The sequence below is a fragment of the Deinococcus aquatilis DSM 23025 genome, assembly GCF_000378445.1.
GTDB classification, from domain to species: domain Bacteria; phylum Deinococcota; class Deinococci; order Deinococcales; family Deinococcaceae; genus Deinococcus; species Deinococcus aquatilis.
This window is the reverse complement of the sequence record NZ_KB899719.1, coordinates 1-57,671: the sequence shown is the minus strand read 5'-3', so window position 1 is coordinate 57,671 and position 57,671 is coordinate 1. Positions and strand designations below refer to the sequence as shown.

Below are 57,671 nucleotides of genomic sequence, written 5' to 3'. Positions count from 1 at the left end.
GCGGCCCCATCAGCGGCGCGGCCATGAATCCCGCCCGTTCGTTCGGCCCTGCACTGGTGTCGGGCGACTGGGCCAACCACTGGATCTACTGGCTGGCCCCCATCATCGGCGCGGCGCTGGGCGCTTTTATTGCCGAATACACCGAAGGCCTGCGCCCCAAAACCGTCCCCCCTCTGAAAAACTGAGAAACACCGACACCAGAAGAGGCGGCCCTGATAAGCATGGGCCGCCTCTTTTCTCTGGTTGACCTTGAAGTTATGGTTTCTGAGCCACAGAGCGCGGGGTTTTGACTCAGAGTTCGCAGCTTATCGCGGGGATCTGTCAGCCCGGATCAGCGCCGTCCACCGCCGAACATGCCGATCAGGTCGTCCAGTCCGCTGCCGTTGCCGTCACGGTCAAGGACCTTGTTGAGGGTTCCGAACAGGTCGCCGCCCGGTGCCTGTTGGGTCTGTCCCTGCTGCCCGCTGCCCAACACGCTGCCCAGCATTCCGCCGAGGCCGCCCATGTTGTCCTGCTGCGGCTGTGTCTGTTGATATTGGGGCTGCTGCTGCCCGCCGCCCAACAATCCACCGAGCAGGCCACCCAGGCCGCCTGCACCGCCTCCCAACATGCCGCCCAAGATGCTGCCGATGTCGCCTCCACCTTGCGTCTGGCCGCCGCCCTGCCGCTGACGGCTCAGGTAGGCCATCACCAGAGGAGCTAGCATAGACAGCACTTTCATAGCCATCTGAGGATCGATCCCCGCCCGCTGACCGACGGCATTGGCGGCGGCCTGCTGCTGCCCGCCGAACACATGCCTCAGAATCTTCTGGCCGTCCTGGGTATTGGGAACCTGACCCTGTCCGAAGGCATCCAGAGCGCTGCCATCGTGTCTGTCCAGTGCCCCGGTCAGGGCGTCCAGACCGCCAGGTTGCGTTGCGTTGCGGGTCATAGCGCCCAGCAGCAGCGGTACAGCAGCTTCCATCGCCGCACTGGTCTGATTGGCGTTGGTGCCCAATTGGTTGCCTACGGTCTGCTGTGCCTGTCCCATTCCGCCCAGCATGTTAAAAATGTCCATCATGGTGTGATCCTCCGTGGGCGCAGTGGCCCTGATTGGGGTGAAGTCATTGGGGCGAAGTGTGAAAAAACCGTCAAGACTTGGTGCTGACTGACAGATTACGCTTCATACCTCTCGCCTGACACCACTGAAGAGGCGGCAGACGTTCAGGAAAAGCTGAGCTTTGTGGGGGTCGGCAAATGCACCTGAGTCTTTTGCGGCGAGCAGATAGAGTGAACGTGTGAGCGCCGTTCAAAAGCCCCAGCCATCCAGTGAGGCCGTACACCGCAACCAACGGCACATCTTGCTGGTACTGGGAATCAGTGCCCTCGTTTGGTTTGCCGAGAACGCTCTGTTTCCGCTAGAGCACTTCTGGCCCCAACAGGTACTGGTGACGCTGGCGACCCTGGGTGCGGCATTGAGCTTTGTCTACAGTTGGAAAGGTCTGGGCTGGCACGGGTTGTTCTGGCTGATCACGGCGTGGCTCCTCCAGCTCATTGCCAAGGCTTTTGCGCCGCTGACGTTCAGTGATCTCACCAGAACGCTCGTCTATCTCGCTGTTTTACTGGCCACCATCGGCTTCTGGTGCTTCATTGTCTGGATGTGGCACAGGCAGAAGCGGGCAACATCATGACGCGGCCCCTCTCCCCCACCTATTTTCAGCGCGATCCGGTGCAGATTGCGCGTCAGGTTCTGGGCGGAACACTGGTGCGCGTACTGCCGGGGGGCGAACGCCTGACCGGGCGTGTGGTAGAGGTCGAAGCCTACGATTGCCCCCGCGATCCCGCCTGTACTGCGGGCAGATTTCACGCCGCCCGCAGCGCAGAAATGGCGATTGCAGCAGGCAAATGGCTGTTCTGGACGGCACATGGCCACCCATTGCTTCAGGTGGCCTGCCGGGAGGAGGGCGTATCGGCCAGCGTGCTGATCCGGGCCATCGAACCGCAGGAAGGCATCGGCCAGATGCTGACGCACCGCCCGGTCACACGGGAACGCGACCTGACCAATGGCCCCGCCAAGCTGGTCTATGCGCTGGGGCTGAATCCGGCGCAAATAACGGGAACGTGGGTCAACAGTCCGGGGCTGCATCTGTGCCTGCCTGCCCAATCCGTGCCCGATGAAGAGGTAGAAACCACCGCCCGCGTGGGCATTCGCGAAGGCCGCAACCTGCCCTGGCGCTTCCTGCTGCGCGGCAACGCCTGGGTGTCGCCCGCCGTGCCGAGTATGGAATTGGTGGCAGGAGCAGAGGACTAGAGAACAACAAACCCAGAGCCAAAGCCGTGCATCCACCTCTGCACTCTCTCCGAGCCTTAGACTTCTTTCCCATGCCCGACCACCCCAGCGCCCTGACTCCGGCCCACTTGCGGGCTTTGGCCCTGCGTACCCTGAGGCCAAAGCCATCCATTCAGGCCGCACTGGACAGCATGAAATTCGTGCAGGCCGACCCGATCCGGGTTCCGGCGCGTGCCCAGGACCTGACCCTGATGGCGCGGGTGGCAGGATACCGGGCAGGCGATCTGGAACAGCAATATGCCGTGCTGGACGCAGAGGAGGACATGTTGCCCAATTACGGGTTCGTGCCCCGGCAGGTGCAGGCGTGGCTGCATCCGCGTGAGGTGGCCCCCACCCGCATCGAGCGCGAACATCCGGCCCTGCTGGACAGCGTGCGGGCGCTGCTGGGGGAGCGGGGCGAACTGCATCCCAAGGAGGCGACGGCGGCGCTGGGTGTGGGCCGGGTGCAGAACGCCTGGGGCGGGCAATCCAGCGGCACCACACGGGCGCTGGACGCCCTGCATTACCGGGGAGAGGCGCGGGTGGTGCGGCGGGCTTCAGGAGTGCGCGTGTACGGCCCCGCGCCGCATCTGGCCGCCTTCCGCGCCGAACCCTTGCCCGAGGCCCAGCGCGTGCGCGAAGTCGTTGATCTGCTGGCAAACCTGTATGGCCCGCTGCCCGAGGCCAGTCTGGGGCATCTGGTCAGCCTCAGCGGGTTTGGGCTGCCGCACCTGAAAACCTCGCTGCGGGCGGCCTTCAAGCGTGCCGTCAAGGAAGACCTTACGGGCGCGAAGGTAGATGGCGTGCGCTATGTCTGGCCCGCCGATTGGGAGATAGACGACGTGTCCAGACCTTCGGAGCTGCGGATCGTGGGGCCGTTCGATCCGCTGGTGTGGGACCGCCGCCGCCTGGAGCATCTGCACGGCTGGGCCTACCGTCTGGAGGCCTACACACCGCCTGCCAAGCGCCAGTTCGGGTATTACGCGCTGCCAGTCTTCTGGGCCGAACGCGCCGTGGGCTGGGCCAATCTGCGGGTAGAGGGCGGCCAACTTCGCTCCGAGATCACCTGGCTGCCGGGGATACGGGAAACGGCGGCACTCCGCAGAGGGCTGGAAGCAGAACTGACGCGGTACCGGGCATTTCTGGGCCTGGACAACACATAGGAGATATACACTGACGGTCATGTCAGGAGCCGCCAAACCTCAATCTCGTGGGCAAGCCATCGCTGAAGTTCTGGTTCGCGGCAGTCTGTACGGCGCGGGGGCAACGGCGCTGGGCGCAGGCGGGGGCTATCTGCGTGGGCATGGGCTGGCCGGGGTGCTGGACGGGCTGAACTGGGCGGGCTTTGCGCTGTGGATGTTGGCCGGTCTGATCACCTACGGGTCTATGGGCACCTCGGGGGCAGAGATGGAGGCCCGGAGCCGCCTGGGAGAAGCCACCAGAACCGATGGGCTTCCCTTCACACCGATATTGATGGCGCTGGTGGCTGGCAGCCTGTGCTTCGTGGTGGCGTGGCTGCTGCGAAATCTGGCCTGATCGGGATACGGCCTCTGAATAAAATTGACCCCAGAATTCGTGCTGCGCTCAGGGTCAGGGATTCAGAACACTGGGTTGGTTCCGGTGAATTCAGTCGGGCCAGTTGACCCACGCCTCGGCGGCCCGCTCCAGCGCCTCGCCCACGCCGCTTTCCCGGTGTGTGGTGCGGGCCGCCTGCCGCGCCGTAGACAGCAGATTCAGGGCCAATCCAGCCCGTTCCTCCTGAGCAAATCGCCAGGGCGAGAGCGTCAGGCCATGCCGGGCAAGTTCGGCTAGATACGTGTCCCGCAGGCCGGGGCCAAGGCGCAGGCGTTCGGCGGCATTCAGGCGCAGGGCCAGCAGATGCGCGAAATCCACCCCCAGCGGCGCGGCCTGCGTCTGGCCGTAATCGATCAGAATGGGCGGCCCGCCTCCTTCCGGCCACAGCACCTGTCCGGCATGAATGTCGCCGTGCGCGAGGGTGACGCCGGATGTGGCGGCCAGCAGCTCCGGCAACTGGCGGGCAGCGTCCTGTACGGCCAGGCCAGCAAACCGCGCGATCTCGCCCGCCTGCCGAACCGCCCGCGCCGGGTTCCAGATCCATTCCGGTTGGGCGGTGGACGCAGTCAATTCGGGCCGATTCCACCAGAAAGCGTGGTGCAGCGCCAACAACCGCACGATGTCCAGCAGCGCCGTTTCCCGCGCCTCGTCGCTGTCCAAAGCTCCCCAGCCCAGCGTCGTCTCGGTCAGGTCGGCGGTCAGCAGGTGGGCGCGGTGGCTGGCCGCATCCTGAGCCGCGTGAAGCAGCGGCGCGTGTGGCACGGGCGACAGCGGCGCAAGGTCACGCAGGTAGGCGATCTCGCGGGCCATGCGGCGGTAGGGGCGCGGATGCTGGGCGGCGGCGGGCAGATATTTGAGGAACAGCGGGCCATGCGCCGAGGCGTAGCGGGCAAATCCGGCTCCCTCGCCCGTCCATGCTTCCTGGCAGCTCAGCACACCAGGAAAAGCGGCCCGCACGCCAGGGGGCAGGCGCGAAGAAACGGCGGGAGCGTCCAGGTCGGCAGACCCCCGCCAACGGTTGAGCAGATGAAGCAAGCCCCGGTGAAGCAAGCTCAGGCGATCAGTGAGAACAGGCCCACCACGCCGCCCAGGGCCACCACTCCAGCCAGCACCACGCCCAGGCAGCCGAACATCCCGCGCCGCCGCCCCCGGTGTCGGGCGTGCCCCCTGTGGCCGTAGCCCATATGACGCCCGCTGGAATGGCTGTGCCCACCCAGCAGACCTCCGCGCCGACCACTGCTGCGACTGAACGAAAACGACCCGGCAGAAAATCCACTCATACAACGGGTTACGGGGAACCTGCGCGAAGGGTTCCCGGTCTCGACCCCGTTCGGGGCCGCTGCATACACACCGCACTCATGACACTCAGGGGCGTATGATAGTCCGAAGATGAGCGAGCGAAAGTATTTTGGAACCGATGGCGTGCGTGCTGTGGCGGGCGAATTTCCGTTGACAGCCGCCTGGGTGATGGCGCTGGGAGCCGCCGCAGGAGAGGTGCTGCAACGGGCATCGGACGGTAAGGCCAGTGTGGTCATCGGCAAGGACACGCGCCAGAGCGGGGATATGTTGGAAGCGGCACTTGCGGCAGGGCTGACCAGCCGGGGCGTCACGGTCGTGCATGTGGGGGTGCTGCCCACGCCGGGCGTTAGCTACCTCACGCGCTACCTCAAGGCCGATGCAGGTGTGGTCATCAGCGCTTCTCACAACCCCTACGAAGACAACGGCATCAAGTTTTTCGGGCGTGACGGCCAGAAGCTCAGCGATACCACTGAACTGGAAATCGAGGCGGCTATCGATGATGTGGCGTCGTTTGCACCCGTGACAGGCGTCGCGCTGGGCAGCGTGACCAACTACACGGAAGCCGAGCGCCTGTATGTCAACTACCTGAAGTCTCACGCGCCCGACCTGACCGGGCTGCGGGTGGCGATGGACTGCGCCAACGGAGCGGCCTTCCGGGTTGGCCCGAAGGTGTTTCAGGCTGCTGGGGCCGACGTATTTGCCGTGTACACCACGCCGGATGGCCGCAATATCAACCGCGAGTGCGGCAGCACCCACATGGCCCACCTGCAACAGATCGTGCGCGGGGGCAACTACGATCTGGGCGTGGCCTTCGACGGTGACGCCGACCGCGCCCTCCTGATCGATTCGCGGGGCAACGTGGTTCACGGCGATCATATGCTGCTGCTGAACGCCCGCGCACGCGGTGAAAAGGCCGTGGTCGCCACGATCATGACCAACATGGCGCTGGAAGTGAAACTGGGAGAAGCGGGCATTCCGCTGGAGCGTACCGCCGTCGGTGACCGTTATGTCCACGAGCGGCTGCACGGGCAGCACCTGACCCTGGGCGGCGAACAGAGCGGGCATGTGCTGTTTCTGGATGTCTCGCCCACCGGGGACGGCGTGCTGACCGCCCTGCTGACCCTGGCGAGTATGCGGAAGCTGAACACCACGCTTGACGCCCTGCACGACGAATTGGTGATGTTCCCGCAAACGCTGGTCAACGTGCGCGTCAAAGACAAGAAGGCGCTGGCCTCCGATGCCCACGTGTTGGCCGCCGTCGCTGTGGCCGAAACCCGCCTGAACGGACGTGGCCGCGTGAACCTGCGTCCCAGCGGAACCGAAAACCTGATCCGCGTGATGGTGGAAGGCCCCGATGAAACCGAGATTCATGAGGTCGCGCGAATCTTGGCGGCAGTGGTGGAAGAGCGGGGCAGTGTAGGGGCATGAGTCTGAAGAGTTAAAACAGGAGTGTGGAACGTGGATCGTGGAGAAAGCCAAATTACGATCCACGTTCTACGTTCTGCCTCAATATCGTCTTTCAAGACAACCAGTACGGGAAGGGGGCAACCCTTCTTTTTGCTTTTCCCACTCAGCACTAACCACTGTCCACTCACGGTTTCCCCTATGAGAGAATGCCCCCATGACCACCCCCACCGACGCCGCCCCGAACGGAGGGCAGGCCAATCCGAATACTTTGGTGCTGATTGATGGGCACGCACTGGCGTTCCGCTCCTATTTTGCCGTGCCGCCCCTCAGCAACAGCCGGGGGGAATCCACCAACGCCATCGTGGGATTCCTGAAAATGACGCTACGGCTGGCGCGGCAATCAGGCAATCAGGTCATCGTGGTGTTCGATCCGCCGGTCAAGACCTTCCGCCATGAGCAGTTCGAGGGGTACAAGTCGGGCCGCGCCGCCATGCCCACCGACCTGCCGGGGCAGATCAACCGGATTCGCGCCATCGTGGACGCCATCGGCTTTCCCCGCCTGGAGGAACCCGGCTACGAGGCCGACGACGTGATCGCCTCTATTACGCGCATGGCCGAGGGCCGGGGCTTTCAGGTTCGCATCGTGACGAGTGACCGCGACGCCTATCAACTGCTGGACGACCATGTGCGCGTGATCAGCAACGACTTTTCGCTGATCGGGCCTGCCGAGGTGCTGGAGAAATACGGCGTGACGGTGCGGCAGTGGGTGGATTACCGCGCCCTGACCGGGGACGCCAGCGACAATATTCCCGGCGCGAAGGGCATCGGGCCAAAAACGGCCTCCAAGCTGTTGCAGGAATACGGAACGCTGGAAGCGGTCATGGCCGCCGCCAAAGCGGGCACGCTGGAACCCAAGGGCACGCGTGAAAAGCTGGTGGCCTCTGAGGAGAATGTGGCCTTCAGCCATCAACTGTCCTGCATGGTCACGGATCTGCCACTGAACGTGGAACTGGGCGTGGGTCGACTTCCCGGCGATCCGGTCGAGCTGGAAGTCCTGCTGGACGAACTGGAACTGCATACCCTCAAGCGCGACATCGCGGCCATGATCGGCAGCACGGGCGGGAAGGGGGCCGAACCCTTCGCGGCCAGATCCGCGCCTGCCCAAGCGCCGCAGCCGGACACCGCCAGCTTTGAAGCCCCGGCACTGGCCGAATGGAAAACTCCTGCCCAGAACGTGACCTGGGGCTACGTGCTTTCGCGGGAAGACGACCTGACCGCCGAACTGACGGGGGCCGCCACCTTTGATGGCAAGGTGGCGCGGGTGGCCCCCCTGATCGAGCCTGTGCGCGAAGCCCCCAACGCCGCGCCCGCACCTGGCGGCCTGTTCGACGACGCCGAAGCTGCCGCGCCCCTGACCAAGACCCAGCAAAAAGCCGCGGATAAAGCGGTGCGCGACGCCGAAAAAGCCGCGCAAAAGCTGGCGCTTCAGTTTCCGGCCACCGTCAGCGAGGCCGAGTTTATTGGACAGCGCACTGTGACGGCAGCCGGAGCCAAGGCACTGGCCGCACATCTGAACGTGCGCGGGCTGCGGGTGGAACCGGGGGCCGACCCGCTGCTGATGGCCTACCTGCTCGACCCCGCCAATACCGCCATGCCCGCCGTGAGCCAGCGGTATCTGGGCACGCTCTGGCCCGCCGAAGCTGCTGGCCGCGCCGCCATCACGCACCGACTGCTGGAGGTACTGCCGCCGCAACTGGACGCACCCCGCCGCAAGCTGTACGACGAAATGGAAGTGCCGCTGGCCGCCGTGCTGACCCGGATGGAGGTGCGCGGCGTGCGGCTCGATGGTGCCTATATTCGCGGATTGGCCGACGCCACTTCTGCCAAAATCGCTCGGCTGGAAGGCGAGATTCATACCCATGCGGGCCGGGTCTTCCCTATCCGCAGTCGGGATCAACTCGAAGCCGTGCTGTACGACGAACTGGGCCTCGCCAGCGGCAAGAAAACCAAGCTGACGGGCAAGCGCACCACGGCCATCAGTGCGCTGGAACCCCTGCGCAACGAGCATCCCATCATTCCGGCGCTGCTGGAATACCGCGAACTGGAAAAACTGCGCGGCACCTACCTGGAACCGCTCCCCAACCTGGTCAATCCGCGCACGGGCCGCCTGCACACCACCTTTGCCCAGACTGCCGTGGCAACGGGCCGCCTGAGCAGCCTGAATCCCAATCTGCAAAACATTCCCATCCGGTCTGAAACGGGGCGTGAGATCCGCAAGGGCTTTATTGCCGACGAGGGCTTTTGCCTGATCAGCGCCGATTATTCGCAGATCGAACTGCGGCTGCTGGCCCATATTTCGGGCGACAAGCTGATGCAACAGGCCTTTCTGGAAGGTGCAGACATTCACCGCCGCACCGCCGCGCAGGTGCTGGGGCTGGAAGAAAGCACCATCACGGCCAACCAGCGCCGCGCCGCCAAAACCGTGAACTTTGGCGTGCTGTACGGCATGAGCGCCCACCGCCTCTCGAACGATCTGGGCATTCCCTACGCCGAAGCTGCCGGATTTATCGACACCTATTTCAGCACCTATCCGGGCATTCGTCAGTACATCGACACCACGCTTGCCGAGGGCCGCGAGAAGGGCTATGTGGAGACGCTGTATGGCCGCCGCCGCTACGTGCCCGAACTGAACGCGAGCAACCGCACCCTGCGCGAAGCCGGGGAACGGCTGGCCTACAACATGCCGATTCAGGGGACCGCCGCCGACATCATCAAGGTGGCGATGGTGCAGCTTGACGGGCAACTGGAAGCGCTGGGCGCACGCCTGCTGCTGCAGGTCCACGACGAACTCCTGATCGAAACGCCCGAGGACCGTGCCGACGAGGTGGCCGCCCTCACCAAACGCGTGATGGAGGGAGCCGCGCAACTCAGCGTGCCGCTGGCCGTAGAAGTGGGCGTGGGGCCGAACTGGTACGACACGAAGTAGGGGCAGCCTGCACTGAACCTTTACACCCTCTTCAGAAGGGGGGCAGTCCTACCGTCTCTGTGCTGGCGATGCAGTCTGCTGCACCCATGACTCAGTCTCTTGCCTCTATCCTCGCGCTGCTGACGGGCGGCGCAGACAGGATCGACACCCAGACCGCCGTGCCACAACTGTTGGCGGCACAGTCTGCCCTGAACGCCGAGGAACCCGCCCCAGCCAAGTTGCTGGCCGCACAACTGGGCAAAGTAGCCGAACTCCTGCAAGGAGGAATGCTGACCGAAGTGGGTGCGTCTTTGCCGCCCATTGCTGCGCAGGTGGAGCAGTACGCCCACAGCTTGCCCGAAGAAGAGCGCCCGCCGCTGATGGCTGTGGCCGAGAAACTTCATCAGGCCGATGGGGGCGTGGACGCCTAAGTCGGGAGTCAAAAGAGTTGTCTGTTACGACCACAGAGCATGAACGTTGGAGCACCAACCACACCGGAGCAGTTGCGAGAAGCTGGGGCAATCCCCGGCTTTTCGTCTGCCCCGACTTTTTGTCAGGCCCAGACGGTAGCCTGAACCATGACCCTTCCTTCTTCGCGCGTGACCACCATCTTCTGGGACATCGGCGGTGTACTGCTGACCAACGGCTGGGACAGAGAGCAGCGGGCAGGCGTGGTGGCCCGGTTTGGTCTGGACGCCACCGAATTTGCCGAGCGGCACAAACTGGCCGTACCCGAACTCGAACTGGGGCGTATGGATCTGAGCGCGTATCTGGCTCAGACAGTGTTCACCACGCCCCGCGATTTCTCTCAGGACGCGTTCTGCGAGGCCATGCACCAACAGAGCCAGCCGCACCCGGCAACCCTGGCTCTGGCACGCGATCTGGCGGGCCGCTACCGCCAATATGCCCTGAACAACGAGGGCCGCGACCTGAACGCCTACCGGATCGCCACCTACGAGCTGGACACCTTTCTGCTGGGCTTTTTTACCTCCTGCTATCTGGGCATGATGAAACCCAGTCCCGCCATCTACCGCACCGCACTTGACCTGGCAGGGGTGCGGCCAGAGCAGGCCGTGATGATCGACGACCGCGCCCAGAATGCAGAGGCAGCCCGCTCGGTCGGCATGCATGCCGTGCAGTACGAGAATCCTGATCAGTTGCAGGCAGCGTTGGCGGCGCTCGGCGTGCGGTAAACCCGTTCTGGAGCTGAGAGCATCGGTCAACAGTGCTGTTTATTTTTGACCGAACAGAGTGAATTGTGGGAGCGTTGGGGAGAATGGAAGCGTCAGAAAAGAGATCTCTGACGCTTCCATTCGGACAAATGCCCTAATGCTCAGACCTTGACGAACTCCTGCACGCCCATCACAAACATCACTGCGCCCCCCACAGGCACTTCGACCGGATCGCTGACCAGCCCCTCATTCTGTTCGCCCATCGGCACGCCGGGAGTCACCAGGCGGGTACGGGCGCGGCAGGTCTGCTGCACATGCCGCTTCAGATCGGCCAATCGCTCATCGGTCACGCCGATCATGAGGGTCGTATTGCCTTCGCGCAAAAAGCCGCCGGTACTGGCGAGTTTCGTTACTTCAAAAGCGTTCTCGGACAGCACCCGAACGAGCGCAGAGGCATCTGCATCTTGAATAACAGCCAGCACGAGCTTCATGAGCCGCAGGATAGCAGAGAGGCGGTAAGGGCGGCGTCAGGGGAGGTGGAATAGAGGCACAGAACGGGGCAAGAGGTCCAAGGGTCAAGAAAAGATGAGAGGCTCCAGCTCTGGCCCCATTCCTGAATGACCTGAAGATTGCCCTTCTACGGCCCTAGACGCCCGTCGCCACAATCGCTCCCAGCAGCGCGATCGGCGCAGTTTCCGCCCGCAGAATCCGGGGGCCAAGCGTCACAGCGACGGCCCCGCGCTCCTGCAACTGCGCCACTTCGGCATCGGAAAACCCACCTTCTGGGCCGGTCAGCACCGTGATAGGCGCGTTCCAATTCAGGTGATCGGTGATGAGGGCACGGCTGCCGGGATGGGCCAGGAACAGCGTCCCCGACCAACTCAGATCAGCGATAGAAATCGGCTCCAGCAGTTCTGGGGTCACGGCACGGCGAGATTGTTTGCTGGCTTCTTCGGCCACACGGCGCAGGCGCAGCAGCTTTTGCGTGCCGATTTCGCGGACGTCGGCATGGCGGGTCAGCAGGAGTTGAATTCGGGCCACACCCAGTTCAGTGGCCGCACGGGTCACATCGCTGAGCTTGTCGCCTTTGAGAAGCGCGATAGCCAGCGTCACGGGCTGCGGCGTTTCGGCGGTGGCCTGTACTCCTGCGCCCAGAGCCAGCACCGCGCCCAGCTCGCTGAGTTCGGTCAGGGTGGCTTCAGCCTCCTGCCCCTGCCCATCAAAAACGCGCAATACCGCACCCGGACCAAGACGCAAAACCTGCAAATGCCGCGCCTCACGCAGACCAAGCTCAATGGTGGGCGTGAGGGCATCGACCTTGATCCGCACGCTCATCCGGCAGCGGGGGCGCGGGCCGTGACCAGCACCCATTCGCCGTCTTCGCGCACCTGCACGCCCTCAAAGCCTTCCCGCTCCAACGCCTCGCGCACCAGGGGCAGCTTGCCGGTCAGGATTCCGGTCAGGATCAGCGGCCCGCCTGCCCGCAGGTGCGCGGCGTATTCTCCGGCCAGAAGGTCATGCAGTTCGGCATAGAGGTTGGCGACCAGCACATCGAACGGCTCATCTGGGCTGTTGCCATCCTGCCAGGCAGAATCGTCCAGCCCCAGCGAACCTTCTTCGAAGCGGCTGCGTCCTGCGGGCACACTGTTAATTTCGGCATTTTCGCGGGCAATCGGAATGGTGATGGGATCGATGTCCACGCCCAACGCATGTTCTGCGCCCAGCAACGCGGCAGCGATAGCGAGTACGCCGCTGCCTGTACCCACGTCCAGCACCCGCATTCCCGACAATTCCAGCCCAGAGAGGGCTTCCACGGCCATACGCGTGGTGGCGTGGTGGCCCGTGCCAAAGGCCATGCCAGGTTCGATGATCAGAGGCAACTGTCCGGCCTCCACTTCATGCGTCAGCCACGGCGGCACGATGGTCAGGCGGCCCGCCTTCACTGGGCGCAGGGTACGGCGAAATTCGGCCTGCCAGTCCTGCTCGGCTTCCTCCTGCCACTCACCATCGGCAATATCGGGATGCATCTCGGCTGGGGCATCGAAATAGGCCCGAATCAGCCCGGCACGTTCTTCCAGGCCAGTGGCTCCTGCCTCCCACAGCAGGTCAAGGTGAGCTTCGCGGGTTTCAAAGGTTCCGGGCAGGTGGTACACCAACATAAGCCAGAGTGTAGCGGCTGGCCTGTGCCCTGGGCCTGTGCCGCCCTTTTCCTGGCAATCGGCTGCACCTGTTGGCTGCACCTGTCACTCCTGAGCGGTCACATATAACCAACAATTGGTTTATATGTGCATGGTTTTTGAGCAGATGCCCAGAATGCCCCGTCGTAAAACTAAAACCCGCTGACCTTTTAAGGGAAGAGGCGCTGATCTGTATGACCCAGACCAGGAGAGGCCATGTCTAACAGCATTGTTTGCCATATATTTTGATGTCAAGTTGCTTAACACTCCATGTCGACCAACACAAGACCCCCAGGGGGCAATCTCCTTAACCCTTTTGATATTGAGAGTTTGGCCTTACACTCAGTGAGACTGCTGAACACCTGGGGTCTCAGGGTGGAAGTGATCTTTTGGGGGGCTGTTTGAACGAGAGCCGCAATACATTGCATGCGCCAGGCGGAACATCTGTCGTTGTGGCAACTGCTGGCAGCGCTCAGCACAATCAAACCCGTCCAAACTTGCAGGCCGCACCCGGAGAGGCCCGACTCTGCCTCCATGCTGATGGACACCTGTCTGTGGAATCGGCGGCCCCAGGCCTGTTGCGTGCGGCGCTGGCCTGGCTGCCCTGTATCCGCGAACGACACCTGACGGTGGCCCGTCTGACCGGCCATGTCCGGCTTTCGGGCGAGGCTCCGGCAGGGGTGAGGTGGCCGGGTCAGCACCGCCGCACGGCCACTGCCGATCTGTGTTTCAGCCAGCCAGTTCTGGGAGAGTCGGTCGAATCTGGGCCAGGGATCACCGAGGCTTCAGGGCGTCACGATCCCGTCCAGACTGGCAACCAGTCCGTGTCTCTGGTGCTGCGCTGGCCCTCTACCCGCACTCCGCAACAGTCTGAACATCCGCCTGAAGTTTCGGTGTCTTCTGCCGTGGCCGTTCCTGCTCCCATGCTCGGTTGGCTGACCCTGCCCCTGCCCGGTGCGCTGGCCGCAGTGGCGGCCTACTGGGAGGCGCAGGGTTACGCCGCGCAGATTTACCTCAGCGACGGAGTCAGGCTGCACACGGCACAGAACGTAGCTGACAGAACTCCACCAGGCCTGTCCAGAATTCGCCGCCACGCCGAGCTGATCTACGCCCCCAACGGCACTCCAGTAGGGGCGCTGCTGCTGAGAAAAATTCTTACTACTGCAACAGAGGCACCTGACTCACCGGAAGAGCGCCAGGCAGCCCTACAGATACTGACGCTCCTGGCTGCGCAGACCCGCGCTCAATGCCGGGCGGAACGGCGAGAACGGGCCGCGCACCTCGGCAGTGTCCTCAGCCGCGATCTGTTGGCTCTGGCCACCCACGACGCCACCCCCGACGCCCCGCTGCATTCGGCCATGCGCCTGGTGGGAGCCAGAGGGGCGGCGCTGATTGCGGTGCAGCGCCCGGAACCGGCTGCGGTGCCCCACCCGTCCCAGGCTATTGAGGCGTTTTGCCCGGTGCAGTTGGGCAACGTCAGTCAGGCCAAGCTGGACCGTCTGCTGCGAAGTTCGCTGGTGCAGCGGTTGGCGGCTGGTCACGATCCCACACCGTTCGTGCTGACCTTCGGACGCTGGGCAGCGCGGCAGCTCACCCTGGTCGTCCCGCTCCGGGCGGCGGGGCCTCTGGTCGGCGCGTGGGTCTTCCAGTGTCCCTACTGGCCCGCCCACCCCAACACAGACGCGTGGGCGACCCTGTTGGAGGCGGCGCAGCATCCCGCACACCTGCAGAGTCTGTTGGGCGGCCTGCCCGATTCCGGGTCAGATGGACATCTGACGGCCCTGAGTCTGCTGAGAAGCCTCGGCGAAACCGATATTCCGTATACGCTGGCCGAACGCGGGCTGACCCACCTCACGGGCCGCACGGGAGCGCAGTCGGGTACCTACCTGACGGTACAGACCACGCGCAGCACGGAAGGCGGCGCGGCAGACCTGACCTCGATCGTGCAGGTGGGCCAGGAGCAGCTGACCGTCCCCCAGAGCATGCTGCGGAGCGTTGCCAGCGGCGGCGAACAACTGCTGCTGAGCGCCCCACATCCCATGTTGCCGATGCCCCTCACCAGCGCCCTGCTGACGCCTATCCAGTCTTCAGGGCGCACCACAGGCGTTCTGGCACTGCTGGATACACGGGAAGGGGCCACCCCAGCACCTGAAACGCCCGGTCTGTTGGCCCTGCTTGCACAGCGGGTGGGCAGCGCCGCTGAACGGTATGTGGCCCTGCGTACCCTGGCGCACACCCGCGAACAGGCCTTCCGGGTGCTGGGCAAGGTACTGGAATACCGCAGCTACGAAACCAAAGGCCATACCGACCGCGTGACCGAACTGGCCCTCAAGCTGGGCCTGCATCTGGATCTGGATTTCAGCCAACTGACCCATCTGCGCTGGGGTGCCTACCTGCACGACCTCGGCAAGATTGCCATTCCAGATGCCGTGCTGCTCAAAACCGGCCCCCTGACGGCGCGTGAACGCGAACTGATGCACCAGCACGTGACCATCGGCGAACTGATGTTGAGAGAACAGGAATTCGTGCCGCCGGAGGTACTGAGCGTGGTACGCCACCACCACGAACGCTGGGACGGACGCGGCTACCCCGACGGTCTGGCACGACACGAAATCCCTATGCTGGCGAGGCTGTTTGCAGTGGTAGACGTCTACGACGCCCTGACCAGCGAGCGCCCCTACAAAAAATCGTGGACACAGAACGACGCCCTGTTCGAGATGCGCCGCATGGCAGGCACGCACCTGGATCCTGACATTCTGGAGCAGTTTGAAGGCTTGCTCCGGGGCGCAGAAGAAGCCAGCGCCCGTGCAGGTTTAGCGGAAACAAGCCTGTAAGTACAGCGTTCTGTCGGCGGGAAGAAGTCAAGTATGGGAATTTGTAGAAGTCTGTAACAACACAGGTTCCATATTTCCGTTTCACGACAGATTGGGAGTGGTCGAGCGCTCTGGCTCTGGCCCGGTCAACATGCCGCTCAGAGTGTCTGCGCCCCAGCTCTGTATCAACAGATGACCCGCATTGCTCGGCCCTGTTCCGCGGTTGCCCGGAGACTGGAGATCGCAGAGGCTGGATATTTCAGGGGCTGAATATTTCAGGGGCTGGATATTGTGGCTGGCACGATTTTCTCGCTCAAATTTCTTGCCCGGCACCGACCATCTGTCAGCCGTTGCCATCAGTGCCAGAGCGTTCCCACCACTCCACGCGGTTGCTGTGGGCTGCACAGGCCCGCCCCTTTCTGTTCAGGGCGTCCGTATACTGCGCCCCATGAAGCTTGCCATCGTCGGCGTCGGCAAACTCGGCCTCGCCCTGTTAGAAGGTGTGACTGCCCAGCGCGTCATAGACCCATCCGATATTGGCCTCCTGGACGTCAATACGGCCCGCATACAAGACATCGCCTCGCGCACCGGCGCACGCATCATCAAGCGGGCTGACCTGGCCCAGGCCGGGCGCGTGCTGGTCAGCCTGCAACCCCGCGTCTTCCCGGAAGTGACCGAATGGCTGGCCCAGGAGAACACCGGCTACATCAGCACGATGGCGGGCGTCAGTACGGCAACGCTGGTCCGGCGACTGGGCACCAAACGGGTCGTGCGCGTGATGCCTAATCTGGCCGCCACCATTGGCCGCAGCCAGACCGCCATCACGGGGCCGCGTGAAGCCCAAGATGCTGGGGACCTGGCGTTTGCCATGACTCTCTTCGGCGCAGTGGGCGACGTGTACGACCTGCCCGAACACCTCTTCAACGCCTTTACGGGCATGAGCGCCAGCGGCCCCGCCTACGCCGCTGTGGTGGCCGAAGCCCTCGCAGATGGCGGCGTACGGATGGGTCTGCCGCGCCCACTGGCAAACGAACTGGCCGCCAAACTGCTGGTCGCCAGCGGGGAACTCTTGCAGCAGCGTGCCCATCCGGGTCTGCTCAAAGATGAGGTCGCCAGCCCCGGCGGAACGACTATTGCCGGACTGGAAGCCTTGGAGGAAGCGGGCGTGCGCGGCGGCCTGATGAAAGCCGTGATCGCTGCTACCCGCCGCAGCATCGAACTGGGACGCGATCAGGAATGAGGGGAATGAAGTGTAGGTGGCGGGGTGTGGGGAGGGCTTGAAAGAGCAGAAGGGCAGCGTCCTCAGAGTCTCCAGATTCATCTAAAACCCAGTTTGATCGTCCAGCACGCCTTCTGTGCTGCCCACACTCCATACCCCACCACCTCACAGTCAGACCCGTGTGAGGCTGGATGGCGTAGCTTGGGCCGGATGCGTGTTGCCGCCTGTCTGAGTTCGCTGCTGTTGGCCTGTGCCCCTGCTGCGGGTGCAGCCACGCCCAGCAGTTATTATCCCCAAAAAACAGGCCTGCGCTGGAGCTACTCCAGCGGCGAAACGCAGGAGATCGGCACACCCGCCGTCTACAAGGGCGTGCGCGTGATTCCGGTGACGCACCAATACGGCAGCACCGTGTATACCCAGGATCTGCTGGAATACCGCGCCGACGGCAGCGTCTGGCTGCGCGGCGTCAATGCAGGCGGGCGCGTAAACTGGTACACGCCGCCCCTGAATGTGTATCCCCCTGGCCCGCTGACCCCGGGGCAAACGTGGAGCAGTGCCAGCGGCGCACTGAAATCGTCCAGCAGGGTGACGGGGGTTGAGCCACTGCGGATCGGCAAGACCTCCTACAACACCCTTGTGATTCGCACGGTGCTGACCAGCGGGGGCAGGCAGAGCATCCAGCTGACCTATTTCGTGCCTACTGTGGGCGTGGTGCGCTACCAGACCGCAGACGGCAGCCAGATTGATCTGGTGAAGTAAAACAGCGGAAAGCTGGAGCGAAGGCGGCAGCGGAGCTTCAGAGCTGTTGCTTGATTCTTCATCTTCGGGACTGGAGAGAAAATCGGGTCTCCACCAGCCCCTGATTTGAGCCACCGTCTGGGCGAGTTGCAGCCGAACAGCACACCTCTAGGACTTTCCGGCGCAACCGGAATCAGGGCCAGAAAGGGCAAGTTCTCCGCTCATTAAGATACTGCGGTAGATGAGTTTGCGCTGTGACTTGTTCGCCTGACAAGGGGCTGACCGGGCGCATAGAGTGAACTCCCGGCAAGACCGTAAGACCTACCGCCCCTGCCGGGACACAGGAGAGTGAAAGCCGTGCACATCTACAAGCTGTCTGGCCGAAACGTCGAAGTAACCGATGCCATGCGCGATTACGTCGAAGAAAAACTCACGCGACTGGATCGCTACAGCGACCAGATTACAGACGCACGCGTGACATTGACGGTCAGGGAAGTACGGGATTCAGGACGGCGCAACCGGGTTGAAGTGCAGCTGAACGTGCCGCATGGAATCATTCGGGCCGAAGAGCACCACGCCGATATGTATGCTGCCATCGACAAGGCCAGCGACGTACTGGAGCGCCAGCTTCGCAAATTCAAGACCCGCTTTCTGAAGCACCGCACCGACGCCATCCCTGCCCCCGAACCCGGCCTGGCCGAAGCGGATGTGGCCGCAGGACTGGACGATGTCAGCGAATTCAGACCCGAAATCGTTCGCCAGAAGAAGTTCGATATGCGCCCCATGAGCGCCGAGGACGCAGTGGCGCAGATGGAAGCCCTCGGACATGATTTCTATGTGTTCAACAACATGACCTCTGGGAGCTGCAACGTGGTCTACCGCCGCCACGACGGACACTTCGGACTGATCGAACCTAACTGAATTCCAAACCGGTCAAGCCGGGCGGGGGCCAGAACGACACCAGTTCTGGCCCCCGCCCTGTATCTGGCAGGCAGCCCAGATGACCGGGACGGTGGGTGAGCGTGGGTCTTGGGTCTGTGGGCGGCTGCGCAGGCCAGATCGAACACCATTCCAGCATTGTGTTTGGGTCGGTTGCCGCACAAGGGCCTGATCTCAGCAACAAAGAACAGCACAAACAGGCGGCGGGGATGCTACGCTGTGGCGTTTATGATCGCGCACGTGATCAATCCGGGGTCTAGCAGCGTGAAATTGGCGTGTGCAAGGGTCGAACCTAGCTTAAATCCTGCCCTGCCGGGGCAGCTCCGGGTCACACTGGAGCGGGCCGAATTGCCGCTGACTGGGCCGCCCAGCACCGAACAACTGGCCGACCTGAAAACTCAGATTCGCACCCTGACCGCCGATTGGCCCGCACCGGACGCCGTGGTGGGGCGTGGGGGCCTGATTGGGCGTGTGCCTGCCGGAACCTACCGCGTCACGCCAGAGTTGGCCGACTATGCGTTGCAAGGCGAGGGGGCCTCGGAGCCAGCCAATTTTGGTGGCCCACTGGCGCTGGCCCTGGCCGAGGCATGGGGTGTTCCGGCCTATATCGTCGACCCCCAGAGCGTGGATGAGCTGCTGCCCGAAGCCCGCGCAACCGGCGTGCAGGGCGTGATGCGGGCCACGCGCTTTCATACCCTGAATGCCCGCGTGGTGGCCCGCCGCGCCGCACATGAGGTCGGGAAACGGCTGGGCGACGCGAGGGTCGTGGTGGCCCATCTGGGCGCGACCACCAGCGTCACGGCCTTCGACGGGGGCCGCGCCATCGACACGACCGGCACTGGCCCCGATGGTGGCCCAATGGGAGCCATGCAGGGCGGGCCTCTGCCTCCCCGTGCCCTGCTGAAACTGGTCCGCAAACACGGGGAGGCCGCGACCCTGCGCCTTCTGGCTGGAGAAGGTGGATTCCGCGCCCTGACCGGGAGTGCCAACCTGAAGGATTTGGAGGCCCGTGAGCTGAGCGATCCAGCGGTGCAGGCCGCGACCGCCGCCTTCGTACAGCAGGCATGCAAGGCGATTGGCGAACAGTGCGCCGCGCTGCCGGGCCGCCCCCATGCCATCGCCCTCACAGGCGGCATTGCCCGCTGGGACGGCCTTGTTGACCGGATAGAGCGCCGTGTGGCCTGGATCGCGCCTGTGATCGTGGTGCCGGGAGAACTGGAACTCGAAGCCCTGGCCGAGGGCGTGGGCCGCGTGCTGCTGGGGCTGGAACAGGTGCGCCAGTGGCCGCCTGCCTCCCCGACTATCGGCCCGGTTGCGGCTCCGGCGGGTGCCACTTCTGTCACCACCTCTCCCTTACGGCCCGGCGAGACCGCCTAGCATGGCCCGCCGCCGCTCCAATGGCCGTGCTGGTACCCGCGCCGTACCGGAACCGATTCGGGCCACGAGTATGTGGCGCGTGGATCAGGTCTTTCTGGCCCGCAAAGGCCAGCGCGTAGAAGTGGTCTGTTCGCTGGTCAATGACCGCAGTGGCCTGCGGAACCTCAGCGTGATCGCGCCCACCGAAGACCCCCGCGAGGCGGTTCGGCACGCGGCACGGTTTATTGCAGGCAAGGGCAATGTGAGCACTGCCCGCAATGCCCGTGTGCGCTGGACCCGCGAGCAGAGCACCACGCTTCAGGACGAGCTGATCCGTGATGAGCAACTGGAAGACGACTTTCAGGATGAATTTGAAGAAATGTTGGCGGCAGTACGCGATCAGATGCGCTGAAGGGTAAAAGCTGATGAGCTGACATGACCTGAAGGCTGGGTGCACGGACGAAGGCCTAAAGTCTCAGGCGGCGAACAGCTCAGACGACACCATACGAAAACCCCCACCTTTCGGTGGGGAGTGTTCGTTCTTACTGCTTTGGTTGCAGGGACAGGATTTGAACCTGCGACCTCCGGGTTATGAGCCCGACGAGCTACCGGACTGCTCTACCCTGCGTCAACCTTGGTGTCATTCCACCTCACACACAGACTGTGCTTTGGTTTCTTTTCACCGTGCCGGACGGTGTTTCTTCCGGCGCTTAGGAATAGTAGCGCGGGTTTTGCGAACTGTCAACACCCCGTGTACACCGGCCCTTGATTCAACCTTGATGGACAGCAGGCAATCCCACCTCCCCGAGCGGCACAGGAGGGTAGGCTGGGGCCGTGAGCAACGGCGTCGGCGACAACAGAGAGCAGGCAGAATCGGCAGGGATTCAGGAGCGCAAACTGCGTCATATCGAGGCCTGTTTGCAGCCGGAAAGCCAATATGCAGGCGTGACCACTGGTCTGGAACAGGTGGCGTGGCCTTACCGCGCTCTGCCGGAACTGAATCTGGACGACGTGCAGTTGCAGACCACGCTGCTGGGCCGCCGCCTCACGGCCCCTGTATTGATCGGCGCGATGACAGGTGGGGCACAGCGGGCCGCACGCATCAACCGGAATCTGGCGGTGGCGGCGCAACGCCTCGGCGTGGGCATGATGCTGGGATCACAGCGGGTGATGCTGGAAAATCCGGCGGCGGCGGCCAGTTTTCAGGTGCGCGGCGTGGCTCCCGATATTCTCCTGATCGGCAATCTGGGAGCCGCGCAGTTTTTGCCCACTCCGACCAGAGGCGCGTATGGCCCCGCCGAGGCTGCCCGCGCTGTGCAGGCGGTGGGGGCCGATGCACTGGCGATTCACGTCAATCCTCTTCAGGAAGCGCTGCAGGCGGGCGGCGACACGGGCTGGGCAGGCATGGCAGCCAGGTTGAGCAAACTCGTGCCGGAACTGGATTTTCCGGTGGTGCTGAAAGAAGTGGGACACGGGCTGGACGCAGGCACACTGCGGGCGGTGGCAGACGCAGGCTTCGCCGCCTTTGACGTGGCGGGCGCGGGCGGCACAAGCTGGGCACGGGTAGAACAGCTCGTGCATCATGGGCGGGTCATCACACCCGACCTGTGCGAACTTGGCATTCCGACCGCGCAGGCCATTCGGGAGGCCTGCCGCACTGTGCCTCACACGCCGCTGATTGCCTCGGGCGGCATCCGTACCGGTCTGGACGCTGCCCGCGCCCTGAGCCTGGGGGCAAGCGCCGTCGCTGTGGCCCGCCCCCTGCTGGAGCCTGCCCTGGAGAGCGCAGACGCGGTGGAAAGCTGGCTGAGGCAGTTTATCCACGAATTACGGGTGGCCCTCTTTGTGGGTGGATTTGAAAGTGTGGCGGCGGCCCAGGCCGGACAGGGACCGTGATCTATTCTGCCCAGACCCGCTCTACCCGCGCCCCCAGGCCCGTCAGTACCTCGTATTCGATCGTGTCGCCCCATCCGGCTACATCGGTCACGGTGAGGTCGTCCGGCCCCCAGAGTTGCACCCAGTCTCCGACCTCGACCTCAAGCCCGGTCACATCGACCATCATCTGATCCATGCAGATGCGGCCCAGCGTGGGGCGGCGCTGGCCCGCCACCACCACCGACGCCTTGAGGGTCGCGTTGCGCGGGTAGCCGTCGGCGTAGCCCATGCCCACGGTTGCCACGCGTGTTTCCTGCTGGGCGTACCACAGCCCGCCGTAGCTCACGCTTTCGCCGGGGTAGGCCGTGTGGAGGTGGGTAATGCGGGCACGCAGGGTCATCACGGGGGTCAGGGGCACCACCCGGCGCAGGTGCGGGGGCGCAAAGCCGTAGCTTGCCAGTCCGGGCCGCGCCAGCCCCATGCCCGGCAGGTGGCCCAGGCTCAGGATGCCGCCGCCGTTGGACGCATGAGCCAGCAGGGGCGGCAGCTCTGCCAACACACCCCGGAACCGCTCTAACTGCGTATGGGCAAAGCTCAGGTCCGGTTCGTCGGCGCTGGCAAAGTGGGTGTATGCGCCTTCCAGCAGGCCACGTTCAGCCAGGCGCTGCCCAATTGCCACCGCTTCTTCGGGCCGCGCCCCAAGGCGGTTCATGCCGGTATCCACCTTCAGGTGGGCGCGGGCATGGGCAGGCAGGGCGTCGGCCTCGGCCAAGGAAGCCACGGGCAGGCGCACCTCCAGATCGGCCAGCGGCCCCACCTCTTCGGGCGTGGGAGGCGTGAGCAGAAGGATGGGTTTCCCGGTGTTCAGGGCCGCCAGGTGCGCGGCCTCTCGCGGCAAGGCTACAGCCATGCCCCACACGCCAGGATGCTGGGCGGCCACCCGCGCCACCAACTCCAGCCCGTGCCCATAGGCATCGGCCTTGACTGGCAGCAGCAGCGGCACGCCCGCCCGCGCACTTAGGGCGCTCAGGTTGCCCGATAAGGCAGAGACGGAAATGTGGGCCACAGCACGCGCAAGCACCCGCCTATGGTAGCGGCTTCGGCACCGATTGCGTCAGTCCCGCCCGCAGTTCTCATGCCTCCCCGTCCGGTTGACTTGCTGACCGCTGTATGATTTCCGGCAGTGAATACCTTGCCTGACTCCTCGCACCGTCCAGCGCTGCGCCGCGCCGCGCTCGCTACCGTTTTCCTCTCGATTGCTGTGCTGGCAGGCGGCCCCGCCTTGGCCCAAACAGGCGGCATTCTGCCCCTCGTATCGGTGGGTGAAAAGTGGCCGCAGGCGCAGGAAACCTACATCATCCGGGTGTCGGCGCAGGATGCGGGCAAACCGCTGGGGCTGGAAGTCTATTCGCCCACCTTCAATCTGGCCGACTATGTGGACGGACGGCGCGGCGCGGGCTATTTCGGCGATGAACTGTACAAGCGAACCGACGTGTTCGAGGGCGTGTTCAGCCTCAGCGGGCCGGGTGGACTGGTCACTGAGCGGCGTTACGGCATGAACCGCGAGCATACGTGGGACAGCCTCTATGCGGGCGGTCTCGCGGCAGGCACCTACACCCTGAAAGTGACCAGCCGGGGCGACGGCAAAAACTCGTTTGCTCTGCGAACTGCGGCTCCGTTCGCCCTGGAAACCAGCGACTTCAGCGTCAACGCCCGCGACACCGAGCAGACGCCTCTGCTGGCCGCCCGCCTGACCGTCACGCCCGACTGGGTCGGCAAGACGGTCGGCATTCTGAACTATGACGTGGACGGAGCCAAGGAAGCCGAAACGTGGGTCATCCTGCCCGGTGGCCGCCGCGTGAACATGACCAGCAGCGAGAACGGCAAAACCGTGACCGAAAAGTTTAATGTGACGGCGGATCAGGTGGGAGAGTGGCAGGTGTTTATCCGGGTGCTGCCCACCACCAAGCAGTATTCCAATGCCATCCGCTATTCCTTCCGCCTCAACGACCAGCCTATCACGGCGCGGGTAGGCGGATTCACGCCGCCCGCAAACATCAAAATCGCCAACCAACTTCTGGTGGACGTGGTCGATCCGCAGGGCCGCCCCATTCCCGGCGCGAGCTACGTGCAGATCGGAGACAGCACCGTGCGCCCGCAGTTGCCGCCCGGTTACGTGCCTGTCAGTTCCACCATTCTGGAAGGCACGGGCAACGTGGTCTCTCCGACCGAAATCCGCTATCAGCCCGGTTACAACAAACTGCGCTTCGTGGCCCGCCCACCCGAGGGACAACTGGCGGTAGACGCCGTCGCCATCTACGGCAGCCAGCGCATTCCGCTCAACGGGATTCCCTTCGAGGTGGCGGGCCGCACGCTGACTACGCCCAATACCGTGCCATTGGCCCCCGGCGACTATCCGGTCAAACCCACGGCCATTCCGGGCAGCACCGTGACGCCGCCGCTGGCCGGACGCGTGGTGGACGGCAGCACGGGCCGCGTGACCATCGAATACAACGTCAAGGCGGAAGTTACGCTGGTCACCGCGCCCGATATCCTGAACGCCTGCGACGTGACCCAACTGACGGCCACGGCCAAAACCGACTTCCCTTATCGCCTGCCCGCCCGCCTGAAACTGAACCTGCCCACAGGCTGGACGAGTGACTATCCGCTGGAATTGCCCGGAGATTTCAGCGCCGGACAGCCCCTGCGCCTGAAAGCCCCCGTGCGCGTGTGCCGCAGCGATACCGCCGAGGCGATCCTTGACCCGATTGACCTGAGGACGACGGGCGTGGCCCGTGTCCGCAATCCCGGCGGCGCGAACGTGACCCGCAACGTGCAGGGCGGCGCACGGGCCAGCCTCGCCAAAACGGTGGAGGCCAGCGCCCAGAGCAGCAGTACGGGCAGCAGCACCGGCGGAGCGGCGGGCTATACGGTCACGCTGGTCCTGACCGTAGACAGCACGCTGGAAAACGTGCGAATCGGTGATCCGTTGCCCACCGGAAGCGGCACGCCTGCCGTACGCGGCCCAGTGGCCGTACAGGGGCCGAGCCTCGCCAACGTAAATCCCCGCGTGGAGGGCGACACCCTGGTCCTGACCCGTGTGATTCCGGGCACCTATACCTTTACCTACACGCTGTTTACCGATCAGCCCGCCGACAGAGTGGTGACCGCTCCCGACATCGGGTGGTAAGCACCCTTCTCTGGGGCAGCGTCTTGTGGACAGGGCGTGTTCAGGGTCACTGTTCCTGTACCACGTGCCACCCACCGAACGCTTTTTGGTGTGCAAATTCGCGGCAATTGTGGGCGGATTCCGCTAAGGTAGGGTCATGAAGCGGGCGCTGCTGGTGCTATGTGCCGCCGCTGGGCTGGTCGCGTGCGGTGGGTTGGCCTCGCCTCCTGTGCCCAGCGCAGGAGACCTGCTGAGTGCGCCCACGGCCCTGAATCTGTCGGGCCGTACCGTCAAGCTGGACGCCACCCCGCAACTGGCCCAGAGCACCCTGAATCTGCGCGTTCGGTTGCACACCACGCAAAAGCCACTGCCCAAACTGAAAGTTCTCGGCGTGTATATGGTCACGTCGGGCGGGGTGTGGAATGCACCGCCGCAGACTGCACGCACCTGTGACGCCCGAGAGCGCTGCACACAGGTGACCGCCAGCGGCCCAGCACAGGGCCTGAAGCCCGCCGCAGGGGTACAGGTCATCGTGAACCTCAGTGACGCGGGTGGCCGTACCTACTGGCTCAGAGATCCGGGAAGCAAGGTCGTAGAAGTGCGGCAGAGCAGCAGGTCTGGGCCGCTGCTGATGGCGCGAAGCTCGCTCCAACTCTCTGCACAGTAGAGCCAAACACACAAAAGAGCCGCTCCCCTGAAAGGAGCGGCTCTCTGTGTTGCTTTGTTACGGCAGTGGTTTACTGGGCAGCGGCGTAACGGCGGGCCACTTCGTCCCAGTTCACGACGTTCCAGAACGCCTTGAGGTAATCGGGGCGCTTGTTCTGGTAGTTCAGGTAATAGGCGTGTTCCCACACGTCCACACCCAAGATCGGCGTGCCGCTGACGCCTGCGACGGCTTCACCCATCAGGGGGCTGTCCTGATTGGCGGTAGACACGACGGCCAGCTTGCCGCTTTGCACGACCAGCCAGGCCCAGCCACTGCCGAAGCGGGTCTTGGCGGCGTCTTCAAACTTTTCCTTGAAGGCGTCGAAGGAACCGAAGGCGTCGTTGATGGCCTGCGCGACCTCGGGGGTGGGCTGGCCGCTGCCGCCTCCGCCCAGAACCGTCCAGAACAGGCTGTGGTTGGCATGGCCGCCCGCGTTGTTGCGCAGCACGTTCTTCTTGTCGGCGGGCACCTGATCCAGCTTGGTGATCAGTTCTTCGGCGGGCAGGTCGGCAAACTCGGTGCCTTCCAGCGCCTTGTTCGCATTGTCGATATAGGTCTGGTGGTGCTTGGTGTGATGGATTTCCATGGTGCGTCCATCGATGTAAGGCTCCAGGGCGTCGTAAGCGTAAGGCAGGGGGGGAAGGGTATAGGCCATGTCAACTTGCTCCTTTCGTGGGGCCAGAAGGTCACACCGCCCGCACGGTACGGGGATGGTCTGGCATTGGCTTCCCATCTTACGCGTGCCTGATGGGCGGCGGGCAGCAGGCAGAGTCTAAGGTGTACTTTAAGAAAATTCTCACTTAGTAGGGGTGTAGGACGTGGGCTGTGGGAGGTGGGTTGTGGGAAAAATGTGGTGGATGCCGCAGGAGCGCCCTCTCTACCCCCCCAGCGCCGTACCAATGCTGTTGCTGGCGCGTTGCAGGCGGGCGGCCAGCTCGGGCACACGTGCATCGGGCAGGCGGCTGGCTGGGGCAGACAGGCTCAGGGCGGCGATCACTTGACCCCCACCGTCTGATACCGGAACAGCCACGCAGCGCACGCCCAGTTCTCTTTCCTCGTTGTCCAGCGCGTAACCGTCGCGGCGCACGCCTTCCAGTTCGGCAAGGTAGGCGGCGGCACTGGTAAGAGTACGCGGCGTAAAGGGCGTAAAGGGCATCTCGGCCACGGCGCGGCGCACCACATCTTCGGGTTGCCAGGCCAGCAGCGCCTTGCCCGCGCCCGTGCAGTGCAGCGGCACCCGCGCACCGATCTGGGTAAACATCCGCATCAGCCCGCGCCCCTCTTCCTGATGCACGTACACCACGTCAGGCGCTTGCAACACCGCCAGATTGACCGTTTCGCCCAGTTCGGCCACCAGGGTCTGCATCTCACCCCGCGCCGCCGGAATCAGGCCGCCTGCCCCCAGATACGCCTGTCCGGTGGCAAAAGCCTGCACGCCCACCCGCCACAGCCCCGCCGATTCCTGGGCGAATCCCTGCGCCTGCAAGGTGTGCAGCAGGCGGTAGGCAGTGCTGGCGTTCAGGCCCGCGTGCCGCGCCGCGTCGCCCAGCGTCAGGGGGCCGTGTTGCCCCAACGCCCGCAGCACAGTCAGGCCGCGTTCCAGCGTGCGAACGGGTTCAGTGTCGCCCGTGCGGGTGCGCCCCGGACGGCGGGCAGAACCAGTGTCCGTCACCGTTCCGCTCAGGCCAGTTCCCGGTAGCCGCTGAGGGTCAGGAAATCCACCAGCGGGCGCACGGTGGCGACCTCATGAAACAGGGCGGCGGCCTGCGCGTGTTCTTCGCGGCCCAGCGAGTCCAGTTCCTCATTCAGCAGGCGCTCGACCAAGGCTTCCGTGACCTGTCCTCCGCCCGAAAGGTTGGCCCCGTGCCGCAGCCATTGCCAGATCTGCGCCCGCGAAATTTCGGCAGTGGCGGCGTCTTCCATCAGGTTGTGAATCGGCACCGCGCCCGCCCCACGCAGCCACGCCCGCAGGTATTGCAGCGCCACGTTGATATTCAGGCGCAGACCGTCCTCGCTGATCTCGCCTTCCGGCACCTGCAGCAAATCGGCGGCTGTCACCTCAAAATCGGCCTGCTTACCCGAATCGATCTGGTTGGGTGTGGGCATCAGGCGGTCAAAAACCTCGGTGGCAAGGGCCACCATGCCCGGATGGGCCACCCAGGTGCCGTCGTGTCCGTCGCCCGCCTCGCGTTCCTTGTCGCGCCGCACCTGATCGAAGGCGCGGGCGTTGGCCGCCTCGTCGTTCTTGACCGGAATAAAGGCACTCATACCGCCGATGGCGTGTGCGCCGCGTTTGTGGCAGGTCTGGATGGCAAGGCGGCTGTAACTCCGCATCATGTGGGCTTCCATCGTGACCTGTGCGCGGCCCGGAAGCAGCATGGACGGGTCTTCGCGGAACTTCTTGATGATGCTGAAAATGTAGTCCCAGCGCCCGCAATTCAGGCCCGCTGAATGCTCGCGCAGTTCGTACAGAATCTCGTCCATCTCGAAGGTCGCCAGAATGGTTTCGATCAGGCAGGTGGCCCGAATGCTGCTGCGCGGCACGCTCAGGGTGTCTTCGGCGTGGTTGAAGATGTCGTTCCAGAGGCGGGCCTCCAGATGCAATTCCATTTTGGGAAGGTAAAAATACGGCCCGCTGCCGCGTGAAAGCAGTTCGGCGGCATTGTGGAAAAAATACAACCCAAAGTCGAACAGGCTGCCGCTGATGATTTCGCCGTCCACGCTGACATGCTTTTCGGGCAGGTGCCAACCGCGTGGGCGCACCAGCAGCGTGGCGGTTTGCTCGTTCAGGTGGTAGCTTTTGCCGCCCTGCTCCAGCGTGATGGTGCGCCGCACCGCATCGGCCAGATTCTGCTGGCCCGCCACCATGTTGGCCCAACTGGGGCTGGAAGCATCCTCGAAGTCGGCCATAAAGACCTTCGCGCCGCTGTTGAGCGCGTTGATGATCATTTTGCGGTCTACCGGGCCAGTGATTTCGACCCGGCGGTCATTCAGGTCGGCTTTGGGCGGCACGACCTTCCAGTCTGAGGCGCGAATCTGGGCCGTCTCGGGCAGAAAATCCGGCTTCTCGCCCGCATCCAGCCGCAGTTGCCGCGCCTCACGGGCCGCCAACAGTTCCAGGCGGCGCGGGTTGAATCTGCGGTGCAGGTCGGCCACGAACGCCAACGCTTCCGGCGTCAGCACGCCCGCCTGATCGGGGGCAACAGGCACAGAGAGGGTCAGACCAGTGGGCAGGGCAGTTTCAGAATGGGTCATAGGGGACAACCTCCGGGGGAATCTCGGAACGCTCTTCTTTCACCTGATCTATTTCACCTGATAAAATATATTTTTCAAAAAGAGTCTAACAGCAGGTTGGCCCCTCCCCTGTTCCTTCAGGCGACACTGGCCGAGGAACAGCAGAAAAAGAGGCTGAAGCTTGATGGCTCCAGCCTTTCTGTGTGCGTCTATTTCCCGATCAACTGCCCCGGTAGGTGCTGTAAGACCACGGCGAGACCAGCAGCGGAATGTGGTAATGCGCGGCGGTATCGGCCACCGTGAAGCGCAGCGTGACCACATCCAGAAAGGGGGGCTGCGCTACTCCGGTCAGGTCTTCAAAATAGGCGGCGACGTGAAAGGTCAGTTCGTAGGTGCCCCGCGTGAGGGTGCCGCGTTCGATCAGGGGCGTGTCGGTGCGGCCATCGGCGTTGGTCACGGTGGTATTCAGCAACCGGCGCTGCCCACCTTCCTCCACCGCGTGTAGCACAATAGAAATGCCCGCCGCCGGACGCCCCCGCGCCGTGTCCAGCACATGGGTGCTGAGGCCCGCGCCTGCGCTGTTCATGCCCGCTCGACCCAGCCTTCGATCTGGCCGTAGGGTTCGGCATCGGCATGAAAGACGGTGTTGGGGTTCTGAATGCCGTGCCGCTCGGTGTTGTAGCGGATGTGGTGGCGGTTGGGAAACGAAAAATGCACCCGGCTGATCTCGGGGCAGAGGGTCAAAATGGCCTCGCCCATGCGGTACAGCGTGTTCTGCACACTGGGCGAATAGTGGTCGGTGAAGGTGTCCAGAATGGTCTGGTACACGCGCCCCCACACGGCGTCGTAATCGCACTCTGGCACGGCGTATTCCCACTTGGCCGTGACCACGGTGGCAAGAATCCGGTCATTGGTTTCCGGCAGCGTGGTGAACTGCTCTTGCAGGTAGCCTTCCCAGCCGCTCTGGGTGGTTTTCAGCACGTACAGTTCGTCTATGCCGCTGGTCACGGTGAAGGTCTGACCGTCGCCCTCCACCACCGCCGTATGTTTGGGCATCTGCCGCACAAAGGAATGGTCGTGCTCCTGGCCGTCCACGCTCAGGCGCTGCCACTGGTGCTCAGTAAAATAGGCCGTGGCCCGCGCCACTTTCGGCCCCTGCGCCACAAAATGGCGGATCAGGGTTTTGCCGTATTCCTCCACGCTGCCCGTGAATCCGTCTACGGCGAGGCCGTAAATGGTGTTGCGAACGGTATCGGTTGCCAGCAAATCGGTGTTGTCGCCCGAAACGTGCGCGGCGTCGAAGTCGCCCTCCATCGCCACGCGCACCCACACGTCTTTGATCTCGTGGCGAGGCGCATCCCGGAAAACTTTAAACAGACGAACATCGGCCTTGCCGTAATTGTTGGCTCCCAACTTGACTTTTACCTTGGTGGGCACTGGCGTGGGCACTGTGGTAGGCACTGTTTCGGGCATCTTTTCCTCACTTGGTACTGAAGCCGGATTCTGTATCAAGGCCGGACTTTGCATCAAATCCTCACTCTGCACCAGATCCAGAACCCGCAGGCGGGCAATCCGGGCAATCTCGTGCAGGGCGGCGGCGCGTTCCTGTTCGGGCGAATTGCTCAGGCGGCGGCGTGCGCCTTCAAAAATGCTGTCTTTGGTATGTTCGCGCACGCAGACCACATAGGGCAGGCCAAATTTTTCGTGGTACGCACTGTTCAGCTCCTGAAATTCGGCATATTCGGCGGGCGTCAGGCGGTCCAGTCCAGCAGAAGCCTGCTCTCGCGCACTTTCGGCAGTCAGGTCGCCTGCCAGCGCCGCCTTGCCTGCCAGGTCCGGGTGGGCACGAATCAGGGACAGTTGAGCTGCGGGCGAATCCTGCTGAACAGCAGCGGCAAAAGCAGCAGCCACCGCCTCGGCATCAGCAAAGGGGCGCTGTCCAGCGGCGTACTGGGCATACTGCGGTGAATGCTCCAGCACCCCGGCAAAAGCGGCGGCAAAAGCCTGATCATCCAGGACGTTGATTTCGGGCAGGGTCAGGGGTCGTACTGGTTGTGAACGGGTCAAAAGAACCTCCTGGCGCGGCTTGCAGAGTGGAGAGAACAGAGGAGAACTCCGATTTACTTAGACGCCTAACTATCTGAATGGACCTATGGTAAGCATCGCACAGGTCGGCGTCAAGGGAATCCGGGCTGACTGGACGGCCACACAACGCCGCTCTTATCGGCCAGCAGGAACTGCATGTTAAGCTCAGCCCGGAATCTATGACCCCGCCCAAGACCCATCATCTACTGGAACGGATTCGTACAGACTGGCACCGGGAAGCGCCGGAGCTAGACCCCAGTCCCATGCTGCTGTTTTTGCTGCTGGCCCGCTTGCAGGGCGCACTGGGGCGGCATGTCGAGCAGACCTATACTCCAGCGGGCATCAATCCATCGGGCTGGGATCTGCTCTTGACCCTGCGCCGCAGTGCGCCCGATACCGGCCTGACACCCACCGAACTCAGCAACCTCAGCGCCATTACCGGAGCGAGCATCACCAACCGGGTTTCGCGCCTGATCGAAAAGGGACTCGTAGAACGCCGGGGCAGCGAAACTGACCGCCGCAGCGCCCGTATCCGCCTGACCAGACAGGGCCGGGAACTGGTCGATACGTTGCTCCCCCAGCACGTGCAGCATGAAGCCTCTGTGTTGGAGGCCCTGACGCTGGAAGAGAGAGCAGAGTTGGAGCGGCTGGCCCGTAAATTGCTGACGCATGTGGAAAGTGCCGAGTCGGAATAGCGCCGCCGCGAGCGACCAGAGCCAGAAAAAGCCCGCCTCCAACATCAGGGCGGGCTTTCTTATTTGAGATTCAACCTATCCAGAATTGCTTTACTTCAGCTTGCTCACTTCACGCGGGCCAGGGCTTCCTGCGCCAGCTTATAGCTGGGGCTGAGTTTCAGGGCACGTTCGTAATTTTCGCGGGCCTTGATGCGGTCGGGGGCCACACTGCCTGCACCACGCTCGTAGCTGAGGCCAAGGTAATAGGCATATTCGGGCGTGGTGCTGCCCAGTGCGGCAGCGCGGGTCAGGTTGGCACGGGCTGAACGCAGGTCGGCAGCGTCCAGATCGAGGCGGCCCAGGTAGTAATAGAACTCGGGGTAGCGCAGAGGGTCGAGTTTGACGGCCTGATTCAGTTGCAGGCGGGCAGTGGCACTGTCTTTGGACAGGTAGCTGACCACACCGTACTGCCCCACCGCATAGGCGTTGGTGGGCGACAGACGCGCAGCCTGGGCCGCTTCGGGTTTGGCAGCGGTGGTGTTGCCGCTGAGGGCCAGCAACTTGGCGTAGTAGGCGCGGTTGTAGGAGTCACGCGGGTTGGCAATCACGGCCTGCTGCAAGCTGTCGAGGGCCTGCGTCAGGTTTCCGGTGGCGTAGTACATATCGCCCAGATTGAACAGAATCACGTCGTTTTCGGGATTCAGGGTGCTGGCCTGCTTGAAGGCGTCGATGGCACTGCCGCCGTCACCCTGCAACTTGAACACGTAGCCGCGCTCATTCCAGACCTTGCTGAGATTCAGATTTTTATCTGGGCCTGTCAGAGCATTGGTCACGGTTTCGGCGTCGGTCAGAACTTTCAGAGCCTCGGCCAGATTGCCTGTCACGGTGGCGCGGTCACTGGCCCCGATAAATTGCTGCTGATAGGCCTGAGCCAGCGCAATGTAGCCGCTCACGTTGCCCTTATCGGCAGCCGTCAGGCGGCGCAGGGTTTCGAGCGCGGGAGTGTAGAGCCGCAGCTTGACCTGAGAACGTCCCAGACCCAACAGAGCTTCACTGTTGTTCGGCTCGATCTCAGTGGCAGCGCGGAAGGCTACATACGCCTCATCAAATTTGCCTTGCTGATAATAAAAAACGCCCAGAGCTACGTAATTGGCCGCAGGTGGACGAACAGGACGGGCGGGCGTAGTAGCTGGGGCAGGGGTGGTGGCCGGAGCCGCAGCCGGAGCGGTGACCGGGGCCACGGGTTGAGCAGGGACAGGAGCCGTCGGAGGCGTCTGCGCGGCTGCGCCGTTGATGAGGGCCGCTGCGAGGAGCAGGCCGAGGGTACGTCGTTTCACTCAAAAACCTCCGTGATCTGGCCCCCGCCAACGCCGTAGAGCGCGGCAGAAAGACCCGATCTGGGCTGGGATGCCCGTGCATGATACCGCACAAAAGATACCGAATCACGCCAGTAGACCGGGTGAAACACCTGTGAGAGTGCGTCATTACGCCAAAATTCCGTATTGTTGCCCCCAGACGCAACTTGCATACTCCAGTTTCCATGCGGCGCGTGATGCCCATCTGACCTTCCTTGACCCCCGGTCCTGGCAAAAAAGGAGAGCGTCCGGGGTGCGTCATCTCGGGCCTGATGCTCTCCAGACGAAACAGCACAGGCAAAACAGTCCAGACCAGGCAGCGCTTGGGCAGATGCTCTAATTGGGCCTATGTCTGATCTGCCTGCCGAAAACATTCTCCCCACTGTGCCCCGCCGTCTGGGCCTGACCGGAAGCATCGGCGCGGGCAAAAGCACGGTGGCAGCCCTGCTGCGGGCGCGTGGCCTGACCGTACTGGACGCCGACGAGCAGGCCCACAGGGTCACGGGAGAGCCGGAGACCTTGGCCCGGATAGAGCAGGCTTTTCCGGGCACGGTGCAGGGCGGCGTGCTTGACCGTGCCGCGTTGGGAGCCGCCGCGTTTGCCGATCCTGCCCGGCTCGCGGTACTGAACGCCATCGTGCATCCCAGGGTGCGGGCACGCATGGCGGCGCTGGAAGCAGAAGCCACGCTACGCGGCGAGCGCTGGCTGGTGCAGGACGTACCCCTGCTGTTCGAGGGCGGCCTGGAAAAAAGCATGGACGCCGTGCTGGTGGTAGATGCCCCACTGGAAATCCGGATTGCCCGCGTGATGGCCCGCAGCCACCTGACCCGCGAAGAAGTGTTGGCCCGCGACGCCCGCCAGACACCCGCTGAAGAGAAACGCCGCAGAGCCAGTTACGTGATCGAAAACAGTGGTGAAATCGCTGAACTGGAACCACAGGTGGACGCGGCGCTGAGGCAACTGGAAATTCCAGTTCAGCCGCCTGCACAGGCCACACAAAAAGTCGGCCCCAGCCGAAGCTGAAGGCCGACCTACAGACTGCTTTCTGCTTAGGCTTCGGTGTTTTCCCGGACGGCCTCTGCCGGAGCCTGTACAGGCTGGGCGTTCACCGGGCGCGGCACCGCCTGCCCGCCCTCCCTGGCGGCCAACGCTGCTGCCACGAATCCGGCAAAGGGCGGGCTGGGGCGCATGGGGCGACTCTTGAATTCGGGGTGGGCCTGAAGCGCCACAAAGAAGGGGTGGCCCGGAATCTCGATGCTTTCCACGAGGCCCGCGCCGCGTCCGGCCACACCCGGAGTCACGCCGCTGATCTCCAGGCCCGCCGCCTGCAGTTGGGCCGTGTAGACAGGGTTGACCTCAAAGCGGTGACGGTGGCGTTCGCGCACGGTGCCGCCCTGAGGAATGCCGTACAGCGCGGCAATGGTGCTGCCCGCTTTCAGTTGCATGGGCCAGTCTCCGAGGCGCATGGTGCCGCCCATGCCGTCGGCTTCCAGCTGTTCGGGCATCAGGTCAATGACCTTATGGGGCGCGTATTCATCGAATTCGCCCGAGTTTGCCCCCTCGATTCCGGCCACATGGCGGGCATACTCGATCACAGCGATCTGCATGCCCAAACAGATGCCCAAGTAGGGCTTCAGGCGAGTCCGGGCGTACTCGGCGGCGCGAATCTTGCCCTCGATGCCGCGAATGCCGAAGCCCCCGGGCACCAGAATGCCGTCAGCGTCGCCCAACTGCTCTTCCAGATCGCCCTCGCGCAGTTCTTCGGCATTGATCCACTTGATGTTGACGCGGGCATTGTTGGCGATTCCGGCATGGGTCAGCGATTCCAACATGCTCAGGTAGGCGTCGGGCATGGCCGTGTATTTGCCTGCAATGGCAATCGTCACCTCCCGTTGAGGGTGCTTGATGACGCGCACGGCGTTTTGCCACACGCCCAGATTGGGATGGGTACGCTCCAGGCCCAGCAGGTCTTCTACGGCCTTGCCCAACCCCTGTTCTTCCAGGGCCAGCGGCACCTCATAGACATGTGAAACGTCGTAGCTGGAAAAGACCCGGTTTTCGCGCACGCTGGTAAACAGCGCGATCTTGCGCGTGATGTCGGAGGGCAGTTTTTCTTTGCTGCGGACCATCACGATATCGGGGCTGATGCCCACGCTGCGCAGGGTTGCCACGCTGTGCTGGGTGGGCTTGGTTTTAAATTCGTTGGAAGTGCCGAGGTAGGGCACCAGCGTCAGGTGCAGGTACAGCACCTTGTCGTCGCCCTCATCGAAGCGGAACTGGCGAATGGCCTCCAGAAATGGCAGGCTTTCGATGTCGCCCACCGTGCCGCCGACCTCAATCAGCACGATTTCCGCGCCCGCATTCTCGCCCGCCGCCCGAATCCGGCGCTTGATCTCGTCGGTGACGTGCGGGATGACCTGCACAGTCTGAGACAGGTAGTCTCCGGCCCGCTCCCGGCGGATGACTTCCAGGTAGACCTGCCCGGTGGTAATGTTGCTGCCCACCGGAATATCGAGATCGAGAAAGCGTTCGTAATTGCCGATATCGAGATCGGTTTCCGCGCCGCTGGCCGTCACGAAGACCTCGCCGTGTTCGTAGGGGCGCATGGTGCCCGCGTCGATATTGATATAAGGGTCAATTTTGACTGCCGTGACCTTATAGCCGCGTGCCCGCAAAAGCGCTCCAAGCGAGGCGCTTGCCACGCCTTTTCCCAGACTGCTGACCACGCCGCCCGTCACAAATATGTATCGCATGTACTCTCCAAGCGCCGCCCCCACCAACCGGAGATCGGGGGCCAAAGGGAAGGAACCAACAAAAAACCGGGGCGCTTGGCCTCCGGGATTTCAGGTTAGCACGCCCGGCGCGGCGGGGTAAGACCCACAGGAGTCAGCACGGCCATCAGGGAGCCAAGCTGCCTAGGTTACGCGGAAAAACCGTGACTGTCCGCACTGTAGCTGCCGGAGCCGCCGTGGCGCTGCGTCCGGGCAGGTTCAGGACGCTTCCCCGCAACTGCTGTGACAGAGCAAAATTCAGCGTGACCGACACTGTGCCGGACGACTGCACAGTCGCTGGAGCAGGAGCGTCCTTCTGAACAAACAGCGCGGGCGTGCCTGCCAGAGCCAGCGCAGTGGGCTGGACGTAATCGAGCAGCAAGCGGCCACTCCCCCCTGCAGGAGGGGTATAGGGCGAAGCCAGAGACGCCAGTTGGGGAGGAACTCTGTAATTGGAGTGGTATTCGACCAACAGCCAGCGGTTGCCGTTTTGCGGGTCTTGCCCCGGATCGTTGTAGGAAGTCGCGCCGCTGACCCAGCTGCTGCGGAGAACAGGGTAATAGGCATAAAACTTATAACAGCCGTCTTCATTAGAAGGGCATCCTTTTGTCGTGTCTTCTGGCGGCTTAATAAATGCCAGCACCGGAACAGCCTGATCTCCCACCCGCCACGTACCGTCCAAAGGATGCTCGGTGGTGTAGCCGCCGCCCAGATTCAGGGTCGTTCCCTGAGGGAAAACGTAGACCGCGTCGCGCACCTGAGCGGCCAGGTAATTTTGTGCAATCTGCAATTCAGCCAGCAGCTCACTGCGGGTTTGCAGATTAAAAGCACTTTTTGTGGAAGAGGTAAACAGATCGAATGCGGCCACCATGACAATCAGGGCCAGGGCCATGCCGATCAATAGCTCAATCAGAGTCACGCCCTGAAGGTGCCTCCTGTGTGCAGGAATCAGATCAGTCATGGGCGGGGCACATCCACACTCAGGCTGGAAACGGCGTTCCCCACCTTGACCGTTACCTGAATGCGGCGAAGAGGTGGATCATCGGCGGGGGTACCGCAGGTTGCCTGTAAAACCCTGGTCGCCAGGACGTTGCCCTGCTGGTCAAGACTCTTGACATTGACTTCCAGAGGAGGGGTCATGACTGGCAGCGGGGCTGCAAGGCACACCTGGCGATAGTTCGTTTCAGACAGCCATTCACCCCGAACAGTTTCTATGATGCGCTGGGCTGTCTGTGTGGCGTTCGTTTGCTGATCGCTGCGCCGGGTCATGCTGAACAGACCCGTGAGCGGTGTAATGATGACCAGTACGATAATGCTGAACAACATGATGCTGACCAGCACTTCAATGATGGTAAAGCCTGCCTGATGCACAGCAACCGGTCTGGGACGTGCAGCGTTCGCAGTCCACCGGAGCGCAAGCTGCTCAGTCGCGCGATCCACTTAACATCACCTTGCCCGTCACGCCCACGACCTTGATGTACAGAGAAGGCACCTGAGCCACCCGACTCCGCACTTCCCAGACCAGTCCGATCGAATCGAGAGTGCCAAACGGTGGACGGTAAGCCACCTGAAATCCATTGGTCGAGGTCGTTGCCCACAGCGTAACGCCGTTTTCCAAAGTTTTGATCTGCACCGCTCCTGCGTTGGTCTGCGCCGCGTAGCCCCCCGTTCCGTTGACGATCGTCACCGGGCTGACCAGACCAGTTTTCTGGGCATTCACCCGCGCCAGGCGCAGATCGGCCATTACCTGAGCCGCTGCATTCCGCACCTCGGTACGGCGCAAATTTCCAAGAAGGTTGAAGGTCATCACCCCAGAAAGAATTCCGAGAATGGCGATGACCACCAACATTTCCAGCAGCGTAAACCCCGCCTGAACGCGTTTGGCCTGCTGCGTCACGGCGTACCGGTTTGTTGAGCCGTATTGACCATATCGCCACTCAAGCGAATTTTAGAGACGGGTGTACTAACCAGAATGTTGTTCTCCATTTTTTCGGTTCTCAACCCTACGGTCCAGTCTTCAGTAGGAAAGCCAGGAGGCGCTTTTCCATCATCCATGCGGGGGTCATACACAAAATTACGCCCATATCCCCGACCATCGGTCTTGCCGAAAGCGCCGTAATAGTTTTCGATCACGCCGCCGAGGAGCTGAATGTCGCCCAGCTCAAAACTGGTAGACTGCACAGGGCGGTCAAAACCACGCACGCGTACTGCTTTCTGTCCAGCCATCAAGACAGCCTGAATCCGGGCATTGGCAGGCAGAGAAGCACAAGTGCCGAATCCCTGGGTGCAGGAGGCCGGGCTGACCAGCTCCACATCTCCGGCAGAGGAATAGATTCCCAGCATGTTGCTGGCGGTGAGGTTGTTACAGGAGGCAGGCGTGACGGTTCCATCGGCGTTGCGGACGTGTGAGCCGGAGCAGGGCGGACTGGCATAGGTCAGGCTGCTGGTAATTGCCACGTTGTCAGTGGTCGCCAGGGTCAGGGCAGCGAAGGACGCAATACTCGGTTCCGGCGGAACGGCGTCTGCGGCTGGCCCTCCGTTCAGGTTATCAACCCTGCCCGTGACCGAGACGACTCCGTTGAAGAGGGCTGCCGTACCGCCGGGATTGGCCGAAATAACCCCGGCAGCATTGCGTTGGGCGGGCTGCCAGGAGCCGTCCTGTACCTGAATCAGCAATCTTTTGTCGGCCCCGTAGGCCAGCCGCGTGATCACTCCGTTCTGGGTGTAGCTGATAAGTTGCCGGGTCTGGTTCAGGATCTGGGCCTGCCGCAACTGCAACTCGGCTACGTCGCCATTGATCGCTAGCCCCGATGACACCGCCAACGCCTGCTGTTCTTGGTTGTTGGTCGGCAGTTCTATATACGGCTTGTTCCAGGTCACGTCGTCGTCAAACTGCGGAGCATCACACACGTTGTTAGCTCTGCACACGACAGGGGCATTGGGGGAACTGAAATTGGCCACGGGCGTCAGCGCGGTGCTCCCACCGAAAAAAGCTCCTGGCTGGGGCACCTGGGTACAGCCTGCCGCTCCATTCACCACACCAATGGAGGCCTGAGGACAACCCGCAGAACTGACGCTGCCCCCAAACCAGGGCTTTCCTTCATAGAGAAAGTGCTGGTTGGTGTGTACAGGCCCGCTGAACATGGTGCGGTCTGTAAAGGTCACGCGGATATTGGCGGCCTCATCGTCGGGATTCGAAAAATGGTGGTTGGTGAACAGGGCGTAACGCGAAAAAGGCAGGCGCGAAAACAGCAGGAAATATTCAGGTTGTGCGGCGCGGGCCTGAATATTCTGGCCCGTGCCTCTCAACTCGCCCTTGACCTGCAGATCAGGAACCTTGAAATAAAGGCGGTAGGTGTTTTCCAGGGTGCGCTCGACCCGCAACGGCTGCATGCCGAACTGAGCGGCGTAGGTCGCGTCCTGCCCACCGGTATAGCTCGTTCCCTGTTGCCCCGAGAACAGATTCGACCAAAATTCAGAACGGACTGCTTCTGTGGCCTGAGCGATGCCCTCTACCCCAAAAGCCGTTTCACTCATGGCCCGGACCAGCAATTGGGTGCGGGGATTGATGCCCGTAGCCACGCGCCCCAGGCCCTGATTGGGTGCAAAGGTGCACAGGTCAGTCTTGCCGCCAAAGACGGGCAGACCCGGCAAGGCACAAAGGGCAGCCACGTCCGATGCCACCGAACTGTTCAGCACCTGGTCGTCGAGGGCCGACACATTCAGCAGTCTGGACATCAGGTCAAGCTGGGACTGCACCCGCGAAACGCCCGATTCTGCGGCATATCTGGCCTGCAAGATAGATTGTTGATCCGCACTTGATCGCCGGGCCGAGATCGTTACCTGGGCCGTCAGCACCATTGTCATAGCCAGAACCAGCATGACCATCAGAAGCGACACGATCAACGTCGCACCTTGAGTTCGGAGAGAGTTCTGCATACCCGGTCAGTATGGTGAAAAAGTGTTAGAAATTTCACCCCTGAGTGGGGGAAGTAAAATAATTCACAGTAGACCAGGGCGTTTTAAGATGAAGACAGTCATCGACAGCCCGGTCTGGGGGAGGTGAAAAGGTGAAATGGGAAGGGGGCCGTGCCCCTCCTCTTCCGGAACCTACCGCCTTTCGGAATTACCGCGCCTTCACCCGTTCCAGCAGCGCCGTATAGCGCTCTTCTCGCTGCCGGGTCGCGGCCTTTTGCCACGCCGAGGCCGTTCCCGCCGCGTAAAACCGTTCGCGGGCGCGGGTGAGGGCGGTGTAAACCAGATTACGGCTGAGCATCGGCATATGCGCCTCGTGCAGCACGCCCAATACGGTGTGCCACTCGCTGCCCTGCGCCCGGTGGACGGTGAGGGCGTACCCCAGTTGCAGATTGAACAGCTCTGCCCCAGCCAGTTCCACGATATTGCCGTCGAAATCCACCGTCAGGCGGCCTCCCTCGGCCTTCAGAGCCGTGCCCACCGTGCCGTTAAAGACTTCGTTGGTGTAGTCGTTTTTGGTCTGCACCACCATATCGCCGGGCCGGGCTTCTCCCTCGGCAATGCGGATGCCGCCCTCACCGGGATTGAAGAGGCTCTGAAGCTGCTGATTGAGCATATCCACACCCAGCGGCCCCTTTCTCATGGGGGTCAGCACCTGCACCTGACCGGGGCCGCCCAGTTCACGCACCATCAGGGCCACGCGGCGGGCACCTCCATCGGTATCGGTGAGGGTCAGGTTCAGGCGGGGGTCTCCCCACTCGGGTGCCTGACCGTGCAGCAGGCCGTGTGCAGCGCGAATGATCGGGTTTTCGGCGGCCTGACGGTACACGGTACTCAGGCGCACGGTGGGGGCCACATTTGCCAGGGTCAGCAGGGGCAAGCCCGCATCCACGGGCGGCAACTGGTCGGTGTCGCCCACCAGCAGCACCCGCGCTCCGGGCGGCACGGCGGCCAGCAGGGAAAGCATCAGCGCGTCGCCACACATGCTGACCTCATCCACGATCAGGAGGTCATAGGGCGCGGGTTCGAGGTGATTGTGCCGGAACCCCTGCGGCCCGAAGCCCAGCAACCGGTGAATGGTGCTGGCGCTGCGGCCCGTGACCTCTCCGAGCCTGCGGGCGGCCTTGCCGGTGGGCGCACAGAGGCCCACTTCCAGCCCCAGTTTCTCGGCTAAGTCGGCAACGGCGCGGGTGGTGGTGCTTTTGCCCGTGCCGGGGCCGCCCGTCAGAACCACCAGGCGCTGTTCTTCCAGCAGGTGCAGCACGCGGGCCTGATCCTCGCTGAGGCCCTTGTCGGCTCCGGCAGGCACCATCCAGTCACCGGCGGGCGGGGTCGCCAGCAGCGTGCGGATCAGGCTCGCTAGCTTCTTCTCGGCCCGCAGCACATGGGGCAGATAAATCCGGCTGTTGTCTCCGGCGTCTTCCTGGCCCTTCAGCAGGGGCGGCGTATCGTCGGAGAGGCGGCCCAGTTCCACGGCGGTTTCCACGGCGATGGTGGCCTGGGCTGCCGAAACACGGGTGTAGTGGGCCACCCCACGCTCGGCCCGGAAGCGGGGCAGATAGGAATGCCCCCCCTGCTGCGCGGCCTGCTGAAGGGCGTACACGGCAGCGGCAGTGAGGCGGCGGGCGTCGTCGTGCGGCATGCCGTGGGCCGTTGCCAGCTTGTCGGCGGTCAGAAAGCCAATGCCTTCCACCTCGGTCAGGGCGTACAGGTCGGTGGTCAAGCGCTCCAGGGCTACTTCTCCAAAGTGCTTGACGGCCCGCTGCGCCTGCGAAATGCTGAGGCCCAAGCCCTGCAAGCCCGCCAGCAAACGCCGCTCCAGCCCCTGCTGAGACCAACTGGAGACCATTTTATGCAGCGTGCTCTGGGTGACGCCCGGCACCTGCAACAGCTTTTGCGGATCACTTTCCAGAATATCGAAGGTGGCGGGGCCGAACATCCGGGCAATTCGTCCGGCCAGCACCTTGCCCACGCCGCCCACACGGGCTTCCAGATACGCCGCGATGCCCGCTTCGGTCAGGTCGGCGGGCGTGGCTTCCAGCACCATGTTCAGCACGCGGTACTGATAGCCGTATTCCCGGTGCTCCTCCATCACCACTTCGGCGCTGAAGGTGTCTCCGGCTTCCAGCGGGGCCATCACGCCGATCACGGTGGCGTCGGGGTCCTCTCCGTCGGTGTTGCGGATGGTGGCGGTCATGACGGTAAACCCCGTGTCAGAGCGGAAGCGCACGCGGTTCACGCTGCCCGTGACGCGCATGGTTTCGAGGGCCGGGGTCATGGTTGGCCCAGCCAGAATCGGCCCTGCACACGCCGGACAGCAAAAGGATTCAGAAGGGCGGGTGCATCAGACATAGAGCTACAGAATACGCCCCCAGCGGAATGACCGGAGGTCTTGGTGCAGAGATGCGGGTGAGGCAACATCGGGGGAACTCCTGTGGGTGGGGTGAATAGGGTCGTCAATTGGAGAACGGCGGGCCAGAAGACAGCGGCCAGCGCGTGCTTGGCTGACCGCTTATTGGGGAGGGGGATTTGGGCTGGGGCGGAGGCAATCGCTGCGCTCACTCACCCCCGCCCCAGCCCTCCCCCCTCAAGGGAGAGGGAGCAAAAACATGGTTTCACAGGTCTTTCTAGACCCTCACGCCCTCAGCTCGGCTGCACCAACCGCCGGATTTCCCCCGACGCGATATAAGATTTGCCGTCTGGGGCGGTGTTCACTTCGTCTACCACGTACAGCAACCCATCTTCGCGGATGCTGCGGGGAAAGCGCATGTTCCAGTCGGGTTCGTAGCCGTCCTGCACCACGCGGGCACGCAGTTTGCTGCCTTCTTTGACGCACTGCACCAGAATTCCGCCGCTGGGCGTATCGGTGGTGTCCAGATCGGCGGCAGTTTTGGCGGCCTTGGTCACGCCGGTACTGGCACTGCTGCGGCGACTCTGCCCGCCCCCGCCGATGCTGAGGCCCATCAAAGGATCGCTTTCGCCAGAGCGCACCACCCGGCGAATCTCTCCAGTCACGCGGTAAAAGCTTCCGTCGGCGCTGGTATCGAGGCCGCCCACCACGTACCGCGCTCCATCGGCCCGCAGCGCACGCGGAAACTGCACGTTCAGGCTGTGGTCGAAGCCGTCCGAAACCACCTTGACGCGCAACCGACCACCGTCACGGACGCACAGAAGTTCCACACCGCCCGCCGAATCTGCCACCACGGGCAGGGCCAGAACTGCCGTATCCACCGTGACGCCGCGTCCCTGAAGGTCGGCGCGGGAGCGGCCCAGACCCTGAAACGACTGATCGCGCAGTTCCTTACGGCTGTCGTTGTCGAAGCGGCGCGAGGCGATGCGGCCCGCGTAGTGTTCCAGTTGCTCCAGCTCTTCGGCAATCTCGAAATGCTCCTGCAGGCCCGCCGCGTTCAGGTCACGAATCAGGCCGCGCAGCACGGCTTCGGCTTCTGCGGCGCTTCCGTTGTCGGCCAGTTCCACGGCGCGTTCTTTGGCGCGGGCAATCCGCAGGCGGGCCAGGTCCAGCGTGACGCTGACATCGGTGGTGAAATCGGCCCCCAGCGGCGCGGCCAGGGCCTGCACCTGCACGGCCCCGGCGAGGCTCTGAATGGCTCCGTCCCGCACAGCGTCGGCCCGGAAGGTCAGGCCCAGCAGATCATGGGTGCCGCCGCTCAGGGCAGGCAGATTCAGCGTGACTCCCAGCAGCTTGTCCTCATCCTCGTACATGTCGCCCAGATCGAAGGTCAGAGAATCGGAACCGGGTTTATAGAGGCTCAGCACGTCGGCCACCGTGACGCCCGGCGCAGGCGTCAGCGTGACCGTGAGGTTCTGGGCCGCCACAGCCTTCAGCGTTTGCAGCTCGATGCCGAACACGTCGGCAGCATCGTCGGCAGACTGGATGAAATAGAAGTTGCCGCCCGCAGCGCGGGCCATGCCGATCAGGAGGTCTTCGTTGAAGCCGCCGCCAAAGCCCAGTGTAGTGGTGGTCACGCCCGCTTCGGCCTTCTGCGCCGCCGTTTTGGTCAGAACGCCCGTGTTCTGAACGCCCACGTTGGCCTGTCCATCGGTCAGCAGCAGCACCCGGCTCACCACCTGCGGCCCCGCCTGCGCCGCCACCAGTTCCACGCCCCGCAACCAGCCGCCCGACAGGTTGGTCAGGCCGCCTGCCCGAATGCTGGCAATCTTGGCCTTCAGCGCGTCTTTATCGGTCACGGCAGTGGGCGCGATCAGGGTCTGCACGGCGTCGTCGTACGTCACCACGCTCAGGGTGTCGCCCGCATCCAGCCCGTCCACCACGTTCTGAGCGGCGCGAATGGCGTGCTTGAGCAGGCTGCCGCCCATGCTGCCGCTGCGGTCTATGACCAGGGCCAGATTCAGGGGCCGCCGCGCCGCCTGAGTTTGGGGCAGTCGCAAACGCAGCAAAAGATCGGTGGGCGCAGCATTGCCTTCGATCAGTTGGGACTGGCCGAAGGAGTAGGAAACCTGCATAGAGTCGGTGTTTTGGGTCATGGCTTACCTCTGGGCTTGAGTTTGTGGAAATGGGGAGTGAAGGGTGGTTTAGAGAACAATTTAGAGCAAGAGCGGGAGCGGCGGGGCCAGAAGCTGCCCAGCTCGGCGCTGAATGGGATTTAGGTTTTGTTGAGCTTGAGGTGTAGCTGGTGGGCGCGTCAGTCGGTCTAAGTGTCTAAGGGCAGGTCAAGGGCAATCGCTGCGCTCACTCCCCCTGACCTGGGCCCTGAGACGCCCTCCCTACGCTTCCCGCAGCGGCTGATAGTCGCCCGGTTCCAGCCCCGCCGTCCACGCCACCGCCGCCGCACAGGTACGGATATGAGGCGGCACGCGCAGGGCGTAGCGCCCGCCAGTGCTGGGGCAGCGCACCAACACGGCTACCAGCGGCTCATCGTTGTCAAAGGGCACCTGAACGAGTTGGCGTTCGCCGCCTGCATCATGGTCACGGTGCAGGATCAGGCCGCCCACATCCTGCAAAAAGCGGTCCAGGCCGATGCGGTCCAGCAGCACGCGGCGGCGCTGGGCATTGCGGGTGTTCAGCACTTCATGCCCGGTCAGAGTTTCGGGGGCAAAAGCAAAGCGGGCATCCACCGGGACGCCGCTCCAGCGCAGGCCCGCCCGGATACTGGGAGGCAGGGCAGTCAGACCGCTGCCCGCAAGTTCCAGCGTCTGGGTAACGTGCGAATCGGGGTGAAGGGCCGCCAACGCCGCACATCCGCTGACATCCAGATGCGCCACGCTGAGGCCGCCGCCCAGCACGCGCAGGTCACGGCATCCGGCAAGGCTCAGGCGCGTGGCCCGCAGATCGGCATTCAGAACTCGCACGCCGCTGCCGTTCAGGTTCACGCTGTCGCGCACGCTGAGGCGACCCTCTATTTCCTGCAGGGCGGGCGTGCGGCGGGCACTCAGGCGCTCGGCGTGCAGGTCGGTGGGCAGGGCCGAAAGGTTGGGGCAGTCGTCTACAGTGAGCACCGTGCAGCGCAACCAATCGGGCAGGGCACGCAGCCACGCCGCGCCGCTGAGATTGAGGGGGCCGGACACCGTGAGGGCGGCAGGCACCGGCCCCCGCCTCAGCAGTTCGCGGGCCTCTTCGGGCGAGACCGCTTGAGACGCCACCACCGGGGGCAGGCTGCTGTAGCGCACCGGGAGCGGCTGTGGCAAAGCGGCGGAGGCCTTCGCAGGCGCAGAAATCTGAGGTTCCTGCTCCCGCTCCGCCTTCTGGGGTCGGGCAATGACCCGCCCGCCGCTCTGCACCCGGAACATCAGTCGAGCACCGTGCGGACGCTGCCGGGCGTGTATTCGCGCTGCTGCCACACCCGGTACCAGCCCATGGGCAGGCGAATCGGGCCGTGTTCTTCGTGCGTCAGGGTGGCGTGCGGGGCCGTGACATGCAGGTATTGATCGGCGGCCACAGTATTCCCCGCCACATCGTCGCCCGCGCGCTGCGATCCGAGGGCATACAACTGCGCCGCGCCCGCCTCGGCAATGCGGTGGCTGTGGCCCGTGACCTCACCGTAAGCCAGCGTCAGATGCGGTTGTTGGCGCAGTGGAAGGCTGGGTGGTTGAGCGGCTTGCAGCAAGACATCTCCGTGGCGGTATAGGGGTGCAGGCATGGGGGAAACCTCCTGAAGTTGACGAGTAGAACAGCAAAAGGCGGAAGCGTGAGGAAGATTTCTATTACGCCATCAGCATAATCAATTAGGCCAAGTCTGTCAAATGATGGGGAGGGTGGGGTTGTGAGTAACCCCACCCGTTGCTTCGCAACGCCCCCCTTGAGGGGAGGACAGAACAGCTTTTGTGCTCCCCTCAAGGGGGGCTGGCGGCGAAGCCGACTGGGGGGTTTACACGCGATTCCACTCTGTTCTCAGGCTGGCCCGTGCTATTTTTTCCGTCATGCGCGTATTACACACGGCGGACTTCCACGCAGGACGGAACCTGCGGGGTTTTGACCGCACGCCGGAAATTCATGAGGCCCTGACCGAAATTGCCGCACTGGCCCGCACCGAACGCGCCGACGCCGTGCTGGTGGCAGGCGACCTGTTCGATACGGCCAATCCCTCTGCCGATGCCGAAGCCGCCGTCTTCAACTTTTTCCTGCAACTGCGCGATGCGGGCATTCCAGGCATCGTGATCGCGGGCAACCACGACAGCGCGGCGCGGCTGGATTCGGTGGCGGGATTGTTGGGGTGGGTGGGCATTCAGGTGGTGGCCCAGCCCACGACCAATCCGGCGAATATGGTACGCACACTGGAACTGAAGAACGGCGAGAAATTGACGGTGGGCGCTCTGCCCTACCTGTCTGAACGAAGGCTGGTGAAGGCCGCCGATCTGATGGGCGGCGACGTGGGCGCATGGCGGCAGAAATACCGCGAGGGCATGGGCTTTTTTCTGCGGCGCTTGGGCGAGGGCTTTCGCGGAGACAGCGTGAATATGCTGATGTGCCATGCCACCATGGACGGCGCGAAACCCAGTGGCAGCGAGCGCAGCATGCAGTTTGACCTGACCAACAGCTACACCCTGTCGGGGCTGCAACTGCCGCCGGGGGCGCAATACGTGGCGCTGGGGCATGTGCACAAGCCGCAGCAGGTGTCGGATGCACCGCTGGCCTGCTATCCGGGCAGCATCATTCAGCTGGATTTTGGCGAGAGCGGCGAGAAAAAACAGGTGAATCTGGTGGAGGTCGAAGCCGGACGCCCCGCCCGCGTGCATGCTCTGCCGCTGGCAAGTGGCCGCGAACTGCGAACCCTGCGCGTGGATGTGGATCAGGTGGAATCCCGTCTGGAAGCCCTAAAAGGCTTTACGGGGCTGCTGAAGGTGGTGGTGCGTGCGCCCGCCGGAACTGCCCTGCCGGGCCTGAAAGACCGCGTGCTGAGGCTGGCCCCCAATGCCCTGGCTGTAGATCTGGACGCCGCGCAGGAAGACCTGGCCCTGCCCGAACTGAAGCGCGAGGGCCTGAGTCTGACCGAGCTGTATGAGCGTTACTGGCAAGAAAAACGCGGCGAACTTCCGGACGATCTGCGGGCCGCCTTCAAAAACGCCGATGAGCGGGCACGGCTGGAGGGAGAGGCATGAGGCCCATTCACCTTGAGTTGCAGGGCTTTACCGCCTTTCGCCAGTTCACTGAACTGAATTTCGATGATCTGGAACTGTTCGCCCTGGTGGGACCGACGGGCAGCGGCAAATCCAGCCTGCTGGACGCCATGACCTTTGCCCTCTACGGCTCCACGGCGCGGCTGGGGGCCAGTGGCCTCGACGCCCTGATCTCTCAGGGAGAACGCGGCCTGAGCGTGAGCCTGACCTTCGAGGTGGGCGGGCAGGTGTACCGCGCTGCCCGCACGAAGGGGCGTAAGCAGGCCGAAAACGACGTGCGGCTGGAGCGGCAAGACGCAGATGGGCGCTGGACTGGTCTGAACGACGGCGGCACCAAGGGCATCAACGAGCGGATCCGGCGGGCGGTGGGGCTGGATTTCAAAACGTTTGCCCGCAGCGTGATGCTGCCGCAGGGCGAATTTGCCCGCCTGCTACACGGCAACGGCAAGGAACGCCAGATGCTGCTGGGGGAACTGACGGGACTGGATCACGTTCAGGCCATGCAGAAGGTGGCCTCCGATCAGGCCAAGGAACTGAAGTACCGCGCCGACAGCGACCAGAAGGTTCTGGAAAACGAATATGCGGGCGTGACCGCTGAAGCCGTGGCCGCCCTGCATACGGAGCGCGAACGCCTGAGCGCCGAGGCGGAGCACCTGACCGACACACTGGAAAGCCTGCGGGCCAGACAGACCCGCCTGCGCGACACCGAGCGCGTGTGGCTGGCCCGTGAGGACACCCGCCGCCGCCTGACCACCTTGCAGGCCCGCACGGGCAGCATTCTGGACGGCGCACAGCGGGCAGCACAGGCGCGGCGCGTGGCAGGCGTGGAGCCGCTGCTGGATGCCGCGCAACGTGCCCGGATTGCCCACGAGCGGGAAGCCGCGACGCTGGGCCGCGCCGTGACTCAGGCAGAAGGGGCTGGACGTGCGGTGCAGGCCGCACAGACCGCGCTGGACGCCGCCCAGAAGGCAGAGATCACCATCCCCGACCTCGAAGCCCGCGCTGAGGCCCTGCGCGAAGCCGAGGCCGATGCCGCCCGCCTGCGCCGCGCTGGGGGCACGCCTCAGACCACCCACCCCGCGCCCCTGCCCTGGGATGAAGACGCGCACCACTCGGCCCGAGAGGCCGCGCAGAAGCTGGAAAAGCTGAAGCAGGAGCGCGTGCAAATAGAGGCCCAGAAAGCCGCGCTGCATGCAGACCGGGAGCGCCAGAACACCGAAACGGCGCAACTCAAGACACTGACCGACGAGCAGGAACGGGTCAAGCGCGAGGGTCAGGAAGCCAAAACTGCCGCAGAACGTGCTGATGCCGCCCTGAAAACCGCCCAGATAGAGGCCGGGGCCGCCGCCTACCGCACCCACCTGCACGCGGGCGAGCCTTGCCCGCTGTGTCTACAACGCGTGGAACACGTCCCGCCCGCTTCTCACCTCGATTTGGGCAAGCTGGAGCAGGAGGCAGCTGCACTGAAAACCAATCTGGAAGGCCGCCGCCTGCGCTACAAGGAAATCGGGCTAGAGTTGGCGAACCTGCGGAAATCAGTGGACGCCCGCACTGACGCGCTGAAAGACTGGGAAGCCCAGATCGGGCAGCGCGAACTGGATTTGCGCGAGCTGGAAAGCCATATCACGGGCGATCCACACACCGAGGCGCTGCGGTTGCTGGCGGGCCTCGCGGCGCGGGTGCGGGAAGCGGGAGCTGACCCGGCCAAACTCAGAAAGCAGGCGCTGGAGCAGGTGGCAGGCATCCGTAAACGCATCCAGGACGCTGCTTCTGCTCTGGCCCGTGCCCAGAGTGACGCCGCTGGAGCGCAGGCCACCTTACACAGTGCTCAGGCTGCCGCCACCCTCCGTAGCCACGAAGCTCAGGAGGCGCAGGCGGCCCTCGGCGCAGCGCTCACCGTCTTGGGTCTGGACGCTGCCCAGGCTCGCGCCGCCGCCCTGCCCGAAACCGATATCGCCGCGCTGGAGGTTGCGGCCCGGACGCACACCGCGCAGGTATCTCAACTGACGGAGAACCTGAAGGAACTGGAGCGGCAACTGGGTGTAGCACCGTTCGATCCGGCAGAACTGGGGCAGGTGACCCGTGACCTGACCGCCACCGACGCGGCCCTGACTGCTGCCCGCGAACGTGCCGGACAACTGCGCGAGCAGCAACGCACCGCACAGGAGCGGCTGGAGCGCAAGGCCGAGATAGAACGCCGCGCCGCAATCCTGTCCAGCCAGCACGACACCTGGAAGACCCTGACCAACAGCCTGCGGGCCGATGAATTCCAGCAATTCCTGCTGGCCGAAGTGGAAGCCCAACTGCTGACTCGGGCGGGCGTGCTGCTGCATTCCATCAGCGACGGGCGCTACCGCCTCGCGCTGGCCGACGGCGAATATGTGGTTCAGGACCTCTGGAACGCAGGCGAGGCCAGAGGAGTCAAAACCTTATCGGGCGGCGAAACCTTCCTCGCCAGCCTGAGCCTCGCGATTGCCCTCAGCGACTACCTCGCAGGCAATAAAATTCTGGGCGCACTGTTTCTGGACGAAGGCTTCGGTACCCTCGATCCGCAGGCGCTGGAAGCCGTAGCGGGCGCACTGGAAAACCTGCGAACACAGGGCCGCATGGTGGGCGTGGTCACGCACGTCGAAAGCCTGTCCGAGCGCCTACCGAGCCGCCTGCTGGTGACGAAGAGCGTGGCGGGAAGCAGCGTACAGAGGTTTTAAGAACTGTCAGTGGTCAGTAGGGAGCGGTGAGTGGGAAAAGAGGGGGCCTTGAAATTCAATTCAAGGCCCCCTGTCTTTTATCTCATTTTTTTGATTTTGACCTTCCCACTCACCACTTACCGCTTTTCATGCTGCGTCCCCGTTTCCGTCTTTCTCTGCCCGCGCAAAGATCATGCGGCCCACGTTGGTCTGCACGTTGTTGATGACCTGCACTCGGGTCGGTTTGCCCCGATATTTCATGCCGTCTTCCACGACGACCATCGTGCCGTCGTCCATGTAGCCCACGCCCTGCCCCTGCTGCTGGCCGCCCTTGGTGATGGTGATGGTCAGGTGATCCCCACTCTGAATCTGAGGTTTGAGGGCCACCGCCGCCTCGTGGATGCTCAGGACTTCCAGACCATGCAATTTGGCAATTTTGCGGAGGTTGCCGTCGTTGGTCAGCAGTTTGCCGCCTGTGTCGCGGGCCAGCCGGATCAGTTTGTCGTCTACGGTGGTCAGGGTAGCGTCGTCCCAGTCCTCGACCCGAATCGGCTGAATCTCGCGAAGTTCTTCCAGAACGCCCAGACCCCGTTTGCCCCGCGTGCGCTTCTGGGGATCGGCGTTGTCGGCCAGCACCTGCAATTCACGCAGAATGAAACCGGGAACCACCAGTTCACCCTCCAGAAATCCGGCGCGGGCCAGTTCCAGAATGCGGCCATCGATGATCACGTTGGTATCCAGCAGTTTGCTGCCCGGTTTGCGCCGCACCGAGGGAAAGGCAAACGCCCCGAAAGCGTCGGCGTGCTGCGTGGCGAAAGAAACGAAAAACGCCGCCAACACCAGTGTGACCAAGACGTTCCAGACCCAACTGTAAAACGGCAGGCCACGCAGCAGATTGCCCAACAGCACGCTGAGCAGCAGCGCCACGATCAGGCCGAAGGTGGCGGCGGCAACCGTACGCGGCGAAAGCTTTTCGTACCAGCGGGCAAACGCGGTGAGCCAGCGCCCCGCCAACTTCTCACCGCGTGGGGCGAGCAAAAAGCCAGTCAGTGCACCCGCCATCATCAGGCTGAGGGTATTGACCAGCGCCAGACCTTCGCCCACGCTTCCACTCGACAACAACATCCCCACGGCCCAACCGACCAGCAGGCCCACACCCACGATGAACAACCGAAACGCCAGCATTATTTTCAAGTGTACTCGTTTGCCATGCCTAGTCACCCATTCCCGGCTCGCAATTCGGGCCACTGGAAGGCGACCCGAGCAGGGACCGGGGCGAAGTTGCAGGAGAGCAAAGAGGAAATCGGCGTTCTGACCGAGCTTCTGTAGCCCGATATATAACCACATTGGTATTAAAATCTATGACGGCCACACGGAGCTTCCGCGAGGTTTCAGGTCGGTTTCTGTAGAGGGCAGCGAGATCCTGCGGCAAAAAAAAGAGGCCGGAGCAGTTGCCCCAGCCCTTCTTTTCCGTAACTGAACTGCCTGCTGCAATTCAGTCTGCGGCGTCGCCCTGCGCGTACTGGAGACGGTGCAGGCGGGCGTAATAGCCGCCTTTTTGCAGCAGCTCGCGGTGACTGCCCTGCTCCACGATCCGGCCCTTTCTCATCACCACGATCCGGTCACAGCCCTCGATGGTGCTGAGGCGGTGGGCGATGATGATGCTCGTGCGTCCCAGCATCACCTTCTGAAGCGCGTGCTGGATGCGGAGTTCGGTTTCGGTGTCCACGTTGGCGGTAGCCTCGTCCAGCACCAACAGGATGTCTGGGTTCTGGATCAGGGCGCGGGCGAAGGCCAGCAGTTGCTTTTGCCCGGTGCTGAGGGTCGCGCCGCGTTCGCGCACTTCGGTCTGGTAGCCTTCCGGCAAACTCAGGATGTAGTCGTGAACGCCCACGTACTGGCAGGCTTCGACCACGCGCTCATGCGAAATGTCGGGGTTGTTGAGGGTCAGGTTCCCCTCGATGGTTCCGGCAAACAGGAACACGTCCTGCAAGACCACACCCACGTGCCGCCTCAGGTCGTACTGGGCGAGGTCGCGCACGTCCACACCGTCCACCTTCACTGCCCCGCCCTGCACATCGTAAAAGCGGCTGACGAGGGCCGTGACGCTGGTCTTGCCCGCGCCCGTGGCTCCCACCAGCGCCACGCTTTCTCCGGGCTGAATGTGCAGGTCGATGCCGCGCAGAATCCAGCGGTCATCGCTGGCGGGCGTGTCGGCTGTCACGGTCTGGTCGTAGGAGAACCACACACCCTCAAAAGACACGCTGCCCTCAAAGTTATTCAGGGGTTTGGCATCAGGCTTGTCGGAAACCTCTTCCTTGGTGTCCAGCACGCCAAAAATACGCTCGCTGGAGGCCATCGCCGCCTGAAGGTTATTGAACACGTCGGCCAGATCCTGAATCGGCTGGAACAGTTGCTGCGTCCACTGAACGAAGGCATAGAGGGTACCGATGGTAAAGGCTCCGGCGGCCACGCCGTTTCCGCCCAGAATGTTCCGTGAGGCGAAGTAGAGCACCAACGCCACCGCCACCTGTCCGAGTACCGCGACGACGGGCATGAACAGCGAGAACCACTTCACCGAATTCACGTTGGCGGTCAGGAGAGAACGGTTGGACTGGTCGAAATCCAGAGCCGAGCGGTTTTCGCGCCCGAACAGTTGCACCGTCAGCATCCCGGTGATGTTTTCGTTCAGCTTGGTGTTCACGATGGCCTGCTGGGTGCGGGTCATGCGGAAGGCGTCGCGGAGTCTGGCCCGGAAAAAATTGGTGGCGAAGTACAGCACGGGCAGCACCGTGAACGAGATCAGGGCCAGTTTCCAGTTGACCCGCAGCATGATGATCACGTAGGCCACGATCAGGAAACTGCTCTGGATCAGGCTGACCAGACCGCCCGTAATGAACTGGTTGATGGCGTCCACGTCGCTGGTGACGCGGGTAATCAGGCGGCCCACCGGGTTCTGGTCGAAAAAGGCCAGATGCAGGCGCTGAAGCTTGGTGAACACGTCGCCACGGATATCGCGCAGCACGTTCTGACCGAGGTAGCCGATGGCGAGCGTAAAGGCGTAGGTGAGGCAGAATTCCACCACTTTCAGGGCCATGTAGCCCAGCGCGGCCACCATCAGACCCCGGTAGAGGTTTTCGGTGCTCAGCGTCCGGTCTCGCTCGAAGGGCACCAGATAGGTGTCGATGGCGTGGCGCTGGATCAGGGCGAACATGGGCTGGGCCACCGCGATCAGCAGGGCCAACACCACGCCTGCCACCACCAGCGGCACGTAAGGCTTCAGATACACGAAGATTCGGCGCGTCAGTTGGGCATCAAAGCCCTTCTGGTAGGCGTCGCCGGATTGGTCGGGGGCGGTCATTTGGTCACCTGTTCTTTTTCTTTGGTGGGCAGGCCGGGGGCAGACATCCGGCCCGTTTCCAGCAGGTTGGCGGCCTCGTCGGGAGTGGCGACCGCATCGTCGTCATCGTCCAGATCGGTGGCGAGGCTTTGCAGGCGTTCCAGTTCGGCGTAGTGCCCGCCCGCTGCCAGCAGTCCTTCATGCGTGCCCTGCTCCACGATCCGGCCCGCCTCCAGAACCACGATCTGGTCGGCGTGGCGCAGGGTACTGACGCGGTGAGCAATCACAATGACGGTACGTCCAGCACTGATCTCGCGCAGACCATCCAGAATCTTGCGCTCGGTTTCAGTGTCCACGGCGCTCAGCGAATCGTCCAAGATCAGGATGCGTGGTTCGCGCACCAGCGCACGGGCTACCGCAGTTCGCTGCCTCTGGCCGCCCGACAGGGTCACGCCGCGTTCGCCCAGCATGGTGTCGTAGCCGTTCGGAAAGCCTTCTATGTCGCCGTCCAGCCCGGCCAGCCGAGCCGCATTCCGCACGCGGGCAGGATCGGGTTTCTGGGGGATGTCGGGAGTCGGGGGCGCACCCACCACGCTGATTCCGGTGGGCACACGGGGCAGGTCACGGTTGCCAAGGCCGAAGCCAATGTTGTTGGCGATGGTGTCGCTGAACAGGAACGGCTCCTGCGGCACGATGCTGATGGCGTCCCGGAGGGTATTCAGAGGAATCACGCGCACGTCCTGCCCGTCCATCTTGACCACGCCCGAAGTGGGGTCTATAGAGCGGGTGATCAGTTGTGCCAGGAGGGTTTTGCCGCTGCCAGTGGGGCCAGTGATGCCCAGAAAGGTTCCGGCGGGAATGGTCAGGTCGATGTTCTCCAGAACGCGGGCGTTGCCGTAGTTCAGGCTCACGTTCTCGAAGGCCACGTCTCCCAGCAGGTCGCGAATTCGGGTGTTGGTGCGGTTGCGGTCATCGTGAACCAGCGGGCGGGCGTCCATCATCTCGCGCAGGCGCAGCCACGAAGCCAGGCCACGTTGCGTGACCCCGGTAATCCAGCCGACCATCAGCATGGGCCAGGCCAGGCGCTCCAGCGTGCCCACGAACTGCACGAACATGCCTACCGTGAAGGAGCCGTCGTTGGTCGGGCTGAGAATCAGGCGGCCCCCCACCAGCAGGATCAAGCCGAAAGCCAGCCCGATCAGCAGGCTGGCAAACGAGCGCAGCGGCCCTTCCACCTTGGTCAGCGCGATATTGCGGCGCAGCAACTCCAGGTTCATGGACTTGTAGTCGGCAATCTCGCGGTCTTCGATGGCGTAACCCTTCACCACCCGCGCCCCGCTGAAGTTTTCCTGCGCTTTGGCGGCGATCAGGCTGTTCTGCTCCTGCGCCAGCCGGTGGCGCTTGCTGATCTGGCGGGCCAGATAGAACAACACGCCCACGATGATGGGCAAAATGGCGATGACGATCAGGGTCAGTTGCCAGCTCAGGCCGAACATCACCGCAAAAGCGGTCACGAAGCCCGACACGATGTTGACGATCTGCCACGCGCCAAACCCCAACATTTCGCGTACGGCGCTGAGGTCACCCGTGAGGCGGTTCATCAGGTCGCCCGTCTTGGCGCGGTCGTAGTAGTGCTTGTCCAGCGTTTGCAGGTGAGCGAACAGGTCGCGCCGGATTTCGTATTCGGTCTGCCGGGAGGCCACCACGATCATCCGGCGCATCAATAACATGAATCCACCGGCAGTCAGAGCAGCCAGAACGATTCCCAGAGCGTAGAGGCCCGCTGTGGCGAGGGTGAGGCCCGCCGTGTTTGGGTCTGTATCGGTCTGTCCAGTCAGCCCGTCGATGGTCAGGCGAATGAAGTAGTAGGGCAGGAGGTTGACGCTGTTGGCGATGATGACCGCCACCAGACCGATGATGTACTGCCGCGTATGCATTTTCAGGTACGGCGCCAGGGTTCTTAGACTTTCCAAGGGAAACCTCGTGTGGGCCAGGACTGTGGAGCGCAGACAGGCAAGACCAGACCAAAATATGTGGAACACAACTCTATGGACACAACAACCGGGCGAGAAACGGAATAGGGAGACCTCAGGCATCTGGGCCGATTCGCAGGCCAAACACCTCGCAAGAGCGCCAGCATACGCCTAAGGGCGTGGGGTGAAATGCGCGTTATGGCGCATCTGTACATCTATGAACTTCTGCTTTAGGGGAATTCAGGGTGCAGCGTTCCAGATGTGCGTGTGCGTGCCCAGCGGCCGTTCAGGCCTAACTGGAGGGGCCAGAACAGACCAGGGCGCAGCGTCGGCGCAGGAATCAATACTGGAATGAGGCACCGGGCAGAGGCCAACACCCAGAAGTGCGCCGGCAACCGAACGTGTTGACACCTTCTGGGGGCAGTGCTACTATCCACACCCGGAAGAGACCGCGCAGGCGGGAACTTCCATGCTCAAGGAAACCGCTTTTTCGGCTTTCCGGCGCAGGCTCAAGGTGCCACTCTAGCTCAATCCGGTAGAGCACCCGACTTGTAATCGGAAGGTTGGGAGTTCGATTCTCCTGGGTGGCTCCAGATTTCACGAAACCACGCGTGAAATGGTAGTAATCGGGCCAAAACTGGGCTGGGTAGGTGGCCGAGTGGTTAAAGGCGACAGACTGTAAATCTGTTCACGTAAGTGTACGGCGGTTCGAATCCGCCCCTGCCCACCACAAGGACGCGGGAATAGCTCAGTTGGTAGAGCGTCAGCTTCCCAAGCTGAATGTCGCGAGTTCAAGTCTCGTTTCCCGCTTACTTTTTTTCCGCTCTTGTAGCTCAGTGGTAGAGCACTCCCTTGGTAAGGGAGAGGTCGTCAGTTCAATCCTGACCAAGAGCTCCAACCTGAAAACGCGGCCTGCGACGAGTGGGCCGCGTTTCTCTAGTCTCCACTTCAGTTTTTGCACATCACTTCGCCCTCTCTTCAGCACGGCAGGCTTGCTCTACCCCAGCGGGGCGCGGGCCTGTAAACTTGGAAGGATTGCCCGCCGCCCAGATGATGGGCCGGGTGACCCCCCTAGGAGGATTCATCATGGCAAAGGGAACGTTTGAGCGCACGAAGCCCCACGTGAACGTGGGCACGATTGGACACGTTGACCACGGCAAAACCACCCTGACGGCGGCGATCACCTTCACCGCCGCATCGGCTGATCCGAGCATCGAAACCCAGCGCTACGATCAGATCGACAAGGCCCCCGAAGAAAAGGCCCGTGGCATCACCATCAACACCGCCCACGTCGAGTACAACACCGCGGCCCGTCACTACAGCCACGTCGACTGCCCCGGCCACGCCGACTACGTCAAAAACATGATCACCGGTGCAGCCCAGATGGACGGCGCCATCCTGGTCGTCTCCTCCGCTGACGGCCCCATGCCCCAGACCCGCGAGCACATCCTGCTCGCCAAGCAGGTCGGCGTGCCCCACATCGTCGTGTTCATGAACAAAGTCGACATGGTCGATGACGAAGAGTTGCTCGAACTCGTCGAAATGGAAGTGCGCGAGCTGCTCTCCAAGTACGAGTTCCCCGGCGACGACCTGCCCGTGATCAAGGGCAGCGCTCTGCAGGCCCTCGACGCCCTGGTCGCCGATCCCAAGATGGCCCGCGGCACCAACAAGTGGGTCGACTACATCTGGGAACTGCTGGACGCTGTCGATAGCTACATCCCCACCCCCGAGCGCGACACCGACAAGACCTTCCTGATGCCCGTCGAAGACGTGTTCACCATCACCGGACGTGGCACCGTGGCGACCGGCCGTGTGGAACGCGGAATCGTCAAGGTGCAGGACGATGTGGAAATCATCGGTCTGCGCGACACCAAGAAGACCACCGTGACGGGAATCGAAATGCACCGCAAGTTGCTGGATTCGGGCATGGCGGGCGACAACGTGGGCGTGCTGCTGCGTGGCGTGGCGCGTGACGATGTCGAGCGTGGTCAGGTGCTGGCCAAGCCCGGCAGCATCAAGCCGCACACCAAGTTCGAAGCGAGCGTGTACATCCTGTCCAAGGACGAGGGTGGACGTCATAGCGCGTTCTTCGGGGGCTACCGTCCTCAGTTCTACTTCCGCACGACGGACGTGACGGGCGTGGTGGAACTGGCCGAAGGCGTGGAAATGGTGATGCCCGGCGATAACGTGACGTTTGTGGTCGAGCTGATCAAGCCCATCGCCATGGAAGAAGGCCTGCGCTTCGCCATCCGCGAAGGTGGCC

The 57,671-nt window shown here is 63.2% G+C and carries 48 protein-coding genes and 5 tRNA genes (1 of these 53 running past the window's edge); 27 read left to right on the top strand and 26 right to left on the bottom strand.

The features are described from left to right. Positions 1–185, top strand: partial view of an MIP/aquaporin family protein gene (locus F561_RS0114360; protein WP_019010660.1) — the final stretch only. Its footprint begins 487 nt before the window's first position; only the last 185 of its 672 coding nucleotides appear in the window; its start codon lies off the left edge, out of view; its stop codon occupies positions 183–185. A gap of 146 nt (positions 186–331) precedes the next feature. Here the strand turns inward: F561_RS0114360 and F561_RS0114355 are convergent, their stop codons facing one another. Beyond that, complete coding sequence (locus tag F561_RS0114355) at positions 332–1,060, bottom strand: DUF937 domain-containing protein (RefSeq protein ID WP_019010659.1); 729 nt, start codon at positions 1,058–1,060, stop codon at positions 332–334. Positions 1,061–1,277: 217 nt separating this feature from the next. Between F561_RS0114355 and F561_RS0114350 the strand changes: the two genes are divergently transcribed. The 4 genes from F561_RS0114350 (at position 1,278) to F561_RS0114335 (ending at position 3,844) form a co-directional block, all read left to right on the top strand. Next, entirely contained in the window at positions 1,278–1,670 is a 393-nt protein-coding gene (locus tag F561_RS0114350) for a hypothetical protein (RefSeq protein ID WP_019010658.1), read from the top strand. Then, the gene (locus F561_RS0114345) at positions 1,667–2,290 is read left to right on the top strand and encodes a DNA-3-methyladenine glycosylase (RefSeq protein ID WP_026298922.1); all 624 of its coding nucleotides are present in this window, start codon (positions 1,667–1,669) and stop codon (positions 2,288–2,290) included. Before F561_RS0114350 ends, F561_RS0114345 begins: the two co-directional genes overlap by 4 nt. A 71-nt stretch (positions 2,291–2,361) precedes the next feature. Next, the gene (locus F561_RS0114340; RefSeq protein WP_019010656.1) at positions 2,362–3,471 is read left to right on the top strand and encodes a DNA glycosylase AlkZ-like family protein; all 1,110 of its coding nucleotides are present in this window, start codon (positions 2,362–2,364) and stop codon (positions 3,469–3,471) included. A gap of 19 nt (positions 3,472–3,490) precedes the next feature. Next, positions 3,491–3,844, top strand: coding sequence for a hypothetical protein (locus F561_RS0114335; RefSeq protein ID WP_019010655.1), 354 nt, complete (start codon positions 3,491–3,493; stop codon positions 3,842–3,844). A gap of 90 nt (positions 3,845–3,934) precedes the next feature. Here the strand turns inward: F561_RS0114335 and F561_RS0114330 are convergent, their stop codons facing one another. Both F561_RS0114330 and F561_RS27895 read right to left on the bottom strand, forming a co-directional pair. Beyond that, positions 3,935–4,918, bottom strand: coding sequence for a phosphotransferase family protein (locus tag F561_RS0114330; protein WP_245556529.1), 984 nt, complete (start codon positions 4,916–4,918; stop codon positions 3,935–3,937). A gap of 17 nt (positions 4,919–4,935) precedes the next feature. Beyond that, positions 4,936–5,163 (bottom strand): hypothetical protein, encoded by a 228-nt coding sequence (locus F561_RS27895; RefSeq protein ID WP_083922452.1) that lies wholly within the window; start codon positions 5,161–5,163, stop codon positions 4,936–4,938. Between the two features lie 109 nt (positions 5,164–5,272). Here F561_RS27895 and glmM point away from each other — a divergent pair, with 109 nt between their 5' ends. The 4 genes from glmM to F561_RS0114305 all read left to right on the top strand — a co-directional run bounded on the left by glmM (position 5,273) and on the right by F561_RS0114305 (position 10,747). Next, complete coding sequence (glmM, locus tag F561_RS0114320; RefSeq protein ID WP_019010653.1) at positions 5,273–6,610, top strand: phosphoglucosamine mutase; 1,338 nt, start codon at positions 5,273–5,275, stop codon at positions 6,608–6,610. Between the two features lie 193 nt (positions 6,611–6,803). Beyond that, on the top strand, positions 6,804–9,575 hold the full coding sequence (polA, locus tag F561_RS0114315) for a DNA polymerase I (RefSeq protein ID WP_019010652.1): 2,772 nt from the start codon (positions 6,804–6,806) through the stop codon (positions 9,573–9,575). 86 nt (positions 9,576–9,661) lie between these two features. Continuing rightward, complete coding sequence (locus tag F561_RS0114310; protein ID WP_157451883.1) at positions 9,662–9,985, top strand: hypothetical protein; 324 nt, start codon at positions 9,662–9,664, stop codon at positions 9,983–9,985. A 147-nt stretch (positions 9,986–10,132) separates the two neighbouring features. Next, positions 10,133–10,747: an HAD family hydrolase gene (locus tag F561_RS0114305; protein WP_019010650.1), complete on the top strand. Its 615-nt coding sequence runs from the start codon at positions 10,133–10,135 to the stop codon at positions 10,745–10,747. 140 nt (positions 10,748–10,887) lie between these two features. Here F561_RS0114305 and F561_RS0114300 read toward each other — a convergent pair whose 3' ends face one another. From F561_RS0114300 to F561_RS0114290, 3 genes are all read right to left on the bottom strand, one after another. Further along, on the bottom strand, positions 10,888–11,217 hold the full coding sequence (locus F561_RS0114300; protein WP_019010649.1) for a cyclic-di-AMP receptor: 330 nt from the start codon (positions 11,215–11,217) through the stop codon (positions 10,888–10,890). A gap of 154 nt (positions 11,218–11,371) precedes the next feature. Then, on the bottom strand, positions 11,372–12,097 hold the full coding sequence (locus F561_RS0114295; protein WP_157451882.1) for a 16S rRNA (uracil(1498)-N(3))-methyltransferase: 726 nt from the start codon (positions 12,095–12,097) through the stop codon (positions 11,372–11,374). Then, positions 12,058–12,885: a 50S ribosomal protein L11 methyltransferase gene (locus F561_RS0114290; protein ID WP_019010647.1), complete on the bottom strand. Its 828-nt coding sequence runs from the start codon at positions 12,883–12,885 to the stop codon at positions 12,058–12,060. The genes F561_RS0114295 and F561_RS0114290 overlap by 40 nt, the downstream gene beginning before the upstream one ends. 470 nt (positions 12,886–13,355) lie before the next feature. Between F561_RS0114290 and F561_RS30030 the strand changes: the two genes are divergently transcribed. From F561_RS30030 to F561_RS0114255, 6 genes are all read left to right on the top strand, one after another. Beyond that, positions 13,356–15,737 carry an HD-GYP domain-containing protein gene (locus tag F561_RS30030; RefSeq protein ID WP_157451881.1) on the top strand — a complete coding sequence of 794 codons (2,382 nt, stop codon included), beginning with the start codon at positions 13,356–13,358 and terminating at the stop codon, positions 15,735–15,737. A 427-nt stretch (positions 15,738–16,164) separates the two neighbouring features. Continuing rightward, positions 16,165–16,956 (top strand): pyrroline-5-carboxylate reductase, encoded by a 792-nt coding sequence (gene proC / locus F561_RS0114275; protein WP_019010644.1) that lies wholly within the window; start codon positions 16,165–16,167, stop codon positions 16,954–16,956. A gap of 189 nt (positions 16,957–17,145) precedes the next feature. Next, positions 17,146–17,694 (top strand): hypothetical protein, encoded by a 549-nt coding sequence (locus F561_RS0114270; protein ID WP_019010643.1) that lies wholly within the window; start codon positions 17,146–17,148, stop codon positions 17,692–17,694. Positions 17,695–18,030: 336 nt separating this feature from the next. Then, complete coding sequence (hpf, locus tag F561_RS0114265) at positions 18,031–18,594, top strand: ribosome hibernation-promoting factor, HPF/YfiA family (protein WP_026298921.1); 564 nt, start codon at positions 18,031–18,033, stop codon at positions 18,592–18,594. A 246-nt stretch (positions 18,595–18,840) separates the two neighbouring features. Continuing rightward, on the top strand, positions 18,841–19,989 hold the full coding sequence (locus F561_RS0114260) for a butyrate kinase (protein ID WP_019010641.1): 1,149 nt from the start codon (positions 18,841–18,843) through the stop codon (positions 19,987–19,989). A gap of 1 nt (position 19,990) precedes the next feature. Continuing rightward, on the top strand, positions 19,991–20,380 hold the full coding sequence (locus F561_RS0114255; protein WP_019010640.1) for a hypothetical protein: 390 nt from the start codon (positions 19,991–19,993) through the stop codon (positions 20,378–20,380). A 139-nt stretch (positions 20,381–20,519) separates the two neighbouring features. Here F561_RS0114255 and F561_RS0114250 read toward each other — a convergent pair. After that, a tRNA-Met gene (locus F561_RS0114250) sits at positions 20,520–20,596 on the bottom strand. 206 nt (positions 20,597–20,802) lie between these two features. Between F561_RS0114250 and fni the strand changes: the two genes are divergently transcribed. Then, positions 20,803–21,864 carry a type 2 isopentenyl-diphosphate Delta-isomerase gene (gene fni / locus F561_RS0114245; protein ID WP_019010639.1) on the top strand — a complete coding sequence of 354 codons (1,062 nt, stop codon included), beginning with the start codon at positions 20,803–20,805 and terminating at the stop codon, positions 21,862–21,864. Between the two features lies 1 nt (position 21,865). On the opposite strand, the gene alr is transcribed toward fni, so the two are convergent. Next, entirely contained in the window at positions 21,866–22,924 is a 1,059-nt protein-coding gene (gene alr, locus F561_RS0114240) for an alanine racemase (protein WP_019010638.1), read from the bottom strand. Between the two features lie 102 nt (positions 22,925–23,026). Between alr and F561_RS0114235 the strand changes: the two genes are divergently transcribed. Both F561_RS0114235 and F561_RS0114230 read left to right on the top strand, forming a co-directional pair. After that, positions 23,027–25,033 (top strand): hypothetical protein, encoded by a 2,007-nt coding sequence (locus tag F561_RS0114235; RefSeq protein WP_019010637.1) that lies wholly within the window; start codon positions 23,027–23,029, stop codon positions 25,031–25,033. Positions 25,034–25,169: 136 nt separating this feature from the next. After that, on the top strand, positions 25,170–25,679 hold the full coding sequence (locus F561_RS0114230; RefSeq protein ID WP_019010636.1) for a hypothetical protein: 510 nt from the start codon (positions 25,170–25,172) through the stop codon (positions 25,677–25,679). A gap of 70 nt (positions 25,680–25,749) precedes the next feature. On the opposite strand, the gene sodA is transcribed toward F561_RS0114230, so the two are convergent. From sodA to pucL, 5 genes are all read right to left on the bottom strand, one after another. Beyond that, positions 25,750–26,373, bottom strand: a complete 624-nt coding sequence (gene sodA / locus F561_RS0114225; protein WP_019010635.1) for a superoxide dismutase [Mn] — start codon at positions 26,371–26,373, stop codon at positions 25,750–25,752. Between the two features lie 222 nt (positions 26,374–26,595). Then, complete coding sequence (locus tag F561_RS0114220) at positions 26,596–27,390, bottom strand: IclR family transcriptional regulator (protein ID WP_019010634.1); 795 nt, start codon at positions 27,388–27,390, stop codon at positions 26,596–26,598. A gap of 8 nt (positions 27,391–27,398) precedes the next feature. Then, positions 27,399–28,973: a malate synthase A gene (gene aceB, locus F561_RS0114215; RefSeq protein WP_019010633.1), complete on the bottom strand. Its 1,575-nt coding sequence runs from the start codon at positions 28,971–28,973 to the stop codon at positions 27,399–27,401. A gap of 199 nt (positions 28,974–29,172) precedes the next feature. After that, on the bottom strand, positions 29,173–29,538 hold the full coding sequence (gene uraH / locus F561_RS0114210) for a hydroxyisourate hydrolase (protein ID WP_019010632.1): 366 nt from the start codon (positions 29,536–29,538) through the stop codon (positions 29,173–29,175). Continuing rightward, positions 29,535–31,019, bottom strand: coding sequence for a factor-independent urate hydroxylase (gene pucL / locus F561_RS0114205; protein WP_019010631.1), 1,485 nt, complete (start codon positions 31,017–31,019; stop codon positions 29,535–29,537). The genes uraH and pucL overlap by 4 nt, the downstream gene beginning before the upstream one ends. 197 nt (positions 31,020–31,216) lie before the next feature. On the opposite strand from pucL, the gene F561_RS0114200 reads away from it, so the two are divergent. Then, the gene (locus F561_RS0114200) at positions 31,217–31,732 is read left to right on the top strand and encodes a MarR family winged helix-turn-helix transcriptional regulator (protein WP_019010630.1); all 516 of its coding nucleotides are present in this window, start codon (positions 31,217–31,219) and stop codon (positions 31,730–31,732) included. Positions 31,733–31,836: 104 nt separating this feature from the next. On the opposite strand, the gene F561_RS0114195 is transcribed toward F561_RS0114200, so the two are convergent. Beyond that, entirely contained in the window at positions 31,837–33,048 is a 1,212-nt protein-coding gene (locus tag F561_RS0114195) for a tetratricopeptide repeat protein (protein WP_019010629.1), read from the bottom strand. 366 nt (positions 33,049–33,414) lie between these two features. Here F561_RS0114195 and coaE point away from each other — a divergent pair, with 366 nt between their 5' ends. After that, positions 33,415–34,089, top strand: a complete 675-nt coding sequence (gene coaE, locus F561_RS0114190; RefSeq protein WP_019010628.1) for a dephospho-CoA kinase — start codon at positions 33,415–33,417, stop codon at positions 34,087–34,089. A 26-nt stretch (positions 34,090–34,115) separates the two neighbouring features. On the opposite strand, the gene F561_RS0114185 is transcribed toward coaE, so the two are convergent. The 9 genes from F561_RS0114185 to F561_RS0114145 all read right to left on the bottom strand — a co-directional run bounded on the left by F561_RS0114185 (position 34,116) and on the right by F561_RS0114145 (position 45,931). Continuing rightward, positions 34,116–35,819, bottom strand: coding sequence for a CTP synthase (locus F561_RS0114185; protein ID WP_019010627.1), 1,704 nt, complete (start codon positions 35,817–35,819; stop codon positions 34,116–34,118). Positions 35,820–35,964: 145 nt separating this feature from the next. Further along, positions 35,965–36,756 carry a hypothetical protein gene (locus F561_RS0114180; RefSeq protein WP_211214822.1) on the bottom strand — a complete coding sequence of 264 codons (792 nt, stop codon included), beginning with the start codon at positions 36,754–36,756 and terminating at the stop codon, positions 35,965–35,967. Positions 36,757–36,794: 38 nt separating this feature from the next. Then, a complete protein-coding gene (locus tag F561_RS0114175; RefSeq protein ID WP_083922445.1) occupies positions 36,795–37,277 on the bottom strand; it encodes a type IV pilus modification PilV family protein in 483 nt (160 codons plus the stop codon). Next, a complete protein-coding gene (locus F561_RS25535) occupies positions 37,261–37,734 on the bottom strand; it encodes a pilus assembly FimT family protein (RefSeq protein WP_019010624.1) in 474 nt (157 codons plus the stop codon). Before F561_RS25535 ends, F561_RS0114175 begins: the two co-directional genes overlap by 17 nt. After that, positions 37,731–39,776: a DUF4900 domain-containing protein gene (locus F561_RS0114165; protein ID WP_083922443.1), complete on the bottom strand. Its 2,046-nt coding sequence runs from the start codon at positions 39,774–39,776 to the stop codon at positions 37,731–37,733. The genes F561_RS25535 and F561_RS0114165 overlap by 4 nt, the downstream gene beginning before the upstream one ends. Positions 39,777–39,963: 187 nt before the next feature. Next, entirely contained in the window at positions 39,964–42,090 is a 2,127-nt protein-coding gene (gene recD2, locus F561_RS0114160; protein ID WP_019010622.1) for an SF1B family DNA helicase RecD2, read from the bottom strand. Between the two features lie 365 nt (positions 42,091–42,455). Continuing rightward, positions 42,456–44,318 (bottom strand): VWA domain-containing protein, encoded by a 1,863-nt coding sequence (locus tag F561_RS0114155; RefSeq protein ID WP_019010621.1) that lies wholly within the window; start codon positions 44,316–44,318, stop codon positions 42,456–42,458. Between the two features lie 240 nt (positions 44,319–44,558). Then, positions 44,559–45,581: a DUF6745 domain-containing protein gene (locus F561_RS25530; protein ID WP_019010620.1), complete on the bottom strand. Its 1,023-nt coding sequence runs from the start codon at positions 45,579–45,581 to the stop codon at positions 44,559–44,561. Beyond that, positions 45,581–45,931, bottom strand: coding sequence for a hypothetical protein (locus F561_RS0114145; RefSeq protein ID WP_019010619.1), 351 nt, complete (start codon positions 45,929–45,931; stop codon positions 45,581–45,583). Before F561_RS0114145 ends, F561_RS25530 begins: the two co-directional genes overlap by 1 nt. Positions 45,932–46,211: 280 nt before the next feature. Here F561_RS0114145 and F561_RS0114140 point away from each other — a divergent pair, with 280 nt between their 5' ends. After that, a complete protein-coding gene (locus tag F561_RS0114140) occupies positions 46,212–47,390 on the top strand; it encodes a metallophosphoesterase family protein (protein WP_019010618.1) in 1,179 nt (392 codons plus the stop codon). Further along, positions 47,387–50,116, top strand: a complete 2,730-nt coding sequence (locus F561_RS0114135; RefSeq protein ID WP_019010617.1) for an AAA family ATPase — start codon at positions 47,387–47,389, stop codon at positions 50,114–50,116. The genes F561_RS0114140 and F561_RS0114135 overlap by 4 nt, the downstream gene beginning before the upstream one ends. Positions 50,117–50,242: 126 nt before the next feature. On the opposite strand, the gene F561_RS0114130 is transcribed toward F561_RS0114135, so the two are convergent. The 3 genes from F561_RS0114130 to F561_RS25525 form a co-directional block, all read right to left on the bottom strand. After that, positions 50,243–51,280 carry a PIN/TRAM domain-containing protein gene (locus F561_RS0114130; protein WP_019010616.1) on the bottom strand — a complete coding sequence of 346 codons (1,038 nt, stop codon included), beginning with the start codon at positions 51,278–51,280 and terminating at the stop codon, positions 50,243–50,245. 310 nt (positions 51,281–51,590) lie between these two features. Further along, positions 51,591–53,456, bottom strand: coding sequence for an ABC transporter ATP-binding protein (locus tag F561_RS0114125; protein ID WP_019010615.1), 1,866 nt, complete (start codon positions 53,454–53,456; stop codon positions 51,591–51,593). Further along, complete coding sequence (locus F561_RS25525) at positions 53,453–55,372, bottom strand: ABC transporter ATP-binding protein (RefSeq protein WP_019010614.1); 1,920 nt, start codon at positions 55,370–55,372, stop codon at positions 53,453–53,455. The genes F561_RS0114125 and F561_RS25525 overlap by 4 nt, the downstream gene beginning before the upstream one ends. Before the next feature lie 552 nt (positions 55,373–55,924). On the opposite strand from F561_RS25525, the gene F561_RS0114115 reads away from it, so the two are divergent. From F561_RS0114115 to tuf, 5 genes are all read left to right on the top strand, one after another. Beyond that, positions 55,925–56,001, top strand: a tRNA-Thr gene (locus tag F561_RS0114115). Positions 56,002–56,052: 51 nt separating this feature from the next. Beyond that, positions 56,053–56,138, top strand: a tRNA-Tyr gene (locus F561_RS0114110). A 7-nt stretch (positions 56,139–56,145) separates the two neighbouring features. Continuing rightward, positions 56,146–56,218: transfer RNA gene (locus F561_RS0114105), tRNA-Gly, on the top strand. Positions 56,219–56,230: 12 nt separating this feature from the next. After that, a tRNA-Thr gene (locus F561_RS0114100) sits at positions 56,231–56,305 on the top strand. A 189-nt stretch (positions 56,306–56,494) separates the two neighbouring features. Beyond that, the coding region (gene tuf / locus F561_RS0114090) for an elongation factor Tu (RefSeq protein WP_019011242.1) at positions 56,495–57,671 on the top strand (1,177 nt) is incomplete at its 3' end.

Excerpts from the sequence above, each read along its gene's own strand:
- F561_RS0114290 (WP_019010647.1), bottom strand. The coding sequence starts at position 12,885 with ATGTTGGTGTACCACCTGCCCGGAACCTTTGAAACCCGCGAAGCTCAC.
- F561_RS0114200 (WP_019010630.1), top strand. The coding sequence starts at position 31,217 with ATGACCCCGCCCAAGACCCATCATCTACTGGAACGGATTCGTACAGAC.
- F561_RS0114135 (WP_019010617.1), top strand. The coding sequence starts at position 47,387 with ATGAGGCCCATTCACCTTGAGTTGCAGGGCTTTACCGCCTTTCGCCAG.
- F561_RS0114260 (WP_019010641.1), top strand. The coding sequence starts at position 18,841 with ATGATCGCGCACGTGATCAATCCGGGGTCTAGCAGCGTGAAATTGGCG.
- coaE (WP_019010628.1), top strand. The coding sequence starts at position 33,415 with ATGTCTGATCTGCCTGCCGAAAACATTCTCCCCACTGTGCCCCGCCGT.
- F561_RS0114130 (WP_019010616.1), bottom strand. The coding sequence starts at position 51,280 with ATGCTGGCGTTTCGGTTGTTCATCGTGGGTGTGGGCCTGCTGGTCGGT.
- F561_RS0114340 (WP_019010656.1), top strand. The coding sequence starts at position 2,362 with ATGCCCGACCACCCCAGCGCCCTGACTCCGGCCCACTTGCGGGCTTTG.
- F561_RS0114230 (WP_019010636.1), top strand. The coding sequence starts at position 25,170 with ATGAAGCGGGCGCTGCTGGTGCTATGTGCCGCCGCTGGGCTGGTCGCG.
- F561_RS0114165 (WP_083922443.1), bottom strand. The coding sequence starts at position 39,776 with ATGCAGAACTCTCTCCGAACTCAAGGTGCGACGTTGATCGTGTCGCTT.
- sodA (WP_019010635.1), bottom strand. The coding sequence starts at position 26,373 with ATGGCCTATACCCTTCCCCCCCTGCCTTACGCTTACGACGCCCTGGAG.
- F561_RS0114305 (WP_019010650.1), top strand. The coding sequence starts at position 10,133 with ATGACCCTTCCTTCTTCGCGCGTGACCACCATCTTCTGGGACATCGGC.
- F561_RS0114145 (WP_019010619.1), bottom strand. The coding sequence starts at position 45,931 with ATGCCTGCACCCCTATACCGCCACGGAGATGTCTTGCTGCAAGCCGCT.
- F561_RS0114335 (WP_019010655.1), top strand. The coding sequence starts at position 3,491 with ATGTCAGGAGCCGCCAAACCTCAATCTCGTGGGCAAGCCATCGCTGAA.
- F561_RS0114300 (WP_019010649.1), bottom strand. The coding sequence starts at position 11,217 with ATGAAGCTCGTGCTGGCTGTTATTCAAGATGCAGATGCCTCTGCGCTC.
- F561_RS25530 (WP_019010620.1), bottom strand. The coding sequence starts at position 45,581 with ATGTTCCGGGTGCAGAGCGGCGGGCGGGTCATTGCCCGACCCCAGAAG.
- F561_RS0114125 (WP_019010615.1), bottom strand. The coding sequence starts at position 53,456 with ATGACCGCCCCCGACCAATCCGGCGACGCCTACCAGAAGGGCTTTGAT.
- F561_RS0114345 (WP_026298922.1), top strand. The coding sequence starts at position 1,667 with ATGACGCGGCCCCTCTCCCCCACCTATTTTCAGCGCGATCCGGTGCAG.
- uraH (WP_019010632.1), bottom strand. The coding sequence starts at position 29,538 with ATGAACAGCGCAGGCGCGGGCCTCAGCACCCATGTGCTGGACACGGCG.
- polA (WP_019010652.1), top strand. The coding sequence starts at position 6,804 with ATGACCACCCCCACCGACGCCGCCCCGAACGGAGGGCAGGCCAATCCG.
- proC (WP_019010644.1), top strand. The coding sequence starts at position 16,165 with ATGAAGCTTGCCATCGTCGGCGTCGGCAAACTCGGCCTCGCCCTGTTA.
- F561_RS0114270 (WP_019010643.1), top strand. The coding sequence starts at position 17,146 with ATGCGTGTTGCCGCCTGTCTGAGTTCGCTGCTGTTGGCCTGTGCCCCT.
- F561_RS0114295 (WP_157451882.1), bottom strand. The coding sequence starts at position 12,097 with ATGGGTGCTGGTCACGGCCCGCGCCCCCGCTGCCGGATGAGCGTGCGG.
- F561_RS0114155 (WP_019010621.1), bottom strand. The coding sequence starts at position 44,318 with ATGACCCAAAACACCGACTCTATGCAGGTTTCCTACTCCTTCGGCCAG.
- F561_RS0114185 (WP_019010627.1), bottom strand. The coding sequence starts at position 35,819 with ATGCGATACATATTTGTGACGGGCGGCGTGGTCAGCAGTCTGGGAAAA.
- F561_RS0114140 (WP_019010618.1), top strand. The coding sequence starts at position 46,212 with ATGCGCGTATTACACACGGCGGACTTCCACGCAGGACGGAACCTGCGG.
- F561_RS25525 (WP_019010614.1), bottom strand. The coding sequence starts at position 55,372 with ATGCATACGCGGCAGTACATCATCGGTCTGGTGGCGGTCATCATCGCC.
- aceB (WP_019010633.1), bottom strand. The coding sequence starts at position 28,973 with ATGACCCATTCTGAAACTGCCCTGCCCACTGGTCTGACCCTCTCTGTG.
- F561_RS0114355 (WP_019010659.1), bottom strand. The coding sequence starts at position 1,060 with ATGATGGACATTTTTAACATGCTGGGCGGAATGGGACAGGCACAGCAG.
- F561_RS0114255 (WP_019010640.1), top strand. The coding sequence starts at position 19,991 with ATGGCCCGCCGCCGCTCCAATGGCCGTGCTGGTACCCGCGCCGTACCG.
- F561_RS0114310 (WP_157451883.1), top strand. The coding sequence starts at position 9,662 with ATGACTCAGTCTCTTGCCTCTATCCTCGCGCTGCTGACGGGCGGCGCA.
- glmM (WP_019010653.1), top strand. The coding sequence starts at position 5,273 with ATGAGCGAGCGAAAGTATTTTGGAACCGATGGCGTGCGTGCTGTGGCG.
- F561_RS27895 (WP_083922452.1), bottom strand. The coding sequence starts at position 5,163 with ATGAGTGGATTTTCTGCCGGGTCGTTTTCGTTCAGTCGCAGCAGTGGT.
- recD2 (WP_019010622.1), bottom strand. The coding sequence starts at position 42,090 with ATGACCCCGGCCCTCGAAACCATGCGCGTCACGGGCAGCGTGAACCGC.